Here is a 57,671-nt window from a genome sequence, read left to right on the forward strand (position 1 = left end):
CTTTAATTCAAAAGAATTGCTGGTTACATAATTATTTAAACTTTGTTTCCTCTGTTCAATTTTCAAAGACCAGTGCGGCTTTTCCCTCACCGCTTGATTATAGTAACATTTTAGAGTTTACATGTCAACAACTTTTTTATATTATTTTTAGCTGTTGATTTTCTTCTAAAATTCCATCGCATCTTGGCGACGGATATTATAGTATCATTTTTAAACTTATAGTAATTTAGCTAGGTTTGTTATTATAAAAAGTTATTCTTTTATATCTTCTAAATTCGTTAATTTCCTAAGTAAATTATACATTGATACACCAGGTAGAGTTTTTATTATATTATTTAATTTTTCAACTTATCTATACTATTATAAGGGATTATCTTCCTTATAAACTCTAAACTTTTTTTATAAATATTCGACAACTATATTATATGAGGTGATAATTTGAACAAAAAAATAATTGCTGTTATTTTAATACCCTGCATAATTTTTTCTGGTTGTGGAAAGATAGATACTTTTTTTAAAAAAGATACAAATACTAGTAATGTATCTAATTCTACTGAGTATAATAAAGGCTCTAACATTAAAACTAATGGAGGAACCTCCACTTATAGTTCTGAAGTTTTTACTCCTCCTGCAATTACTGGTGAAAAATCTTTACCCTCTTCCCCTTTTGCTGCTATAAATGAAGATTTATATTTTTCAAACTGGGTAGATAATAATAAACTATACAATATTCCTCTATCTCAGCTAACTGGAAAGTCTATAGATTTATCAAAAGCATTAAAACTTAACGAGAATTCTTCATTTACTATCTGTTCTATACAAGGAGACTTATATTATTGTAATTTTAAAGACAATGACAAACTCTATAAACACAATAACCAAGGTGAAACACTTTTAAGTAGCGATAGCTGCAAAGATATAGCCATGCATTCCAGCGGTATATATTATATTAATAAATCTGACAATAATAAACTTTATAGGGTAGATATTAATGGTGAAAATAGAACTAAAATCACCTTAGATAAATGTGAAAAATATATTGTAGTGGGAGGCTGGGTAATATATCAAAATGCTTCAGATAATTGGAAGCTTTATTCTATTAAGACGGATGGAACTGAGAATACTAAAATTACTGATGATACCGTAGAAAGTTTTACTCTTTCCAATGATGTGATTTACTATAGTAATACTTTAGATGACTATAAACTTTACAGCATACTGCCCAATGGAAAAGATAGAAAGAAAGTATCCGATGGCAGATTTGAATCCATATTATTTAATGAAAATTCTATCTTTTATATAAATAAAAAAGACATGAACAAATTATATAGCTATAGTATTCAAGATTCTAGCTCTAAACTTATTCTTGATGAGGGAATAAATAATTTTTATGTAATTAAAGATAAACTATTTTATAAAAGTAAGTATGATTTAAACTCTATTAAATTCATAAATTATAAAAATTAAGATAATGTATAATCCCATATAAATATAAAAAGCAGTAAATAAATTTGTAGAATTTATTTACTGCTTTTAATCTAAAAGTTATTTACTAATTCTCTAAACTTTTCTCCTCTTACTTCAAAATTAGGAAACATATCAAAACTTGCACAAGCTGGAGATAATACCACATTATCGCCCTCTTCAGCTATTTCTCTGCATTTTATTACTGCATTTTCAAGAGTATCTACCATATATATAGGTAGGTGTAAATTTCTCTCATCTATTACTTCATCAAATACCTTCTTTATTTTATCTTTTGTCACTCCTAAAAGTACTAAAGCTTTAATCTTGTCATAACCTTTTTCAGCTAAAGGCTCAAAAGGAATATTCTTATCATAACCTCCTGCAATTAAAATAACAGGCTTGTCAAAAACAGATATGGTAGCAAGGGTTCTAGTAGGGCTTGAACCTATAGAATCATTATAATATCTTACACCTTTAAATTCTCTTACCAATTCGTTTCTATGATACACCCCTTTAAAACTCATGGCTACCTTTTTCATAGTATGTATGGTTACTTCATTTTGTACCGCTAAAAATGCAGCTAGATAATTTTCTACATTGTGCATACCTTTTATAACTATATCATCTTTGCTACATACTTCTTTTTCCTTTAGATAAAGTTTACCTTCATTATAGTAGGCACCATTTTCAATTATCCTTTTTGAGCTAAATAATTCTGCTTTTCCCTTAGCTTCATTAAAGAAGGAATAAGTTATATCATTTTCTCTGTTTAATATAAGCAATCCATCTTCCTTTTGATATTTAAAAATATTTTTCTTAGAGTCTATATATTCTTCCATACCCTTATGCATATCTAAATGATTAGGAGTAATATTAGTAACTATAGCTACATCTATAGGCGAGTCCATAGTCATAAGCTGAAAGCTTGATAGCTCTAATACCACCTTGTGATCTTCTTTCATTTCTTCAATATTTGAGAATAGTGGGTTTCCAATATTTCCTCCCACCCAAGTGTTATACCCTTGTTCCTTTAAAAGATTATATACAATGGAAGTTGTAGTGGTTTTACCATCACTACCTGTTATTCCAAATATTTTAGCTGGGCAGTATCTAACAAACTCCTCCATTTCAGAAGTAATATAAGCCCCCTCTGCTCTAGCTTTTGTAAAGGCAGGGCTGTCTATTCTCATGGATGGGCTCTTAAATATTACTTCAAAGCCATGAAGCTTATCTAAATACCCTTCCCCTAATTCTAATTTTATATTTCTATTTTTTAAATCTACTGCAGTGTTACCAAGCATTTCTTCCGTCTTCTTATCAAAAGCAGTAACCTCAGCTCCAAGTTTTATAAGAAAGTTTATAAGAGGTATATTACTTACTCCAATGCCTACCACCGCTGTCTTCTTCCCCTTTATAAACTCTTTAAATTCACTAAAATCTCTTTTCATTACTTGGCCTCCATATATCTTACATTAAATATTTTATATATTAAAATCTTTGCCTTCTCTCCAATAATTATAACACCATAGCAACTATTATGGAATAATAGTTGCAATTCTCAATTCTAAATTAAAGTCAAGTTCCTGGCACTTGACTTTCTCTCGGCTTCATAATTTATTTATAATTTCTATACTAATATTGATATATAATTAATATGTACTAAATTGCTCATATCAGTGAAAGGGGATTTTAAGGAATGAGAGACTTAGATAGAGTTATAAACAGGAAGGGCACTAATAGTGTTAAATGGGATGCCCTAAATATTTTTTTTGGTAAGGATGATCTTATACCTCTTTGGGTAGCAGATATGGATTTTCCTGCCCCTGATGAAGTTACCGAAGCCTTAATAGAAAGAGCTAAGCATCCTGTATATGGTTATTCCATACTGGATGATAGATATTACCATTCCATTATTAATTGGTTTTCAAAAAAGCATAAATGGAATATAGAAAAGGATTGGATTGTATATACTCCTGGAGTAGTACCTGCAATTAATTGGTTAATACAAAGCTTAACTGAAGCAGGAGATAAAATTATAATTCAAGAACCTGTTTATCATCCTTTTAAGGAAAGTATAAAGCTTAACGATAGGATTCCAGTTATTAATGAATTAAGACTTCAAGATGACAATTATCTTATGGACTTTGAAAGTCTAGAAGCTTGTATAGATGATAAGGTAAAACTTTTAATATTATGTAACCCTCATAATCCTGTGGGAAGAGTTTGGACAAAAGAAGAACTTGAAAACCTAGGGAGAATTTGTTTGAAACACAACATCCTTGTGATTTCCGATGAAATCCATGGTGATTTGACATATAAGGGCCATAATCATATTCCATATTCCTCTATTTCTGAAGAGTTTGCTAATAATTCAGTTGTATGTACAGCTCCAACTAAAACCTTTAATCTTGCTGGCTTACAATGTCCTAACATTATTATTCCTAATGAAACTTTAAGAGATAAGTTTAATGACATCATAAATAAACAGCATATCCAAACGGCTACCCCCTTTGGTATTGTAGGCGTACAAGCTGCCTATGAGAATGGAGAAAATTGGCTTCAAGAAGTTATGGAATATATTGAAGGTAACCTAGAATATATGATTAATTTCTTTAAAGAAAATATTCCTGAAATTAAAGTGATAAAACCTCAAGGCACTTATCTAGCCTGGTTAGACTTTACAGCTTTAAATATTCCTAGAAAAGAACTTAATCATATACTTATAGATAAAGCTAAAGTTGCATTAAACGATGGCTATATGTTCGGAAAATCCGGAGAAAACTTTCAACGTATAAATATAGCTTGCCCAAGATTAATTTTAGAAGAAGGCTTAAAGAGGATGGAAAAGCAATTTAGAATGTAGAATTTAAAATTTAGAATTAGACTTGAGGTAAAAATTCCTATCGGAATTTTAAAGAATTTAGTATTAAACTCCTTAGGAGTTTAAGTAAATCAAAAAAAACAGGAATCCGTAAGGTTTCCTGTTTTTTTCTTTAAATTAAATTTAGGTTTTTCTGATACTTTCTCAGAAAAACTTCCTTAATTCTAAATTCTAAATTAAAAATCCCCTCTTCAAATTCCCACTTCTAAATTTTCAATATATCCTATTCTCTCTTTTTTTAAGTTTTCCAAGGCGTTTTCGGACCTTCTTAATGCGTTTTTCAGGTCTTTTATTATATCTTCTATTCTATCCTTTAAGGTAGAGGTATTGCTTAGGGCTTCCTTTATGCTGGATTGGATGTACCAATCCACAAAGAAGCTATCAAAGAAGTAGTCTGCAAAGGTTGCGAAGCTTCCTATATTTATATCTAAACCTTCTTCACTGTATACATCTTTCAATTCTCTTTGAAATCTTCCTAGATATCTTTTCACTTCACTCATATAGTCTCTTGCTTCGTCTATATGTTGATGCTTTAAGTGTGTAGAAAGTAATCCACCTCCTAGCATGTCCACGGTACCCCAATTTCTTGCACCATTTAAGGATTCCATGAGGTTTTCTATGGCATTAAGCAGGTTATCACCCTCATTTATCGCTTCTCTTAATTCTTTAGCTTCAGATTTATTAATAGAAATCTCCTCAGATAACTCTATTATTCTTTTATTATCTTCTGGTAAATTGCTTTTAATAAAATCTTCTTTTTCTCTAAAGATTTCCTGATATTCTTTTTCTACATCTCCTAATTTTGTTATTTCTCCCTCAACGTACTCTTTTTCCTCTATTAATATATTTAATTCCTTAGTACATTCTTCTACCTTGGACTTTGCTTCTATATATTCTTTTTGCTCTTTATAGAGCATCTCATCTTTTTTAAACATTAACATGTATAGTAATGAACTAACACTAAGCTTCTGCAACTTGTCTACATCTTTTAATTCCTTAATCATATTTTCTTCCAAAGAGTGTAGAATATTTTGCTTTTTATTTATATTTATCTTTAGGTTTTCTAATTTACCTTGAAGTCTATCTAATTCTCTATTCTTTTTTAAAACCTCTTCAAGTCTTTTATTTAGATTCACAAACATTTAAACTCCCCCTTTATATTTAATCTATTTGCAATATCACTAATGGATTTAACATACCTTTATTTTATATTAGAAATAAACTTTTGAATATGGTAAATTGTTAAGATATACAAACTAAAGGGTTAATTGTCAATTTTTACTCCTTAAGTATCAATTAGTTTACTAGGTATTTACAATTCTTTTATTATTTAATATTGATTATTATTTTCAATTAGGCTATAATATAAACATAAAGAAAATAATAAATAATTAATAAAGATAAATGTACTTAAATATGGAGGTTATAAATATGAAACATGAATTACCACAATTAAAATATGATTATAATGCATTAGAACCTTATGTAGATGGATTAACTATGACAATACACCATACAAAGCATCATCAAACTTACATTAACAATTTAAATGCAGCATTGGAAAAATATCCTGAGTTTGCAGATAAGGATGTTAAAGAATTATTGACTAACTTAGACGCTTTACCAGAAGATATAAAACAAGCAGTTATCAACAATGGCGGTGGACACTATAACCACAGTTTATTCTGGGATATGATGACTCCTAATGGTAGTGGAAAACCTTCTGCCAACTTAGAAGAAGCTATTAATAAGAAGTTTGGAAGCTTTGAAAACTTCAAAGATGTATTTGCTAAAGCAGCTGCTACAAGATTCGGAAGCGGTTGGGCTTGGTTAGTAGTTACTACTCAAGGAGAATTAGAAGTAATGTCAACTCCAAATCAAAACAATCCTATATCCGAAGGATTAATTCCAGTACTTGGACTTGATGTTTGGGAGCATGCTTACTATCTAAAATACCAAAATAAGAGACCAGAATATGTAACTAACTGGTGGAACGTTGTTAACTGGGATGAAGTTAACAGATTATATAACGAAGCTATAAAGTAAATTTAAATAGATAAGTAGACTCTTACACTTACAAACCTTACAATTACACACTTACACTTAGTCATAAAGGCTATAGAGCTTTCCTCTATAGCCTTTATGCTTTTATATATTTATTGGTAACTTTTAATATTTAAATTACCATTTTTCATTCAAAATTTCTTTTTTCTTAATTTGAAAATCTTCTTCTGATATTAAGCCCTCTTCTCTTAGTTTGTGAAGCTTTCTAATTTTCTCGTCAAAATCTAAGGATTCTTTTTCCTTATGAGTTTCAATAATATCTTCATCAATATTAGCTTCCCAAGAAGTCACACCTTTATCACTAAAAACATTATATGCATTTACCCCAGTAATAACCACTGCAATTAAAGTCCAAAATATGCCAAATACCCCAAAGGTAGGTATAGCCATAAATATTCCTATTCCTATAAAAACTAATCCCCCTAAAAATCCTGCCATGGATTCACCTTTTCCTGGCTTCACCCTTATTCTTCTTGCCATAATAGCCCCCCCTTTTATATCATATGACATTATTATAACATGTTATCTCCACAAAGCCTCTAAAGAAAAAATTCAGATTAAAAAAATCTGAATTTTTTAAAGTTATATTTAATTATTAAGGAGTTTACTCAAAAATACTACAGCTTCTCTTATATCTTTTTCAGGACTATCTCCCACTTCTCTCTCTATGGTTAAATATCCATTAAAACCTATATCTTCAAGAGCTTTAATGTAGTTATTAAAGTCAACTTTTCCTTGTCCTAGAGGAGTTTCAATGAAATAATCTTCTAATCTCATATCCTCTATACCGCCTTCTGCAAAATAGTGGTATATAACTTCAGGATTAACCTGCTTTTTCATAATTCCGTCCTTGGCATGAGTATGAACTATATAGTCCTTTAAGGTGTACACTCCTTTTACAGGATCATCTCCTGTAACCATTACAAAGTTAGCTGGATCATAATTCACCCTTACTCCGTTAGAGTCTAAGCTATCTAAAAATTTCTTTAAGGTTTCTGCCTTTTCAGGACCAGTTTCTATGGCAAAGTAGCATCCTAAGGAGTCTGCAAACTTACCTAGTTCTTCGCAGGCAGCTTGCATAACCTTATATTTTTCACTTTCAGTATCTTCTGGTATTACCCCTATATGAGTAGTTACCACCTTAGAGTTTAAGTCCTTAGCCAGTTCCATTATCTTCTTAGACTTTTCAATCTTATAAGGATTATCTGAAGCTACGCTAAAGCCATGTCCACCTAAGTCTCCGCAAATAGCAGATACTTCCAAACCATTAGAGGTTATATAATCTAATATCTCTTTTCTTTTTTCCTTACTTAAGTTGTCCGGATCCATAAATCCGCTTACAGCATATATTTGTATACCTTGGGCTCCCACTTCTTTAGCCTTTTTTATGCCTTCATATATATCCAGTCTAAAAGAGTCAACCATTACTCCAATCTTATTGTTATACATGCCCAGCCTCCTTAAATATTTACAATATATTTTCCAGGATTTTTTTAGAAAACTCTATGGATTTTACAGTGCCTTCCTTTTGATCTCCAGGTCCTTCGAACTCTATGGAAAGATAGCCTTTATATCCTATTTCTTTTAAATACCTAACTATTTTCTCCATAGGCACTTCGCCTTCACCTAGTACTGTACCCATATATTTCCTCCCATCTAAGGCTTCATATCCATACTCATCTCTTCCTACCTCTTGAAAATCCTTAAAGTGTACAAAAGATATAAGATCCTTTAAATTTACTACAGCATCATAAGAGTTTTCATTAGCTAAAAGAAAATTTCCCACATCTGGATTTGCCTTAAGATAAGGTGAGTTTATTTTTTCTAAAAGTTCTTTAACTTGCCCACTCTTACCCATGAAAAGTCCATGATTTTCCAAAACCATTATTACGCCCTTCTCTTTCGCATAAGGTACCACTTCCTTAAAGCACTCTTTAATCCAAGCCTTTCCTTCTTCATATTCAATGCCTTCTTTTACATTACCGCTAAATACTCTCATATATTTAGCTCCAACTTTAGAAGCTTTGTCTATAGAAGTCTTCATGTATTCAATTTGCCTCTCTCTCATAGATGCATCTCTTTCAACAAAATCATTTCCAATGGAGAAAGAGGATATATTCATATTAAGCTCTGCTAAAGTGTTTTTAATTACATCAAGTTCTTCATCTTTTATAAAAAAATCGATTAATTCTACGTTATTGACCTTATGCTCATGGCAAAACTTTATAAAATCTATATTGCTCATTCTGCCTTCTTTAACTTCCTTATGCACGCTCCATATACTCACAGAAAGATTCATGGTATATTCCTCCTATTTTATTATCACTTCATGTCCTGTTTTTGACGACTCATATATAGCATCTAATATCTTCATAAGCTCTACTCCATCTTCCCCAGGATTTAGGCATGGAGTTCCATTGGCCACACAATCTATAAAATGCTTTATTTCCTCTTGGAAGTTATATTCAAAGGAAAACTTTGCAGGATCTACCACTGGCGCTGCATCAGTAAAATAGTTGTTTTTGCTTTTGTAAAACTCAACGGCAGGCTCCATTTGTGCTCCTGCTTTATCACCAAATACATTTAGATATAACTCATCTTTCTTTGTATGCAGCACCCAGCTTGTCTCGAAGAATAAAGTTAATCCATTGTCAAATTTAATTAAGGCTGTAGCACAATCCTCCACATCGTTAAAGGTGCTGTAATCTGCGGAATAATACTTATTTATACCTTTAATCTCCGGCATCATTCCAAGATGATTAAAAGTAGAAGCAGTAACAGAAACCGCTTTAGGCTTTCCTGTAAGGTATCTAACTAGGTCTATCATGTGAACCCCTAAATCTATAACTGGGCCGCCGCCAGACCTTGATTTATCTGAAAACCATCCTCCAGGATTTCCCCATCTTCTTATACATCCTGTTTTAGCATAATATATATTGCCAAGTTCTCCATTGTCTATAGCCTCTTTTACTATCTTAGTATTTTCTCCAAATCTTCTTACAAACCCCACCATAAGCAGCTTATTGTTTTTCTTTGCTGCCTCTACCATATCTTCAGCTTCTTTAGCATTTAAAGCTAAAGGCTTTTCACAAAGCACATGCTTCCCTGCATTTAATGCTGCTATGGCTATAGGACCATGACCATTATTCCAAGTGGTTACGCTTACGGCATCTATTTCCTCCATCTTTAACATTTCATTATAATCTGTAAAAACCTTAGGTATATTGTACTTTTTTGAATACTCTTCTACCCTTTCTTTATTTATATCACACACTGCCACTATTTCAACGTTATCCAAAGCTTGATAGGATGTGGTGTGAAAATTACTTATACTTCCTGTTCCTATGATACCAACCTTAATTTTATTCATTATTATCCCTCCACTACTTTTATTACATTTAAGGTTATTATAAAGCTATAAAATTCTTTTGCCTTTGACTACAGTTTAGATGTTATTTAACATTTTTATATATTTTCTGTTTGCAATGTAAGTTGTAGAATATAATAATATTCTTTATGTCCTCTAAAATAATTTAAATATTTTTATTATATTCATGAAGCTTTTGATATTCACTAGGGGATACACCTATTTCTTTTTTAAAGGTTCTACTAAAGGAGTGTATAGATTGAAAATTTAATGCATAGGCAATTTGTGTTATACTTTTTTTACCTTCAATTAAAAATTCCATAGCTTTCTGTAGTCTTTTTTGAGCATAATAACCATGAAGTGTCAATCCTGTTTCTTCTGAAAATGTATGTGATAGGTATGGATAACTATATCCTAAGGCCTCTGAAATATCTTTTAATTCCACTATTCTAGTTAGATTGTTATCAATATAGTTTATTACATTATAAATCATGCTTTTTGCAGTACCCATATCCTCTTGAAATTCATATTCATATTCCCAATTAGAAAAATAATTTCTATACATTAAAATTATTATTTGATAAATATAAGATTTTGTCATTACATGAGAGTATTCATTTATATCCTTTATTTCCGATAACAATGAAAAAAACGGTTGGCTTATTTTAACTCTATCTTCCTTTAAAGGAACCACAGAAGTGTTGTCCATCATTTTTTTAATATGATTCATCTCATCTTCCAAGCCTATGTCATTATTAAATATAAATCCTATATAAAGATACCTGAAAGGATCTATCTTGTCTGCTTCAATTTTGTGCATTTCTCCTGGAAGATTTATAAATATATTCCCTTGCTTTACATCATATCTCTTTCCATTGGTATAAAAATATCCTTTTCCACTCTCTATATAGCTTATTTCATAGCATATTTGTTTATGTTCTTCACATTTATATCCCGATTGACAGCTTACATCTCCCACTTGATATAGAATTATGGAATCATATTTTTTAGGTACATCCCAAAAAACGTTATCAAAATGAAACTTTTTATACATATATGAATTTTTTTCATTTTCCATAACCCCACCTCTCCTTCCAGTTATTTATTTAAAAGTCATTGTAATTATAGCATATTTAGAAAAAAACAAGCTAACTAGAATAACTCTCATTAGCTTGTTCAATTAACTTTCCCATGATAGCTGTGCTTAATGGGATTATTTTATTTATTTTTATTTAATAGTTCAATTATATTTTTTCTATGTCTTAATACCATTACTATGGCTGAAAAAATACAAGCATATATTATAGGCGTAGGAAGTTTAAGAATTATAGCTGTGATTGCAATAGAAGCTCCAAGAATTATTGATCTTACTGCCACCACTGGAAAAATCTTTTTTAAGGATAAGTGCAAAATTATTCCTACCAATACAGGAATTGGTGCTATAAATATAAATGTTCCTAAAGTAGTATTAACTCCCTTACCTCCATGAAACTTTAAAAAAGGAGTATAGTTATGGCCTAATATGGCGGCTGTGGCTGTAAGAGAAAGATAAGCATTTTTATCTATAGGCAAATTATAATTATTAGCAATATAAGTAGCCGCTAACATAGGGATTACGCCTTTTAAAATATCTACTGCTTGAGTTTTATATGCTAATTTGGATCCCGCTACCCTTTTTACGTTGGTAGAGCCAATATTGCCACTACCTTTAGTTCTTATATCAAAACCGCAATACTTTTTAACAAGTATATATCCAGTAGGGAATGAACCAAGCAAAAATGATATTAATATAGTAGTATATACCAGCCACATACTTTTACCTCCTAGTTCCTTTTCTTATATATTATATCATAAAAAGGGCGAAGGTAATCGCCCTTTCTTGGATTAAAATTCCATTTTCTCTTTTATATAATTTTCAAGTTCATCAATGCTTAGTCTTACTTGATTCATGGAATCTCTATCTCTTAAGGTAACACAGTTATCTTCTAGAGTATCAAAATCTATAGTTATACAGAAAGGAGTTCCTATCTCATCTTGTCTTCTGTATCTCTTTCCTATGGAACCTGCTTCATCATATTCTACATTGAAGTTCTTTTTCAAGTTATCATAAACTTCTAATGCTTTTTCAGAAAGCTTCTTAGAAAGTGGAAGCACCGCTGCTTTAAATGGCGCTAGTGCAGGATGAAGTCTCATTACTGTTCTTACATCCCCGCCTTCTAATTCTTCTTCATCATAGGCCTCACATAGGAATGCCAAAGCTATTCTATCTGCTCCCAGAGATGGTTCTATGCAATATGGAACATACCTTTCATTGGTAGTTGGATCTAAATATGACATATCTTGACCCGAATGATTAGCATGCTGCTTAAGGTCATAGTCAGTTCTATCTGCTATGCCCCACAGTTCACCCCAACCAAAGGGGAATAAGAACTCTATATCTGATGTAGCATTGGAATAGAAGGATAATTCTTCAGCGCTATGATCTCTCAACCTTAAATTTTCACTGGTCATTCCAAGGTTTAATAGGAAGTTCCAGCTATAATCCTTCCAGTATTTAAACCACTCTAAGTCAGTACCTGGTTTACAGAAGAATTCCAGTTCCATTTGCTCAAATTCTCTAGTTCTAAAAGTAAAGTTACCAGGAGTGATTTCATTTCTAAAAGATTTACCTATTTGTGCTATTCCAAAAGGAACCTTTTTTCTTGAAGTTCTTTGAACATTCTTAAAGTTAACAAATATTCCTTGTGCTGTTTCTGGTCTTAAGAAAAGTTCTGACTTAGCATCTTCTGTTACCCCTTGGAAGGTTTTAAACATAAGATTGAACTTTCTTATATCTGTAAAGTTCTTTTTACCGCATTTTGGACAGCTTATATTATTCTCACCAATATAATTTTTAAGTTCTTCATTGCTCCAGCCATCTGCTGAAGCTACTTCTGCTCCATTTGCAGTCATATGATCCTCTACTAATTTATCTGCTCTAAATCTAGCTTTACACTCTTTACAATCCATTAGAGGATCTGAGAATCCCCCCACGTGGCCAGACGCTACCCAAACCTCAGTATTCATTAATATAGCACAATCTACCCCCACATTATAAGGACTTTCTTGCACGAATTTTTTCCACCAAGCTTTTTTTACATTATTCTTAAACTCTACTCCTAATGGACCATAGTCCCAAGAGTTTGCAAGACCTCCGTATATTTCTGATCCTGGGAATACAAAGCCTCTATTTTTACATAAAGCCACTATCTTTTCCATGGTTTTTTCCACTGCCATAATACTTCCTCCTTTAATTATGATTCTAAAATCATTGATTTTTATATAAAAATTAAAATTTTGAAAATAAAAAAAGCCCTACCTCAAAGGGACGAAAATAATCCGCGGTTCCACCCTTTTTGGCTAAAGCCCATCTTTCTAACTACCTTGCACTCAGAAGCTCCCTTCATCTTACCACTTTAATGATTTTCACCAGCCATCATCTCTCTTAAAAAGCAATAAGGTTACTCTTCTTCTTCATCATACATATTAATTTATAATAATAATTCTATCAAATAAAACTTAACTGTCAAGGTATTTATTTATATAATTATCAATATTATTAAATGGTCAATGATAATTGATTATTGATCATTTAATTTAAAAGTTTTTCTGACTTTTTTCAAAAAAAACTTTCTTTCATTTTAAATTCTAAATTCTCAATTAACTTCTACACTTCTTCTTCATGAAAAGATACTGTTATTCCATCCACTTCTGGCTTCAATTTTCTCATATTTACCCCGGCTTTGCTCATCATAAGCTTTGAGGCTTTAACTATGTCTGTGTGAGAATATTTATCTGAAAGATAAATTACTTCTTTTATTCCAGCTTGAATAATAGCTTTTGCGCATTCATTGCAAGGAAACAGTGCAGTGTATATTCTGCAGCCCTCTAAGTCTATACCTATGTTATTTAAAATAGCATTTAGCTCAGCATGGCATACAAAAGGATATTTAGTTCCTAAAAAATCACCATCACATTCCCAGGGAAATTCTTCGTCAGAACATCCTAAGGGAAGTCCGTTATAACCTACCCCTACTATTTTATTTTTAGAGTTAACTATGCAGGCCCCTACCTGAGTTCTAGGATCTTTGCTCCTTTTAGCAGATAAAAGTGCTATGCCCATAAAATATTCATCCCAAGATATATAATCCTTTCTCTTTTCCACTTATACCCCCCCTAGCGCTATTTTAATTATATTTTACCCTAAGTGCCAGGCCCGTGACAAGTGAATAATTGAGTACTCAATCATTCTCCTGTCACGAGCCTGGTTTTTTTCCTTATTTTTCCTTTATGATTCCTGATCGGTATGCTGATAGCAGTAGCTTTAGCTCTCTTATTTGATTTTTTAGCTCTTCACCTACGTCGGTATCTCCCACGGTTTTGCGCTCCACATTTTTTTCTAGCACTATGATAGTGGATCTTATATCTGTTTCTTCTTTAATGGCTGCTTCTGTGGATTTAAAAGGTTCGTGGCATACAAGCTGGAGTCCAAAAGAATTATATATCAATGTATAACCAGCTAGTCCAGTTTTTTTCTGATAAGCTTTAGAAAAACCTCCGTCTATCACTAAAAGCTTTCCTTTTGCTTTAATGGGACTTTCTCCTTTTTTGCTTTCCACTGGCATATGGCCATTTATTATGTGGGCTTCCTGGCATATAAGTCCAAATTCTTCTAAGATTTTAATGCAGCATTCCTCACTATCTCTATATTTATAATAAGGGTTTTTAGGCTCTTTATGAGTAGCTTTATCCTCAATAAAATATCTTTCAAAGGTAGTCATCTTTTCCTTACCAAATAGGGGAGAGTGTTTGCCTGTCCAAAGGTACCATAATATATCTAACCCATAAAGCTTCTTTTCCTTGTTTTTGCTGTAATAGCCCTCCCTTGCTGCTCTTTCTAATTCATCCAATAAATCTTTTCCTTTTAAGTTTTTACCTGATACTTTAAACTCTGAAAAACTTCCATCAGCTTCTAGAGGTATACAAGCATGAAAAAGGAGATTTGTATTATAAGTAAGGTACATGCTGCCTTTAGAAAATAAAAATTCCACATGCTTTTTTAATTTTTCACTGTTAAAGAAAGAGGACTGAAGCTTTTCTATAACTTCCTTCTCTTCTGGTGAAAGTTCGTAGGGTTTCTCAGGATTTATTGTAGGGAAGCTCTTATCTCTAAGATTATAAGCTTTCCCTTCTACTGTTACTTTCCCATCCTTTAAATCTATTCCATTTAAAAGTAACCTATGAGCCATTTCAAACTCTGGTCTTCTTTTTATTATTTCTCCTTCTAGTTTAAACTGTATAATAGAAATTGCTTTATGCATCTTTGCTATAAGCTGTTGTTCTTTAAGGTTATAGCAGTTTTCTTCATCTATAATAGGTAAAAATTCCTCACAAGGATCATTCCTATAAGCTTCCATGGCAAAAGTAGCTAGAGGGAGAAGATTAATGCCATAACCCTCTTCAATGGTTTCAAGATTTCCATACCTGGAAGATATCCTTAGAACATTGGCAGTACAAACCATAGAGCCTGCCGCTGCTCCCATCCATAAAATATCATGATTTCCCCACTGAACATCCACAGAGTGATATTTAATAAGCTTATCCAATATTATATGAGCACCGGGACCTCTGTCATATATATCTCCTATTATATGGAGCCTGTCTATAACAAATCGCTGAATAAGGTTGGACAAGGCTATTATAAATTCTCTTGCCCTATCTATGCTTATGATGGAATTTATTATTTCATCATAATATTCCTGTTTGTTGTATATATCACGTTTTTCATGTAAAAGCTCCTCTATAATATAAGCAAAATCTTTAGGAAGAGCTTTTCTCACCTTTGATCTAGTATACTTTGTAGAGCAAACCCTACAAATTTCAATAAGTCTGTACAAGGTTATCTTGTACCAATCATTTATGTTTTCCTGTTCCCTTTGTATTATCTCCAGTTTTTGCTCTGGATAATAAATTAATGAAGCTAGCTTTTTAATCTCTTTTTGACTTAGATAATTACCAAAACGATCTTCTATCTTTCGTTTAATAACTCCTGATGCATTTTTAAGCACATGAACAAAAGCCTCGTATTCACCATGAATATCTGTTAAAAAATGTTCAGTACCCTTAGGTAAATTTAATATGGCTTGAAGGTTTATTATTTCTGTGCTGGCATCACAAATAGTAGGATATCTTTCTGCTAAAAGCTTTAGATACTTTAAATTTTTCATTACCTGTTCCTCATTGGGATCTGAGCTAACAAACATATTATTCCTCCATAACTTCTAAGAATATACTATTATATATATATAATACACTATTTTTTTGTGATTATATATATAGTATAGCATAATAATTTGTGACAAATTACAATATTTATTGTTTATAAAACATAAACACTTTATATAAAAAAATATCTGCATAAAAATATCCCACAGCATTAAACTGTGGGATAAAACTAAATATAATCTTACCAGTAGAATTTATGATAAATTTATTACTATTCTTATATACTCTTAGATTATATTAATATATCTCGCTTAGTAAATACGAAATGAGCTATTATATAACTAACTACGGTCCAAATAACCATTACTATTAAGCCTCTCTCTAATGTAAAGGCCAAATTGTTATAACTTGTTACATAATTACCATCCATAAGGTTTGGAATACTTCCATAGCTTAAAAATATGTTCTGCATAACAGAAGCTATGGACTTCATTCTAGATCCTATTAAGGAGAAAATAGTTAATCCAAATACACTTACCGATGATACTACCATAGAAATCATAGAACTCTTAAATAATACGGACAGCATAAATCCAAAAGCACAAGTTGTTAATATAAATAAACCTTCTATAAGGAACATCTTAAATATATAAGTGGACATGGCAATAGTCTTTGTACTGCCCACAACCTCAACTAATGTAGGATTATTCATTTCATCTAGCTTAGTCATGTCAAATAAATACTTTGTACCATATTGCATAGGATAATCTGCACTTCCAAAGCTTCCTATAAGCCCTACTACTAGGAAGGATATAAGCTGTACGGAAAAGATTATAACTATGGAGGCTATTACGCTTGTTATAAATTTAGCTGCCAAGACCTTTCCTCTTTTAAGCGGTTGAGTAAGAAGGAATTTAAGGGTGGGAGGTGTACATTCACCAGAAACCATATCAGATACTAAAACCACTATAAGAAGGGGAATAAGTAAGAAGATCACATCTCTTAGAGAAAATACTAGAAAACTAAATCCTTCAAATTCTGAACCACTTAAAGGTTTTATACCCTTATCTCTTAAGGTTTTTAGATTATTCAGTTCTCTTTGTTGTTGAACCCTATATCTATCCGGTGTGTTATTATCTTCTTCAATAAATCTTTCCATATTCTTAATTCTATCGTCTAACTCTACTTTCCAGTCCACCTTCACTCCGTTTTTAACGGACTCTTCCAAACGCTTTATAGATTCACTTAACCCCTGCATATTTCTCTCATATGATTCTTTTTCCTTAAGAAGTTTTGCTTTTTCTCCTTCATTAGTACTATTAGCAATAAGTTTTTCTACCTCTTCTAATCTAACTTTCATATGTGCAGAACTGCCTTTAAGCTGCTCCAGTTTAAACTCCGGCTTATTCCATTTTTCATAGTTTTGGGTATCTTTGTATTTACCAAAAACCAATAAAGCCATAATAGCAGCAAAGCCTAATAATACCACATAAGTTTTCTTTCTTCGTATAAGCTTTTTAAATTCATTATTTATAAGTGTCAGCATTATCTTATACCTCCTTCCACCAGCTCCATGTATCTTTGTTCTACACCTTTATGTTTCTTAAATATCTCTTCTATTTCTATACCGGCCTTCACTAATTCTACAATAAGCTGTGGTGAGGAATCTTTACTTATTAAGGCGGTGATTTCTTGATTGTCTACCTTTACATCCTTAACTAGTTCTAATTCATGCATGATATCTATTGTTTTGCTTATTTCCTTAGTAATAAGTGTTATAGTATCAGTTTCAGTATTAACTCCATCCACTATACTCTCTACTGCTTGAATTACTCCTCCACTTATAAAGGCTACCTTATCACAAACCTGTTGAACTTCGCTTAAAATATGTGAGGAAACAAACACCGCAGTTCCTCTTTCTCTAGAAGCTTTTTTTACTATATTTCTAAAATCTAGGATTCCAGAAGGATCTAATCCATTAGTAGGCTCGTCCAATATTAATAACCTAGGATTAGGCAAAAGTGCTGCTGCAAGTCCAAGTCTTTGTTTCATGCCTAAAGAATACTTTTTTACCTTATCATTTATTCTCTGCTCCATGCCTACAAGCCTTATAACCTTTTCTACTTCTTCTTTAGGTATATTTCTTATTCTTGCAATTTGCATTAAGTTTTCTCTTCCAGAAAGATATGAATATAGCTCTGGATTTTCTACTACAGCCCCTACATTTGCTAAGGCCTTTTCTTTGTCCTTTGCAATATCATTGCCCATTATAGATATAGTTCCTTTGTTTGCACCTATAAGCCCCACCATCATCCTTATAGTGGTGGTCTTACCTGCTCCGTTTGGTCCAAGGAATCCAAAAATTTCCCCTTCCTCTACATCAAAACTTATTCCTTTAATGATTTCTCTTCTTCCAAGACTTTTATATACGTCTTTTACTTCTAGTACCTTCAATAAATTCCCCTCCTTAGGTTATTAATACCAGTATATAAATATTACATGAAATTCCTTATTAAGTATTAAATAAAACCTTAAACTTTTCTTAAATTTTACAAATCAAATCTTTTTATTAATTTTCCTAGAAACTTATAAATTGGAGCTATTAATAAAAAGCCAATAATGTTTAATATAAGTACCATCATGTTGCTTTCTCTTATCCCTAAATTTAGAAAAAGATTCATTCCTAGTCCTTCAATAATAGCGGTAATTATAAATAATACTGCAAAAGGAGCTACCAAGGCAAAAGGAAATGCCAATGCTGCTTTGGTTACCACTCCTACCTCTTTATATGCAAATAAGTTTTGTGCATTTTCTAGCCTCATATTTCTAGATGTTATAGTTATAAGTTTTAAAAGTAAGGCTGAAATTATAATGCCAGCTACAACAAATATCATAGTGTCTTTTATACCGTTATAATTATAGGTGCCTTGATTTACCGTGGGGGTAATAATATTCCATAACGATGTTCTAACTTGTGTATAATCATTGAATCTTGTTATATTTTTATAGGATGTTCCATTTGCTATAGTACCTATATATTCTAAAAAGCTTCTTGTATATTTTAATTTTTCACTAAGCACAACTTTTAGAGTACCCATTAATGTTGGTAAATATAAAGGGATTCCCACAGATGCTACTACAGCAAATTTACTATTTCCATATAAAGTTTGTACAAACATGAAAAAACATGAAAGTAAGGTTACGTGTACTAAGCTTAATAATCCATTATAAAGTATATAAGAGTAATAATTAGGAGCTATTGATGGTATAATTTTTATATACGGAATAGTAAATAAAAAGTGTACTAGTATAGCCCCTGCTGTTGCAAGAAAATAACTTGATACGATAACTAATATCTTTGTTAAAAACATCTGGGGTTTTGTAATTGGTTTGGAAATAAGGAAACTTACAGTAGTATTCTTGTTAAAACCAAAAGCCATAAAAACTTGTATAAGTACAAATCCAAAAATAAATATTAAATAGGCGTCTACATTAATAAAACTAACTTTTAAATTAAAGTTACGGTTTATCATTTTTTCACTAACATAGTTTAAAATAGTTATATTATTCCAAAGGGCAGAAAAAATATATAAAAACCACATAATTATAAACCACTTTGATATTCTCCATTGCTCATATAAAACAGCTTTGTTAAAGTACTTCTTCATAATAATCCTCCTCCCCTAGAGTATAAAGAAACATGTCTTCCAAACTTAAGTCCAACTCTTCTATAAAGTGAACTCTTAACTTTTTAAGCTTATCCATGAGCTCTTCGTTATAATCCTTGGTAATGAGGTGGTACACTCTTCCCACTTTATTTACTTTTATGATTTCTTCCCATTTATCTATATCCTCAGGTGCATCAGCTATAAAGGCTACCTGAAGTTTCTTAATCTTATTTTTCATATTCTCAATAGAATTAGAATATTTAACCTCTCCTTGGTTTATAATAGCCACACCATCGCATATTCTTTCTAAGTCGCTTAGGTTATGGGAAGATATAAATACTGTAGTTTGTCTTTCAGCTACTTCATCAAGGAGAAGATTCATAAACTTTCTCTTTATTACCGGATCAAGACCTGAAGTAGGTTCATCCAATATTAATACCTCTGGCATAATGCATAGATTAAGCATTATAGAAAGCCTCATCTTCATGCCTTTAGAAAATCTAAAAACATAAGATTTTTGAGGCAGCTTAAATATTTTATTTAACTCCCTAAATCTCTCTAAATTAAATTCTTTATAAGAATATTGATAAAACTTAATTATATCTTTTACCCTGTAGGAAGATAAAAAATTATTCTCATCAGCTACATACCCAATTTTACTTTTAATATCAACATTTTCGTATACATTTTGCCCATCTATAAAAATCTCGCCTTTATCTCCATAATATATACCTGTTAATGCTTTAATAAGTGTAGTTTTACCTGCTCCATTAGGGCCTATAAGTCCAAATATACTCCCCTTTGGAACTGATATATTAATGTTATTTAGAACCCTTTTATCATCAAAGTTTTTACTAAAGCCCTTAATCTCTATCATACCTCTACACCTCCTTATTACCTTGCAGTTCCGCATTAACATTTTTCCCCTTATCCACATTTAGTTCAGTATAAAATTCATCCATAATTTCAACGATTTTTTCTTTATCTACTCCCATATAATAGGCCTCTAAAATGATCTTCTTTAAATCTTCTTTCAGCTTATTCATTCTATCCTCCTCAATCCTTGGTCTATAAGACTGTGAAACAAAGGTTCCTTTCCCCCTTATGGTTTCAATGACCTTTTGTCTTTCCAATTCTCCGTAAGCTTTACTTACAGTATTAGGATTTGTCATTATCATGGATGCTAACTCTCTTACTGAAGGTAATTTATCACCTGGTAACAGAATTCCTTTTAAAATATTCTCTTTCATACCTTGAACAATTTGTTCATATATAGGGCTACTGCTTCTTGCATCTATGGTAATCAATAATATCACCCCTCGGTGTATAATATAAAATAGTGTACTAAGTGTACTATGTTTAATAGTACACTTAGTACACTATCATTATAAGCTTACTTGGAAAGCAATGTCAATAGAAATTAGGGGAATAATATGCACATTGATGCAAAAAAAATCTAACCCTATAGAATGGGTTAGAAACAAAGTTCTGCGTTATTCACTAAAATTTCTAAAGGTTAATATTTTTGATATGAGATAAATGGCTATAGGTGAAAATAATGCATATACTGCAAGGGTTCCATAAAGTCCATTAATATCCGCAAAATTAGCAATGGAAGAAGCTGTGATGTTAATAAGCTCTAATAGTATTACAAATATTTGTCCTGCATCAATTTTTAATGCAGTTATGGTAACAATAGTTAATGCTGATAATAAAAGATTTAATATTATAAAAACACTAACGCCAAAATTAAACTGCTTTCTTGTTATCATGGGTTTAAAAACATAAATAAATGCAGCATATACTAATAAAACAGTTATTATATTAAAAAGCATTATCCAAAGCATAGAAACCCTATTATTAATAAGTCTATCATATTCTTTACTTCCCAGTCCATTAATAAGGGCATTGGTGCAAATAGCAAAAAATACGCTGGTGACCATTTGTATAAAAAGTATGGAAAATACACCTTTTAGCTTTTTCATTTATCTTGATTCAGCTCCTTTAATCTGTCATATATATATTCTTCTTCAAAGGAAGATACCATTCTTCTATCTTCTTCATCTAATATTCTATAATATTTAGAAATTATATTTTTTTGCACTTGATAATTCCCCATTTTGGTAATATCTTTCCACCATATCCTTCCTCCCATGGTTTTATGGCTACCTACTTCATAGCCATCAAAAGCTAAGGTTAAAATGATATCCTGTGGATCTCCACCAAAAGTCATTTGAAGCACCTCACTATCCTTAAAAATAGTGCATAGGGCTACTGCATGGGCCCATCCCAGGCTGCTTCTCCTTTTTTCTGCTTGTACTAGTGTCTTTTTAGATATTCCTAAAACTTCTGCCATTTTATCTTGTGTATATCCTTTTTCATTCCTTATTAGCTTTAACTTTTCATCTACCATATTTATAAATTCTTCTTTTTTCATCTTATCTCTCCTCCATATATTTACAGTGTAATTTTACACCATATATATATCAATGTAAATAGGTTTCTATAAATAATTACTATATTCTAAAATCTTATCCTTTATCCGATAGCTAACCGCCCCTAATACCCCCACTTCTTCAAGTGGCGGGATAAGGGGCGCTAAGCTCCTGGATAAGTTCTTCTAAGCTTCAGCTGAAGTAAGTCTTCCTCTTAAGCAAACTCCATCTGAAGCTAAGAATCACTTGATTCAAAGATAAACTAAAACTTTTATTATTTCTGCTTATATTACCTGTTAAAATTAAAGAATATTACTATTAAAAAATAAAAAAAAGTAATACATAATGTATCACTTTTATCTGCGCTATACTATTAAAAAATAAATATGGCTCCGCGGAGAGGGCTCGAACCTCCAACCTATCGGTTAACAGCCGAGTGCTCCACCATTGAGCTACCGCGGAATGTATATTACATTATTATTATAGCAAAAATTTTCATGGTTTCAAGTACTTTTTAATATTTTTATAAATCTATTTAATCAAGCTTTTTATAAATATAGTTTAAATTTTATAAAAATATATAAATCTATAGATTTATATATTTTTATAATAGATTTACCTTTTACAAAAATATATAATAACACTAGAAAGGTGGTTAAACATGAATTTATATTATTTATTATTATATTTATTTTTCATAAATATTTATGGTTTTATCATAATGTATCTAGATAAGCAACGTTCTATAAAAAAACTTTGGAGGGTGCCAGAAAAAAGATTCTTTATAGTATCTCTTCTTTTAGGCTCTCTAGGAACTTACTTAGGTATGATTATATGTCATCATAAAACCAAACACTTGTATTTTAAGTATGGTATTCCTATGATTATCTTGGTTCAGGTTTTAATAGTATATTATATAAATAAATAGTGGCAGCCATATGAATTATTAGTTATTAGCGCTTTTTTAATAACTAATAATTCATATGGCTGCCATTTATCTTAATTTTGAGGTTTCATAGTTGGGAATAGTATAACATCTCTTATAGAAGCAGAATCTGTAAGGAACATTATAATTCTATCTATACCTATTCCTAGTCCTCCAGTTGGAGGCATACCGGTTTCTAGGGCACTCATGAACTCTTCATCTATCATGTAAGCTTCATCATCCCCTAGTTCTCTTTCCTTCGCCTGCTGTTCAAATCTTTCCCTTTGAACTATTGGATCATTTAGTTCTGAGTAAGCGTTACATATTTCTCTCCCATATACAAAGCCTTCGAATCTTTCTGTAAATTCTGCATTTCCTCTCTTTTTCTTTGTAAGAGGAGATATCTCCACAGGATAATCCATAATGAAGGTTGGCTGTATCATATGTTCTTCAGCATACTCTTCAAATAAGGCATTAAGCACATCGCCTTTAGTAACATTTTTTAATTCTTTTTTAAACTGAAGATGCTTTTCCTTTGCAATGGATTGAGCTTCTTCATGAGTTTTCACTTCATTAAAGTCTATGCCAGCATATTCTTTTACTGCATCTGCCATGGTTATTCTTCTCCATGGTGGTGCAAAATCTATCTCAGTTCCTTGATAGCTAACCTTAGTAGTACCATTTACCTTTTCACAGGCAAAGGCAACAAGATTTTCTGTAATTTCCATCATATCATTGTAATCAGCGTAAGCTTCATATAATTCTATCATAGTAAATTCAGGGTTATGTCTTACAGATACACCTTCATTTCTGAAGTTTTTACCCATATCATAAACTTTTTCAAATCCAGCTACTATAAGTCTTTTTAAGTAAAGTTCTGTAGCTATTCTAAGATACATATCTATATCTAATGCATTATGGTGAGTTACAAAAGGTCTTGCAGCAGCACCACCAGCTATAGGAGATAATATCGGAGTTTCTACTTCTAAGTATCCTCTATTATCTAGGAACTCTCTTATAGATTTAATAATCTTTACCCTTTTCAAAAAGGTTTCTTTTACTTCTGGATTAGTTATAATGTCTACTTCTCTTTGTCTATATCTTAAATCTGGATCTTTTAATCCATGCCATTTTTCTGGAAGGGGCTTTAATGATTTACATATAAGATCATAGTTATTAATCTTAATTGATATTTCACCAGTTTTTGTTTTAAATACTTCGCCGGTTACTGCAATCCAATCACCTAAATCTAAGGTTTTGAATTCTTTAAGCTTCTCTTCTCCAATATTGTTGATTTGAACAAAAAGTTGGATTTTACCATCTCTATCATGGATATCAGCAAAACCTGCTTTTCCCTGCACTCTCTTAGACATAAGTCTTCCAGCAGCAGTAACAATCTTACCTTCAAGCTCTTCAAAGTTATCCTTAACCTGTAAAGATGTATGACTTCTTTCCACCTTATATACGTCAAAAGGATCTTTATCTGCTTGCTGAAGAGAAAGAAGCTTTTCTCTTCTTAATCTCTCTTGTTCATTGTATTGTTCTTCCAGTTGGTGAATATTATTTTCCTCATTAGCCATGAAACAAACCCTCCATTTATATATTAATCTCTTCTTATTCCAAGTATTTCGAACTTATTAATTCCTTCTGGAACTACAACTTCTACTACATCTCCTACTTTTTTACGCATTAAAGATGAACCTACAGGAGATTCATGAGATATTTTGTATTCCATGGGATCTGCTTCTGCAGAACCAACAATAGTATACTCTACTTCTTCATCAAATTCAAAGTCTTTAACCTTAACTATAGAGCCTACAGAAACCACATCTGTGGATATATCGCTTTCATCTACTACTTCAGCATTTTTTAATAAATTTTCTAATTGAATAATTCTGCCTTCTGTAAATGCCTGTTCATTTTTCGCTTCGTCATATTCAGAGTTTTCACTGAGGTCGCCGTAGCCTAATGCCACTTTAATCTTTTCAGTAATTTCTTTTCTTTTTACTGTTTTAAGATATTCTAATTCTTCCTCTAATTTTTTAACCCCTTCATATGTCATAATATACTTTTTAACTTCACTCATTTTATTCTCCCCTTTAAATCTACGATATTTAATATTTATAAAAAATAGAATAAATCCATTTTATTATTATCTACTTCAATATTTTAAATATTATAATGCAGTATACACTGGTTGTCAATTTATCCTTTACAAATTCAATATTTTATCATTAAATTTATTTAAATCAAGCTAAATATTCAACTGTAAATAAATGTTATTATTACACATATAAAATCTCATAAGCTTTAAACTTTAATATTTACAGGTGAAATCTTATTTATACCCTATTCTATTCCACCATGGTGTGTAAAATTACTGAGACTTTATAATAATATAAATTAAAATGCTATTATTTTAATTCCTGCTTATACTCTTTTAAAATTTCTATAGCTTTGTATGAAGATTTTTCTAAATTTATAGCATTTTTAATATCTGTGCAGTTTTTAATTCCTTTTATGTACCACGCTATATGCTTTCTCATTTCTCTCACTGCTTTATCTTCACCATTATAATGTAAAGCTAACTCATAATGCTTTAGGCACATATCCACCTTTTCATAAGGTGTTGGAATTTTTACTTCCTGTGCCTTTAAAGCAGCTTCTATCTGCTTAAATATCCAAGGGTTACCTTGACTTCCTCTTGCTATCATTACTCCATCACAATGAGTTAATTCAGTAATCTTTAAAGCATCTTCTGCAGAAAAAATATCTCCATTGCCAATAACAGGTATACTCACAGCCTCTTTAACCTTCGCAATTATATCCCAGTCCGCCTTACCTTCATACATCTGCTCTCTAGTTCTTCCATGTACCGTTATGGCATCTGCTCCAGCACCTTCCATAACTTTAGCAAACTCCACAGCAGTGACGGAATCTTTTGAAAAACCCTTTCTAAACTTAACAGTTAAGGGTTTTTTACATACCTTTTTAATTTCTGAAACAATTAAGGCCGCAAGCGTTGGTTCTGTCATTAAAGCGGACCCTTCACCATTTTTAACTATTTTAGGGGCAGGACAACCCATATTTATATCAATAATACAAATATCTTCATGATTATTAAAATGCTTTTCCACTACCTCTGCCATAATCTTCGGCTCTCTTCCAAAAATCTGAACTGCTACTGGTTTTTCTTTCTGAGAAATTCTAAGGAGAGTCTCTGTATTTTCACTACCATAATACAATGCTTTTGCACTTACCATTTCTGTATAAACCAGCCCGCAGCCCATTTCTTTACATATTTCTCTAAAAGCTATATCTGTTACTCCTGCCATAGGAGCTAGAAATACGTTGTTTTCAAAGTTTAAAGTAGATATCTTCATAGGAAGTATTACTCCTTATTTTTTTCGTATATTATTTTTAATCCTTCCAATGTTAGAAGTGGTGCTACTTCATCAATAGTATCCGTATCCTCTGCAATTAAATTTGCAAGTCCACCAGTAGCCACTACATATGGCTCTTCTTCACCTAAATCAATCATTTCCTTTTTCATCCTGTTTATTATATATTCTACAAGCCCCGTATATCCATAAATAATTCCTGCCTGCATGCTGGTTACTGTACTTTTACATATTAAGCTACCAGGCTTTTCTAACTCTACCCTTGGAAGCTTAGCAGCTCTTTCAAACAAAGCATCAGAGGATATCTTTATACCAGGGCAAATATTTCCACCAAGATAGTTTCCGTTCTTAGTTACTGCGCAAAAGGTAGTAGCTGTTCCAAAATCTAAAATAATCAAGGACCTTTTATATTTTTCGTGAGCAGCTACAGCATTTACTATTCTATCTGCTCCCACTTCTTTAGGATTATCATATTTTATATTTATTCCTGTTTTTATCCCTGGTCCTACAGTTAATGGTTTCTTCTTAAAACATTTTTCTATCATGTTTTCTAAAGAATGCATTATATTAGGTACTACAGAAGATATAATTATACCTTCCACCTCATCAACTTCTATATGGTTCTGATTAAATAGTTGCATGATATGAATGGAATACTCATCAGAAGTTTTATTAGCATCTGTGGATAATCTCCACCTATTTATGTATTCTCCATTGTTGTAAAGTCCTAATACAATATTGGTATTTCCAACATCAACAAGTAATATCATTTCTAATCCTCCAGTTAACATAATTAAAAGCAGCTTATAAGCTGCCACTTTATAATTAATTTAAATCATGAGTATTTAAAGCCTGTATCTATGAATTTATAATAATATACAGAGGATATATTACATGGTGTAACATATCCTCTGTATGAATTTTAACAATTTAATTTTAACAATTTTTAATCAGTTGTCAAGGATTACTTATATAATGTAAGAAATACCTGGATTTAGCTTATAATTGTTCTCTAAATTACTATACCCCTTTTATTAAAATATACTTAAATATATAAATAATTTTATTTAAACAGAGATAAAAGTACTCCAGCTGCCACAGCAGATCCAATGACCCCTGCTACATTGGGTCCCATAGCATGCATAAGAAGATAGTTACTTGGATCAGCCTTTTGACCTTCCACCTGTGAAACCCTCGCGGCCATAGGCACTGCTGATACTCCTGAAGAACCTATTAGAGGGTTTATCTTACCCCCAGTAATTTTATTTAGTAGCTTGGCCAAAAGAACTCCTCCTGCCGTACTAATAGAGAAGGCAATTACTCCTAATGCTACAATTTTCAAAGTTTGAGGTCTTAAAAATATATCTGCATTGGCAGTAGCACCCACACTTACCCCTAAAAATATAGTTACTATATTTATTAATGCATTTTGAGCAGTATCTGTAAGCCTTCCCACCACTCCGCTTTCCTTAAATAGATTACCTAGCATTAGCATACCTATTAACGGAGCTACAGAAGGAAGTAAAAGTATTACTAATATTGAAACTACAATAGGAAATACTATTTTTTCTTTTTTGCTTACGGTTCTTAACCCACCCATTTTAATTTTTCTTTCTTTTTCTGTAGTTAAGGCCCTCATAATCGGTGGCTGGATTAAAGGTACTAAAGCCATATAGGAATAAGCCGCCACAGCAATAGGCCCTAGAAGTTCTGGTGCTAACTTACTGGTTAGATATATTGCTGTTGGTCCGTCAGCCCCTCCTATAATTCCAATAGATGCTGCTTCCTTAGGTATAAACCCTAAAAGTAGTGCACATATAAAGGTAAAGAATATCCCTATCTGCGCAGCTGCACCTAAAAGTAAACTAGAAGGATTAGCTAATAATGGTCCAAAATCCGTCATAGCACCAATGCCTAGAAATATTAAAGGTGGGTAAATTCCTAATTTAACACCTTTATAAATATTAAAAAGAAGTCCCCCCTCTTCCATTATCCCTGTTAGAGGAAGATTGGTTAAAAGCATTCCGAAAGCTATAGGTAAAAGTAATAAAGGTTCAAACTCCTTAACTATAGCTAGGTATATCAGTACACATGATATTATTATCATTATTGCATACTTTATGTTCAAAGCGGCAAAACCTGAAGTCTGCCATAATTCCGTTAGCGATTCCATGAAATTCATTATAATGTTCCCCCTAATCTATTCTATAATAGCAAGTAGGTCTCCTGTGTTCATCTGCTGTCCTTTAGCAACTGCAATTTCAGCTACTTTTCCGTCTTTAGGGCTCATAATTTCATTTTCCATCTTCATAGCTTCAAGGACTAAAATAACATCACCTTTCTTAACTTGTTGCCCCTCATTTACAGCTATATTAAATATAGTTCCAGGCATGGGACATGTTATTTTTTCTCCTTTGACTTCTAAAGCAGCTTTCTTCGCCTCTGCTTTAGGCTCTTCCATAACCGGTGCCTTAGCAGTTGTCTCTGCTACTTCCTTAAACTCTTCCATGTGTTCTTTATGAACTGCTTTTTCTGATGTAATTGCTGCTGGTGGAAACTCCCCTCTTACTTCTTCCACCTCTACTTCGTATCTATTTCCATTTACGGTTACATAGTATCTCTTCATAAATAAACCTCCAAAACATTAATTTTAAAACATAATCCTTTACATATTAATAAGGAATTTTTATAACAAGTTAGCTTTTGCCCAGTTAGTATCTTCTTCTACTCGCCTAATGCTTCTTATCTTAAATTGCACTTTATCATCTTCAGTATATATGCTTAATGCAGCCATAATAGCCGCCACGATTTCTTCATTATTGTATATATCCTTTTGAACATTTTTTTGAGTTTCTATAGCTGCATCTTTATTCTTTTCCAAGCCCATATTATTAGTGATTTCTATAGCTTTTTCATGGTGTTCTTGTTTTTTATTTACCTCTTCAATCTTAGAAAAAATATAAGTTTGAAGCTTAATAAGTAATAATAAAACCGTGAGCACCATAAATACAATCGCCATAGCAAATAGGGTAACTGCCAAACCTTCTTGTAAAATTTTCATGAATTTCTCCTCCTATATAAGAGTGCTGCCATGCTTTTTAGGATATTTAATTTCTCTCTTAGTAGAAAGCATGTCTAAGGCCATATACAGTCTTCCTTTGCTTTCTGAAGGTATAATAATATCATCAATTAATCCCACTTCAGCGGCTTTATATATAGATTCAGTTTCTTTAGCCTCAGAGCTTGCCAAGGTTATAGAAGCTGTTGGCCAAGCCAATACCATATCACAGGCACTTTCCTTGCTGCAAAAGGTAATATATCCTGTTCCTTGTGTTTTCCCTACTAAAAGGGAAACCTTAGGTATTACAGCCTCTGAAAGGGTATATAATAACTTAGATAAGCTTAATGCCAGCCCTGCTTTTTCTTCTTCAGCATTTACTCCAAAGCTAGTTATATCCTTTGCTACAGTAATCAATGGAATATTAAAACTATCACATATTTTAATAAACCCTGTTACTTTCTCTATGGCCTTTATATTTAATGGTGTATTTTTCTTGTTTAAACCTAATATTCCTGTATTCAATCCATTTATCTTTATAAATGCTATAGTAACACTATCACCAAAGTTCTTACCCAATTCAATAAAGCTATCTAAATCTCCTAGTTCTCTAATAATCTCCTCTACATTGATACTATCTGTCTTAACCATATTATCGAATATAGGAGAAACAGCCTCTTCTCCTATGTGGTCTCTAGGAGGAAACCCTAGATTATTGGAAGGTATATAACTTAGAAGCTTTCTAACCATTATCATTGCATCTTTATCATCTTCAGAGGTTAATTTTATGCTTCCATTTTGAGAACTAAATTCAGGAGAAGCATAATTTTTATACTCTACAAACTTACCGCTGGTGTTAGCTAATTTTAGTGTATCGTTTACATAAAACTCTCCAGATTTTTCTGAAAGAATGGTAAAATCGCACATAGATGCTAATATAGCTAAAGTTCCAGTGCATGGACCTGCTATTACTCCTATATTAGGAACCACCCCTGATAACTTTGAATTTTCCTTTATTAGCTCACCATAATATCTTAGCGCCTCCAAATCTTCTGAGGTATCAATTCCTACAGAATCAAATATCTGAATTACTGGTGCACCCATTTTTAGGGCCATCCTCAAAATATTTACCGTCTTTCTTGTATTATGCCCATTAATTGCCCCTCCTTTAACGCTGTAATCTTGAGAAACAACATATACAAGCCTCCCTTGCACCGTACCATAACCAGTTATACATCCGGCAGAATTTTTCCCTATAAATCCACCTATTTCAATAAATGAATTCTCATCTACAAGCTGTTCAATTCTTTCTCTTGCAGTAAGCTTATTAAGGTTATGCTGCATATTTAGACTATCCTTACCTCCTCCAATTAAAATCTCACTTTTTCTCTGGAGAAGCTCCTCAACTCTGTCCATGTTAAGCCTCCTTATACATTTTATATAAATAAATATAAATAAATATAAATAAAATAAACAAAAACAAAAATTATTATTTGAAAATTATAATAAATAACTTTTGTTAGAAATAATAACATCAATTAACTTAATGTAAAATATTACCCCTTTTATCATAACATACTTATGCAGCTATGTATACGAATCTGCAAGAAAACATTCACTTTTCACTTAATTGAAGGATAACTCTTCAAAACCCTATAAAATGGAATCACCCCAGGGGTGCTCCCATAAAAAGGGAGCGCCCCTGGGGTAATGGTAAACTTTTACACAGATCAATATTTCCATCGATAATGCGCTTTTAACGGAGTTGAATCTGTAATCCAGCTAAGTTTTACTTCCTTAGCGTGAGGAGTGGAGTTATGTATTAAATAAGGCACTCCATCACTATCTCTTTTATCTGATATTATTCCCACATGTTCATAAGGTTTTAAGATTACTATTATATCTCCAGGTTGCCATTGCTTTAAGTTTTCTACATCCCAAGGTTTAACCTCTGTGGCGAGGCTTATTGCATGTCTATTTAAAAAAACATCCTGATTAGGTACTCTTCTAAAATCAATATTTGGATCAGGTTTACCGTTAACTCTAGGGTAGAGACTTGTATTCTTTTTAATATCCTCATCTATTAAATTCTTAAGATTTACGTTCATACCATTAAAAGCTCTCCATATAACATCAGTGCACACTCCTTCGCTGTCAGGCGGATATCCCCCTGTATAATAATTGCTCACATATACAGTCTCATTTTCCACTTCTTTTCTTGCAGCTTGAACCATATCTATAGGATCTGGTATTCCATTTTTATTTTTATCCGCTTTTGAGTATTCTTCAGGAACCTTAGCTCCTTTTTTAAATATTTTTTCAGTTTCATTTTTAACTATTCCCAATCCCGATTTAAAATAATTTTTATTTGGAATAAATAGAGTAATGCCTATAAGAAAAAATATTAAAATAAAAGCTATAGTAAATGTTTTTTTCATTTTGATCCTCCTCCAGAAACAAGCTCATTAGCATAATAAAGTTAAACACAGTAATCTAATTAATACTACGTAATAAACTTAAAGCTTGTCACGTCACTGGCGTTATATTTATAAATTTTAAATAAACCTACAAATGTCATGTCTATTAAATACAAGAAGTATCCTTGGTACCATATTTATAGATATTAACAAAATATAAAAAGATGACTCCTATTCAGTATAGGAATCATCTTTTTATTCACTAAGTAAATCTAATTAGAACAAGCCTACGATTTCTCCGTTGGGGAGAATATCTATTTTTTCTGCTGATGGTACCTTTGGAAGACCTGGCATGGTCATAATGTCACCTGTTAGTACAACCACGAAGCCAGCTCCATTAGAAACTCTTAATTCTTTTACAGTTATTTCAAAGTTTTCAGGTTTTCCTAGAAGCTTAGGGTTATCAGAAAGTGAGTATTGAGTTTTGGCCATGCATATAGGCTTTTTATCAAGGCCTAGCTTTTCTAATTCTGCTATTTGTTTTTCTGCTTGAGGTGTATAATTTACTCCTCTACCACCATAAACTTCTTTGGTTATGGTTAGGATTTTTTCTTTAAGAGGTAGTTTGTCATCATATAGTACATTAAACTTAGAAGTTTCTGTTTCTATAACATCTACCACTGCATTAGCAAGTGGCACTCCACCTTCTCCACCTTTTTCCCATACTTCTGTAAGTACAGCTTTTACTCCTCTTTCAGCACAGAACTTTTCTACGAATTCTACTTCTTCAGCACTGTCTGTGATAAACTTATTTACTGCAACTACCACAGGCACCCCAAATTTTTTAACATTTTCAATTTGCTTTTCTAAGTTTTGTATACCTTTTTGAACCGCTAGTAAGTTACTTTCATTAAGCTTATCCTTTGTAATTCCACCATGGTGTTTAATTGCTCTTATGGTAGCCACCAGAACTACGCAATTTGGTTTAAGGTTACCATATCTGCATTTTATATCAAAGAATTTTTCAGCTCCTAAATCTGCACCAAAGCCTGCTTCAGTTACTACATAGTCTCCAAGCTTTAATGCCATCTGTGTAGCAATAATGCTGTTACAACCGTGAGCTATGTTGGCAAAAGGACCTCCATGTATAATAGCAGGAGTATTTTCTAAAGTTTGAACCAAGTTAGGCTTAATTGCTTCTTTCATAAGTAAAGCTGCAGCACCATTAACCTTCAGTTCTCTAGCATACACAGGATCTCCATCTAGGTTGTAACCTATTACTATTTCCCCTATTTTTTCTTTCAAATCCATAAGGTCATGAGATAAACATAAAATAGCCATGATTTCTGATGCTACTGTAATCATAAAACCATCTTCTCTTGGGAAGCCATTAAGCTTTCCCCCTAAGCTCACTACGGTGTTTCTCAGCGCTCTATCATTCATATCCATAACCCTTTTAAAGGTTATTCTTCTGGCATCAATACGTAATGCATTTCCTTGATGGATGTGGTTATCTATAGCTGCGCAAATTAGGTTATTAGCTGCTGTAATAGCATGCATATCCCCAGTAAAGTGAAGGTTTATATCTTCCATGGGAACCACTTGAGCGTAACCCCCTCCTGCTGCTCCACCTTTTACTCCAAATACAGGTCCTAATGAAGGCTCTCTTAAAGCTATAATAGCATTTTTATTAATCTTATTTAAAGCTTGGCCTAGTCCCACTGTAACGGTGGATTTTCCTTCACCTGCTGGAGTTGGATTTATAGCCGTAACGAGAATTAATTTACCATCCTTCTCATCTTTAAGTCTTTCAGTAACATCTAGAGATATCTTACATTTATATTTACCATAAAAGTCTATGTCATCCTCTTTAAGTCCAAGTTTTAAAGCTATCTTTGATATAGGCTCCATTTTTGAGCTTTGAGCAATTTCAATATCTGTTTTCAAATAAAACACCTCTCTTAAATTTTTATTATTTAATATATAGTTTGTTAAATACTAATTATTTTTATATATCTTTTTAATAAATTCTTCCGAGTTTACTATGTATCTAGTGTGTGTTCCTTCGCCGATCTTTCCCTCTTCATCAAAGGCATCCACTTTAAAGATAAGTTTTTTACCCTTCACCTGAATAAGCACAGCTTCACATCTTACATTCATTCCAATGGGTGTAGCTTTTAAATGTTTAATGTTAACTTCTATCCCCACTGTGGTATCTTCCTTAGAAAGATAAGAGGCAACACATTCTTTAGAAATACTTTCCATTAATGCTATTAAAGCTGGAGTTGCATATACTGGAACAGTACCTGACCCATATGCTTCAGCACTTTCTTCTGGTTTTACTTTATGAATAATATCAGTTTTCAAACCAACTTTTAATTCACTATACATATAACCTCCTTATATTTTCAGAAATTTCACTATAATACCATTATATCCTTTACATAGCTTAAAATAAAGTATAAGAATAATTAATTGCATTAAACAATTCTTATATTTTAACCAAAATTAATTTTATGAATGTAATCAATCATTTTTAAAAAAGAAAAAACGCCAAACTTGGCGTTTTATGAATTTGCAAATATTTCTTCAAACTCTTCAGCTTCAATTTTTTCTTTTTCCAGTAGAGATTGAGCTACTGCATGAAGTTTTGATATATTCTCAGTAAGTAAATTCTCAGCTTGATTGTAAGCATCATCTATGAGTTTCTTAACTTCATTGTCTATTCTAGAAGCAATTTCTTCACTGAAGTTTCTGTTTCTTCCTAGATCTCTTCCTAGGAAAACCTCGTTCTGATCAGAACCAAAGGATATTGGTCCAAGTGTATCACTCATTCCATATTCCATAATCATAGCTCTAGCAATATGACTTGCTCTATCTATGTCATTTTTAGCTCCTGTACTTATATCTCCTAATATTAGCTTTTCAGCAACTCTACCGCCAAGAAGTCCTACCATTTCATCCTTAAGCTTGGATTTAGAAGTGTAAGATCTATCTTCCTTTGGTAAATGCATAGTGTATCCACCAGCCATACCTCTTGGAATTATGCTTATTTGATGAACAGGATCTGCGTTTGGTAAAAGCTTCATAACTACAGCATGACCTGCCTCATGATATGCAGTGAGCTTCTTATCATGATCGCTTATAACCTTACTTCTCTTCTCTGGTCCAGCGATAACACGAGTTATAGCTTCTTCCATTTCATCCATGCTAATAACTTTTCTGTCTCTTCTTACAGATAAAAGAGCAGCTTCATTAGCTAAGTTTTCTATATCAGCTCCAGTAAAGCCTGGTGTTCTTTTTGCAAGTATATTTAAATTAACATCTCCAGCAAGAGGTTTATTTCTAGTATGAACTTTTAATATTTCCTCTCTTCCTTTAACATCTGGCGCTCCTACTACTATCTGCCTATCAAACCTACCTGGTCTTAATAAAGCAGGGTCTAGTATATCTGGTCTATTGGTAGCAGCAATCATAATGATTCCTTCATTTACTCCGAATCCATCCATTTCAACAAGTAATTGGTTCAAAGTTTGCTCTCTTTCATCATGACCTCCTCCAAGACCTGCTCCTCTTTGTCTACCCACGGCATCAATTTCATCTATGAAAATTATGCAAGGAGAATTCTTTTTCGCTTGGTCAAAAAGATCTCTAACCCTAGACGCTCCAACTCCAACAAACATTTCAACAAAGTCAGAACCTGAAATAGTGAAAAATGGAACTCCTGCTTCCCCTGCAATAGCTTTTGCAAGGAGGGTTTTACCCGTTCCTGGAGGACCTACTAAAAGTACTCCTTTGGGTATTCTAGCTCCCATTTCAATATATCTCTTAGGTTGTTTTAAAAAGTCTACAATTTCTACCAGTTCAGCTTTTTCTTCATCTGCTCCGGCTACATCGTTAAATGTTACTCTCTTCTTGTCTGGTGTTGCCATTTTAGCACGACTTTTACCAAAATTCATAACACCACGATTTCCGCCCCCGCCTTGGGACTGTTGCATAAATAAAAACCAGAATGCTAAAAGCATAACTATAAGCAATACTGTAGGTATAAGTTGAACCCAAGCTGGAACACTGGTTGGAGGAACATATACCTCTTTAACCTCTGTCTTAGGATTCTGTCCAATAAACTGAATAAATCTTTCAGGGATAACATTAGTACTGAAACTATTCCCGTTTACTAGGGTACCTTCTACCATCATCTTATCTTCTTTAACCTGTATACTCTTTATTTCATTGTTTTGCCACTTTTGCTGGAATTCATTGAAAGGGATGGTATTACTACCTTTACCACCTTCAACCAGAACAAAGGCTGCCAAAACAACCATTACCAAAACTACAATCCAGGCCGTCACGCTTGAAAATTTTTTCATATTTGGGCCCCCCCTCTTTCTAGTTACTATAAAATTCTACCATATAGGTATATCCATTACAACAATAAATAATATTAATTATTTATAAATTTCTTCTTTTAAAACCCCTATAAATGGGGCATTACGGTACTTCTCAGCATAGTCAATACCATAGCCTACAATAAACTTATCAGGCACATTAAAACCTAAGTATTTAATATCTACTGCCAACTTTCTTCTAGATGGTTTACTAAGTAGTGACACTATAGCTACACTGTTAGCTTTTCTAGCTTTTAAATACTTTAGTAGATATTTTAATGTGTTTCCTGTATCCACTATATCTTCTACAATTAATAAATCCTTGCCCTCAATATCATAATCTAAATCCTTTATTATTTTTACAATACCTGAACTTTCAGTGGAAGTTCCATAAGAGGATACCGCCATAAAATCAAGTACACAAGGAATATCTATATACTTTATAAGATCGGAGGTAAAAACTACTGAGCCTTTTAAAACCCCTACTACCACTAAATCCTTGTCTTTATAATCATCGCTTATTTGTTTTGCTAACTCTTTAACCTTAGATAAAATTTGCTCCTCAGTAAAAAGTATCTCCTTAAAATCTTCCCTCATTCAAAAAATGCCTCGCTTTCAAGTTTTATTTGTAGTATATTTTTTGTATTTTTATCTACTTTATATTTATCGCTTATATTGTAACCTATTATCCAAGCTATATCATCATCAAAGCATAGTAAAGGAATGTCATTTCTTTTATCTTGAGGAACTTTTAAATCTATAAAAAGATCCTTTAACTTTTTACTTCCTTTCATACCTAGTGGTGAAAACCTGTCTCCTGCTTTTCTGTTCCTTAATAATATACTACCTTTAATTTTATCTAAATCAAAGTATTTTGTAGTATTATTTGTTTTTAAATTTAATGATGGCTTTAACTCCAAGCGCTTAATGTTTAAATTAAGTCTAAAATCCTGTAAATAAATATTAAATCCTTCATAAAGTTTACTTTTAATATCATTAATGTTTTCTATTATATACTTTTCATTAAAAACTAATTCTCCTTTAGAATCCTTTTTAAAAAAATATATATCATAATATCTATTTTCAGCACATATTCCCCCTGGAAGGTTTATACTTCTTCCAGTACCTTGCTTCTGCAAAAATATAATATCATCCACATGAACCTTTTGAAAGTTAGAATGTATTCCTGAAAATTCATTGTAAGCTTTTCTTATAAGCCTACTAAGTATAGCTTTGTGAAGTTTGAAGGCATCCTTATGTATTAAAAGCCCTTCCTCATTAGCATTACAAAATATATTATAATTTATGTCCACCTGTTCTTGAATATAATCATTATCAGAATCAATAAGATAAGCTAATCTATTAAGTGTAGATATAATATTGGAATTAAAATTTTCTTCTATGTAGGGTAATAACTGAAGTCTTATTTTATTTCTATAATATATATCTTCTAAATTAGTTTTATCTATCCTTGGGTTTAAATTATTAATTCTGCAATACTCCTCTATTTCCTCACGGCTTAAACAGAGTATAGGTCTAATAAATATCCCTTCCCTTATAGGTTTTATCCCTCTAAGGCCTTCACTTCCAGTGCCTCTCATGAACCTCATTAATATAGTTTCCGCCTGATCATTTGCGTTGTGAGCTACAGCAATCTTATGAATTTGATACTTATTTTTTATTTCATCAAAAAATTCATACCTAGCTTCTCTTCCTGCCATTTCTACAGAAATTCCTCTCTTTGCAGCCAGGGCATTAATATCCACTCTTTTAGAAAAAAAAGGAATGTTTAATCTTCTGCATAGCTCTTCTGAATAAGCTTCATCTTTATCTGCTTCTTCTCCTCTAAGGCAATGATTTAAATGAGCTGCAAAACATTGTATATTTAACTTCTCTTGAAGATTATAAAGGATATGAATAAGACAAACAGAATCAGGCCCTCCTGACAAAGCTACCAGGACCTTTTCTCCTGATTTCAGCATGGAATGTTCGTTTATATAACTAAGAGCCTTATCAACCAAAATGCAACACATCCATCTATAAGAATTTGAAACTTTATAAATATCATTAATTTTTAATTATATTATTATAACATAATAAATTGTATTTTCTACACTAAAATAATTTAATTATAAATATTCGTTAAACTATCTAAATTTAATAGCCTATTACAAAAAGATAATAGCATAAAACTATAAGTAATATAAAGTTAAAATTACATCTCAACAATAAATCCGGTATTTTTATAAAACACCGGATTTATTGTTGAACAAATATTAGTATATTCCATACACCTTAGACACCAGTATGGTCATATCATCCTTAGGCTTTCCCCCTGATAGCTCTTTTGCTTTATCTAATATTTCAACCACAAGCTCCTTGGGGTTAGCACATTTAGTCTCTTTAAGAAAGCTACATATCCAATCATTGCTAACTGCACTTTTACTGTTAACATCTAAAATACCATCACTAATAGATATAACTATATCCCCATTTTTTAGTTTCTTTTCAATTATGTCCACATCTGGCTTATCTAAAACCCCTATGGGTAAAGTTTTTGAATTTATTATCTCTAATTTATTTCCTCTTTTTATAAAGCTTGCAGCAGCCCCCACCTTCATAAAAACTGAATCTCCACTATAAAGATCTATGCTATTTAAGTCCAAAGTCGAAAATTTTTCTTCTTCATCAAACCTCATACTAATAATAGAATTAACGGTGTTAATAGCTGTAATACTATTAAACCCAGCCTCTTCAAACTTTTCTATAAGCTCTACAGCCGCTTTACTATCCTTGCCAGCTTCTGCTCCAGAGCCCATGCCATCGCTTATAATGGTAATATGATTTCCATCCCGCATCCTTCCGAAGCTATAACTATCACCAATATAGCTTTCACCAGTTTTACATGCAGTAGCAGCGTAGGTAGCCACATGAAATTTAGGGGTTTCTTCAAATACTACACTGCATTTATTTGTTTCAGCATTTATCAAACAACCTTCTCCACTTATACACATAGTTTTATTTACTGCTTCGTTAATAATTGGTAGTAATTGTTTAACACAGGGTTGTCCACCACTGCAAGCTTCCATGGTGATTTTTATATTTAACCTTCCTTTTTTATCGCAATAACAAAATATATCTGAATATTTTACTTGAGCTTTACTTAAAGTCTTTATAAGAAGCTTCTCAATATCGTGGTTAAATACTACTTCTGAGTTAAAATCCTTTACTATTTCAGAAAGGGTATCTGACATGCCAGTTATTTGAGAAGAGAGCATTTTTCGCCCCTCTACTAAGCGACTTCTCCACATTTCATCTATTATATGGTTGTTTACAATATTCTCTGCCTCTTTAGTTAATGCGGTTCTCTTTATGCATTTTTTATTAATCTCCTGGGGAATAACGTAACTTTTATCATGAAAATTTTCAATAAGCTCTGAAAAGGCACTATAGGTATAGTGTAATTCTCTTTTCCAACATATATTTCTCATGTCACAGCTGCTACATACCCTATCAGCTAAATTTTCAATAATACCACTACTTTTCCCCTTCATTAGGAGCTTCTCATTGTCCATAAAACCGTTTAAAATATTAGACATAGAATAAAGTATATCATTAAAGCTTTTAAGTCTATCCGTTAAAACTTCTTTAACCTTTGCTAAATGTGATTCATTCATTAAATTTTGTTTCTTTTCCCAATCTATTTCAAAAGAAATAGCAGAATATATCCTTTGTGGAATAATTAGAAATAATACAGAAGTTATTATTCCTTCAATTATTTTAAAATCATTACCTAAATTAGAATACAGCTTCAATATAACGAATAAAATCATATAAGCTAAACATGTTAAATACTTGCCTGTTTCTCTAAATAATCCTGCTATTAATCCACATACTCCATAAACACTTACATATATGTTCATATTATTTGAAGAAATGCCTATAATAACTCCTGCAGCCACACCAGCTGCGGCTCCTATAGAACTTCCATTTACATAAGCCATCATTACCACTACAGTTAAAGCTATAATATTTCTTATGCTTATATCAAAAACAGCCAAGCCCCAAAGTCCCGATACAGCAATGGATATAAGTATGGCCATACTGATAATTTCTTCATTGTTAAATAGATGTTTGGTATTAATTTCTTCAAAGCAGCTAACTGCATATTTAAAAATAAAGTATATAGGTAGTATTATCACCGTTTGTATTAATGACTGTGTTAAATTTACAACTAGGCTATAATGATTTACCAAAAGATTAAATAGTATATTTTCAAATAATATGATAGAAATTAAAAGTATAAACCTTTTATTTCTTGAAATGTTTTTCATTATATACGAGCACCCAGTAATGGAAATAACCAATAAAAGATATATAGACAACCCTTCTATGCTATTTATTAAAGTAATATACCCAATAAGAGCACCCACCCCAGCAAAGAAGGAATGCTTTATATCTTTGCACATTACTATGGCACAAAGAAATGCTAGTCCAAAAGGCGCGCTGCTATTTATTAGCATTACCCTGCTTATGAGCAATGAAAACAACATATAACCTATTATTCTATAAGGCGCAGTGCTTCTTTCTATCCTTTGCTCCTTTTCCTTATTTCTTGCTCTTTTATAAGTTCCTAATTCAATTCCGTATTGCATTTCTTTACCCCCTATATTATTACTAAAACTGAAAGTAAATTAATTATATCAATTATGCATGGGAATATATGTAAATATATCTGCTTTTATTTATTTTTTAATGGACATGATGCACTATATTTTTATACTTTTACCGCTTTAAATGCCAATAAATTCAAAAACTTATAAGTAATAAAAAGACTGTATTGGAAATTATCCACAAAAGCTTTTATTGCTTTAACTGTATTCAATGGTATTTTGTGGATAACTTTTCGTATTTTGTGGGTAACTTATTTATTGTCGTTATGTAAAAAAAACCTTGATTTTATGGAGATAACTTTTTGTAATAAAAAATTTAATGTATTTTATTTTACAAGATATACTACTAATTATGTTATTAGTCATTTATCCACAATATATAATTTTATATCCACGGAATGTGTTCTATTTAGCCTGTATAAGTTAATTATTTGTGCAAATAATAAGATTTATGGAGGTGATATAAAATGAAAAAATTATTATACATAACTGTAAATTCAAAACCCGAAGAAGAGTCTACTAGCAAAACTGCCGGCAGAGAGTTTGTTAACAGATTTTTAGAAGCCAATGAAGACTATACTTTAGAAGAGTTAGACCTTTATAATTCAGAGATTCCTGAACTTAACCATAAACTTTTCTCAGGAAGAGCGGAGCTGGTATCTGGTGCAGCCTACGATGCACTATCAGAAAATGAAAAGAAGCAAATAGATATAGTAAACTCCCTATGCGACCAGTTTCTTAAGGCTGATACCTATGTATTTGCAGTTCTTATGTGGAGTATAAGTTATCCTTCAAGACTTAAAAGATATATTGATTGCATAATCATAAACAATAAAACCATAAAAATATCCCCTGAAGAAGTTAAAGGCTTATTGGATAGTAAAGAGAGAAATATGGTTTATATTCAATCCTCTGGTGGAGTATATCCTAAAATTTTTTCATCTAAATTTGATCACGGTGTAGATTATTTTCATGATATATTCAAATTCTTAGGCATAAACAAATTTGAGAAAATACTCATAGAAGGCGTAGATATGTCTTCCATAGGAAAAGACGAAGCCCTGCACAAAGCCTACAAAGATATGGACAGCATCATCAAGAAACTTTCTCGTGAACTGGTGCTTTCCTTTTAAAACATTATTTGAGTTCTCCTCAAAACTTTATCAGAACTCTTAAGCTCAGTACAAAAAGACCATGATTATAAGCTTCAGCTTATAATCATGGTCTTTTTTAAATTTCAATAGTTTTCTGACGCTCTCTAAGAAAAAGCTCTTCCATGCAAAATTACAAATTAACAATTAAAAAAGCCCCCTAAGGGGATAATTAAAGAAACTCCCCGAGTTTCCTCCTTCATTTTAAATTCTAAATTAAAAAAAGATGCCTAAGCATCTTTTTTACTCTGGTAGCGGAAATAGGACTTGAACCTACGACACTTCGGGTATGAACCGAATGCTCTAGCCAGCTGAGCTATTCCGCCATAATTTTCAATTAGTTTAAGAATAATGGTTGCGGAAATAGGACTTGAACCTATGACCTTCGGGTTATGAGCCCGACGAGCTACCAGCTGCTCCATCCCGCGATATTGGGTAAATTACTCTTTTATAATTTAAAATTAGTCTATAAATAAATGGTTGCGGGGATAGGACTTGAACCTATGACCTTCGGGTTATGAGCCCGACGAGCTACCAGCTGCTCCACCCCGCGACATTATTGGTGCTGAAGACCGGAATCGAACCGGTACGGTGTTTTAGCACCGCAGGATTTTAAGTCCTGTGCGTCTGCCTGTTCCGCCACTTCAGCATGTATGGTAGCGGAAATAGGACTTGAACCTACGACCCTTCGGGTATGAACCGAATGCTCTAGCCAGCTGAGCTATTCCGCCAAATATATAATTTTTATGGTTGCGGGGATAGGACTTGAACCTATGACCTTCGGGTTATGAGCCCGACGAGCTACCAGCTGCTCCACCCCGCGATATTGTTGGTGCTGAAGACCGGAATCGAACCGGTACGGTGTTTTAGCACCGCAGGATTTTAAGTCCTGTGCGTCTGCCTGTTCCGCCACTTCAGCATAATCACCATCTCTGACGACAAGTTTTATTATAAAACATGTTTACTATACTGTCAACTAATTTTTATATAAATATTTTATGGATATTATTGGGCACTGCAATATTGCCCTTTAATTTAGTTTTATAATAGCCTCTTATGAAACATAAGAGGCTTAATATACCATAAATTTAAGCTTTAAACTTAGCCAAAATTTCTTTTGCTATATCCTTTTCCACCCTTAAGATCTTGGTGTTTTTTAACATCTTGAAGCTTTTCTTCGCTTTCTTTCAAAAATCTAGACATTATATCTTCAAAGTTATTGGCATTGTTTGCTTTTTTATCAGAATTCCAATCAAACTCTGCAGGCTTTACAGATTTCTTTCTAATATTTGCTTGTTTTATTGAAAGACTTATTTTGCCATTATCATCTATAGAGATGACTTTTACCTTTACTTTATCCTGCTCTTTAAGATGCAACCTGATGTCCTTTACAAAAGAATCAGCTACTTCTGAGATATGAACTAATCCTGTTTTTCCCTCCACTTCGACAAATGCACCAAAGTTTGTGATGTTTACCACTGTTCCTTCTAAAATGTTTCCTGCCATTAAGGTCATGTTAAAAAGACTCCTCCTTAAAATTTTAAATATTAATATATTATGTTATTTTGTAAACTTATTTATTGTTTTCTGCCTTAGAAGGGGTATCTACAACAGATTCTTCTCCAGGCTTTACATAGCCCAATCGTTCCCGAGCCAGCTTTTCCATGTAGGAAGGGTTAGTTTGGGAAGCTTTTACTTCTTCATTTAATTTATCATTCTTCATCTTAAGAGAATTAAGCTCTGTTTGCTTTTCCTTATATTGGCTTTTAATTCTTCTCATAGTTAACTGCTGGTTGACTACATTATAAATCAACGCTATACACATGAAGCTGATTATTAAGTTTTTGAGAGTTGTCTTTTTTCTCATAACCTTATCCTCTTCCTATACTATGCACTTATTGCGTTTTTGGAGTGCATTATTATATTCTTTCTCATGTTTATTTTAAATTGTATTTCTATTTAATTCAAGTTAATTTTTTGAGACTTTTTTATTTTTATAAAAAAGCAACTTAAAAGGGTATAAAATATGTTTAAATAATATCCTAATAATTCTAAATAATCCACCTACAAGTTTCTTTTCCACCATTATAAACCACTTACTAAACATCCATAAGTAACATATTATTCCCAATATTAAATACATATATACATAAACGCTTAATACAGCATATTGGGTATAAAGTAAAAATACAAATACTATTAGAGCAGAAAGGATCCAAAACAATATATCTTCAATGATCACCAGATACCTAACCACCTTTATTCCTCTAATAAGTCTGTATATATCAAATAAAACCCCAGTGACTATCCCCGAAGCAAAGCTAAATATTATTATTCTAAACTGCATCCATAGAGGTATTACCATGTGCTCACCTACTTAAACAACCTTTTAAATATGCCTTCAGAATCTTTTTTAGGCTGGGTACTTGTATATACAAAGGAATCTATGTTACCCACAATGAGTATATCCCCATTTTGAACATCTAACTTATTCATTTTAAGGCCCTGACCTTTTACGGTGAGCATTCCTAAACATGTGTTTAATAAAATTTTCTCCTCATCAAAGCTTATAACTTCTATAACTCCATTTAAGGACAATTTTTTTCTGCTTTCTAATGCTAAATTGCTTTTCTTTTCTTCTAATTTAACTTCTTTCTTTACCTCCATATAGTATAAAACCTCCTATTCACTTCTATATCAATATATGAAAGAAATAAGAAGTATATACACATAAATAAAAAAGCACAGCATTGATATTTAGTAAAATTCCCAGCTGTACCTTTTAAACTCTATTATTCCTTATTCTTTATCCTCTTCACCTTCAAGAATTTCATACATAGATGATGCTGCATCTTTACGTACATGTTCTGATATATTGGTGATTTTTGCCTTAAGTTTTTTTGAAGCAAAACTAATTTCTATAATGTCTTGTTCTTTTACTTCTGTGCCTGGCTTTGCAACCTTACCATTTATAGTCACTCTACCGCTTTCACAAGCTTCCTTTGCTACAGTTCTTCTTTTAATAATTCTAGAAACCTTAAGATACTTATCTAGCCTCATAATTTAACTCCTTTATAACAAAATTAATTATATAATATTATATCATAGAGTAGGTAAGAAGTAAGTAATAAGTAATAGACCAAGGTAAGAGGTAAGAAGTAAGAAGTAATGAGTAAGAAATAATAAGTAATAGAGAATAGACCAGGTAAGAAGTATAGGTGAAAATTTATTATAATTAAAGTTAAAAAATTAATTATAATAAACTCTCCGAGTTTTATCCTTAACTCTTACCTCTTAGCTCTTACTTCTTACTTCTTACTCATCTACAAATTACTTATAAAAAACTCCCTGAGTTTTATCCCTATCTCTTACCTCTTCACTCTTACTTCTTACCTTTTTCCCCATATAAAAAAGCCTGAGAATGCTCTCAGGCTTATAAGATAGTTATTATTTATTTACTCTATCTTTGAATTCTTTACCAGCTTTGAATACTGGAACTACAGATGCAGGGATTGTTATTGTTTCTTTTGTTCTAGGGTTTCTTCCTTCTCTAGCTGCTCTTTCTCTTGTTTCGAAGGTACCAAATCCAACTAATTGCACCTTTTCACCTTTTTCAAGAGCTTCTTGAACGCTTTCTATAAATCCCTTTAAAGCTGTCTCAGCATCTTTCTTTGTTAATTTGCTTTTTTCAGCAATGCTTGAAATTAATTCTGCTTTATTCACAGTAACATCCTCCTTATAATGAGTTAATAAATTTTTACTCTTTTGGTTTATTATTATGTACTTTCATGATTACATTATCCTATTATAATCCTTGTGGATTCACAAGTCTATAGTTTTTTTCTATGATTTACTATAATTTAAAATTTATAAACAAATAGACAATGTATGCATAAAAGCACTAATAGCAATAGGTTATAATATTCTCCACCTTTACCAAAAATCCTTCTTATTTTTCGTTTTTTTCATATTTTTTTGCTTCATCCCAGTAAAAATCCATGTCTTTTAGAGACATATCATTAAGGGTCTTACCCATGGACATTGCACACTTCTCTACATAAGAAAATCTTTTGATAAATTTATTAGTGGTAGAATTAAGGGCTTCTTCTGGATCTATATTTAAAAATCTACAGGTGTTTACAGCTGCAAAAAGAAGATCTCCCATTTCATCTAGTATTTTTGCCTTGTTTTGTAATTTATATACATCTTTTAATTCTTCTGCTTCTTCAAATATTTTATTTAATGCATCTTCTGCTTTATCCCAATCAAAACCTACCTTAGAAGCCTTTTTTTGGACCTTTTCAGCCCTAATTAGCGCAGGAAGACTCTTTGCTACATGGTTAAGCTCATCTGTAGTGGTTTTAAGTCCTTGCTCTTTACGTTTAAGCTCATCCCAGTTTTTTAATACTTCTTTTGATCCTGAAACCTGAGTATCTCCAAACACATGAGGATGTCTATAAATCATTTTTTTGCTAATGCCCTCTACCACATCGTTTATATTAAAATATCCTTCTTCCTTACCTATGGATGCATGGAACACTACCTGTAAAAGTAAGTCACCTAATTCTTCTACAAGTTTATTATCGTCCATTTCTTCTATAGCTTCAATAACTTCATAACTTTCTTCAATTAAAGCCTTTTTTAGGCTGTCATGAGACTGTTCTCTATCCCAAGGACAACCACCTGGAGCCCTAAGGGTGTCTATTATATCTACAAATTCATAGAAATCTTTCTTATTATCTGGCGCCTCAGGTATGTACAACGAAGTAAGATAGTCTATATCCTCCTGCCAGTCCAGCTCATATAATTTTATTTTCCTTATGGATTCTTCTCCCTTTATTCCTGCAGCACGTACAAAAAATATTTCTGTTTCGTCCTCATAAAAATCTAAAAGCTTTATTTTTACTTCTGAAGCTATAAACTTATTATATACTTGGGTTATCACTGTACCAACCCTTTTATCTGGTATCTGATTTGCCATATCAAAAGCATCTATTAACTTTAATCCTTTTACAGGGTCTAGCTTAAGACTTTCTAGCACCGCATCTATAAAGCTTACTGCAGGGACAATATTCACTTCAATATTTTCTTCTTCTGCCAAGTGAATAAGCAGTTCTACAGATTTTTCTGCCACTAATGGATGCCCTGGTACTGCATATACTAAATCCCCTTTTTCTTTATGCTTTTCCACTAAATCTTTGGCAATAAAATCATAAACCTCATCAAAGCTCTTAAACTTATCATAAGCGTAGTCGTAGGTTAAGTAATTAATTCCTTCATCATTAATAAAGTCAATAGTAGGATGTTTAGCGGTTCTAAGCATTATATCGTCGCTGTTTTTAAGTAGCCTTAAGCTTCCTAAGGTTAGAGCATCTGCTGCTCCGGGTCCGAGACCTATTATGTTAATCATTTGCTTCTCTCCTTATTTTATATGAGTTCTTCTATCAATCTTTTTTATAACATATCCATATTCTATTACTCCAAAAAGCATAATAAATATCACATATATAATAATACCCATAAATATAGATATCAAGCAAGAGATTCCCGTAGAAGCTGTCCTACTTAAAGCAGTAGAATAAGTATATAATACTCCAAGTATCATTATTATAGATGCATAAACTGGCCTCACAAACAATTTATAATAATCTAATTTAACATACAGTTTCTTCTGCATATCTAAAATATTTAAAAAAGCTGATGTAATATAGGCTGCTATAGAAGCTATCACAGCTCCAAATATATTTATTTCAGGCATTGGTACAAGTATTAATGTAATTACAACCTTTACTACACAAGCTATCAAAATATTAATTACTGGCTTTATATAATGTCCAGTGGCTTGTAAAATAGCCGTAGTGGTTTGGGTTATTATTATGAATGGTACAATTAATGATAGGTATTTTAATATAAGATACCCCTCACCCTTTCCAGGAAATATAAGATTAAATATTGGACCGGCCATATAGTATAAACCTAGGGTACAAGGCAGTGCTATGGCTGCAGATAATTTAATTGACATCTCTATTTTATAATATATCTCTTCTCTTCTTCTTAAGGCATAAGCCTCAGCGATAATAGGAACTATAGAATACCCCAAGGCTACTGAGAGGGTTAAAGGTATATTTACAAGAAGCCCTGCCTTACCAGTTAGCTGAGCAAATAAAACCGTAGCATGGTTTTGAGTAAACCCTGCATCTAAAAGTTTTTGAGGTACTAAAGCAGAATCTATAAGCCCCATGATACTGGCGGCTGCAGCACCCATGGAAATTGGCATAGCAATTTTTAAAAGCTTATTCATAATGTAGCTATTTACCCTTAACTTTTTTACAGGCATGTTTGTCTTAAACTTAAGATATTTACCTATTAGATATATATTGCCTAATATCCCCCCAGCAGTGGCTCCAAAAGCTGCTCCTGCCGCTGAATACTCAATACCTTTAGGGTATAATATAAAAGCTAGTGCAACTCCTCCAATAACCCTTCCTATCTGTTCTATAATTTGAGATATAGCTGTAGGATTCATATTCTGCTGTCCTTGAAAGAACCCCCTAAACACATCCATAACATATATAACCATAGGGGCAAAGGAAATCCCTATAAGAGAATAATACGCCTTGTCATCCCATTTTAATATGGATACTATGGGCTTTGCAAAAACGAAAAGTATTATTGAAAGGCCTGTCCCTAAAAATATCATAAGTTTTAAAGCTTCTCTAAACACCTGAAAGCTTCCTTCAATATCATTAACTGCATTCTTTTCAGACACTAGCTTGGAAACAGCTAAAGGCACTCCAGCAGCTGCAGATATGAAAAACATATATAAAGGATAAGACATTTGATAAAGTCCTACTCCTTCTTCTCCTATTAACATTATTAATGGCCATCTAAAAAATAGCCCTAAAAATTTTGCAAATATTCCTGCTATTCCAAGTATTAATGTACCCTTAATCAAAGACTGTTTTTTCATATAATACCTCCAAATTTTAATGGTACTATTAATTTTTATTTAAAATCAGGAGGTATTATTCCATTTTAATTAATTATGTAATTATAATTTATACTGTTATAACTAATATACTACTATTGCTCCATTTGTTTTCCTAAGAAAGCGGATGCGGTTTCAGCAAGCTTCATTTCCAGCTCACCTAGTTTTTCTCCTCCCTGCTTGGATATAATCATTACAGCTCCAATAGCATCTCCTTCAGCTATTATAGGAGAAATAACCTGACTAAAATATTTATCTTGTGGCTCTTCTTCGCTATATAGTGGAATTACCTTTCCATTAGTGTCTCCCAAAATAACAGTTTTTCTGTTTTCTATTATCTTTTCTAACTCTCCACTGATTTTCTTCTCTAAGTAGTCTTTCTTTGTAGCCCCGCTTACGGAAATAAAAGCATCTTTATCTGTAATAAGAACTATGTGTCCTACCACTTGCTGAAGTGATTCAGCATATTCCTTTGAAAAATCTGTTAATTCTTCAATGGGAGAGTACTTTTTAAGTATTACTCCTCCTTCTCTGTCAGTGAAGATTTCTAATGGATCTCCTTCTCTTATCCTTAAGGTTCTCCTTATTTCTTTTGGAATAACTACTCTACCAAGGTCGTCGATACGTCTAACAATTCCTGTAGCCTTCATAATATAAACACTCCTCCTTGTACTTTTCTAAATTATATGGTGCTGTACTAGTATTATTTGAAAGATATGAAATTTTATACACAATTGCTCATTTTTATTTCTTATAACCAAAATAATGAATAAAAAAAAGTTTATCTCTAAAATAAATTTAGAGATAAACTTTTTTTTAATTTGATACTTTGCAGTTTAACACATATAAATTATTATAATTATTATTTATTAACTTCGTCTAATTTTTCTGAATACATTTTTACCTTAAGTTCCTTTTTCCACTCTTCAAGCTTTTTAGTGTATACATCATTCTTTTCCTTTGTAGTTAAGTAATCCTTAATGTCATCTTTAACTGCGCTAAGTTCAGTTACCTTAGGTTCAGTCTTTATCTCTGTAGCTTTAATCAAATGGAATCCATGTTGAGTTTTTACAGGACCTGATATCTCTCCTTCTTTAAGATCCTTAGCACCCTTCATAAAGTCAGCATCATAGTCTTTAGTGTCATATTCAATAAATCCTAAATCTCCACCTACATCCTTAGTTCCATCTGTTCCATATTTCTTAGCTAAATCTTCAAATTTTGCACCTTTATTTAATTGATTTTTAATGTCCTTTGCTTCATCCTCAGTTTTAACTAAGATGTGAGCAAGCTTTGCTCCTGGTTTTTGTGTAAATTGATCTTTATTTTCATCATAATACTTTTGAATAGCTTCATCAGTTATCTTTATATCCTTGAACATATCATCAAGAACTTTAGTCATTATAACTTGATCTTTAAGATAAACCTTAACGGAGTCTTCTGTAAAATTAGCTGCTTTTAAAGCTTCTTTAAACTGAGCATCATCATTGCCATACATAGCTTTAATTTCTTTTAATTTAGCATCCACTTCTTCTTGAAGTTTTGCTTCTTCAGGAACTAATTTTAAATCCTTAGCCTTTTGTAAAAATATCTTTTCTGAAACCATATTATCAAGATTTTGAGTTTGTTGTTGTTTAAAGGCTTCTTTTGCTTGCTCATTTTTTAAATAATCATCACCATATTGCTTTTTTAAACTGTCTATAACAGGAACCATTCTTTCATCAAGTTGTCCCTTTGTAATCTTATCATTGCCTATTTTTGCTAATACCGTGTTTTGTATTGCTTCAGGTGTTTTTTCTACTAAATTGCAGCCTGCTAAAGACAGTGCCATTAAGCCTGCAACAGTGATGCTAACTAACTTTTTAATATTTTTCACTGCGTTTCCCCCGCTTCTTTCTGTAGATTTAATTTGTTAATAAAATAGCATGTAATCATTATAATTTTTTTTGCTATACATTGCAAATTTATATTAAACACATAGTTAAGTATAACAATATCAGAATTTTATTTCAAACTAATATTGCCATTTATTTTTGACTTTCTAGCATAAATTCTAGTAATTCCTTAAAAACAGCCAACATATCTTCCTTTTTAATCTCATTTAGTTTATAAGCAAAGGAAGGTTTTTCTCCCAGTTTAAACACAATCTTCTTATGATATTTGTCCATTAAGGCTTTAAACAGCTTTTGATCTGTTCTTTCTCTACTTTCAAACTGGAATATTACCTCCATGGCACTTTCTTTTATTTCTTCCATGCCTAAAAGCTTACCCCTGCTTCTAATATAAGATATATCCATTAAATTATATACACTTTGAGGAATATAGGAGTATCTATCTTCCAATTCTTCCTTTACATCCATATAATCATCAAGATTTTCTATGGCTGCAATCTTTTTGTATATTTCAATTTTTTGAATTTCATCTTCTATATAATTTCCTGGAATATATGCATCAATTTTAATATCCACCGTAGTTTCTACAGGTTCTTGCTCTATTTCTCCCCTTACAAGTTTTACGGTATCTTCTAACATTCTGCAATACAAGTCGTATCCTACTGCAGCCATATGTCCATGCTGTGCGGAGCCCATCATATTCCCAGCCCCTCTTATTTCCAAGTCCCTCATGGCTATCTTAAAACCTGAACCAAGCTCTGTAAAGTCTTTCAGAGCTCTTAGCCTTTTTTCTGCTACCTCTGTGAGTATCTTATCTTTTTTATATACAAAATATGCATAAGCTATTCTGTTAGATCTTCCAACCCTACCTCTAAGCTGATAAAGTTGTGAAAGTCCTAATTTGTCTGCATCATTTACTATCATAGTATTAACATTAGGTATGTCAATACCTGTTTCTATGATAGTGGTGCATAAAAGCACATCATACTCCTTATTCATAAAGGCTATCATTTCTTTTTCCAGTTCTTTTTCAGTCATCTGACCATGAGCTACTGCAATTCTAGCTTCAGGAACTAAGTTTTGAAGGAATGCGGCCATATTTTTAATCTCTTCTACTCTGTTGTATACAAAATATATCTGACCATCCCTGTTTATTTCCCTTAGAATAGCATCCCTTATAAGTTGATCATTAAATTCTACCACATAGGTTTGTATAGGATATCTTTCTTCTGGAGGGGTTTCAATAACGCTGATATCTCTAACTCCAGTAAGAGACATATTCAAGGTTCTAGGTATAGGCGTAGCACTCATGGTAAGTACATCCACATTCTTTTTTAAGGCCTTCATCTTTTCCTTTTGAGCCACGCCAAACCTTTGCTCCTCATCCACTATTAAAAGCCCTAAATCTTTAAATTCTATATCTTTAGAAACCAACCTATGAGTTCCTACTAAAATGTCCACATTACCTTCCTTAACAGCTTTTAAGGTAGCCTTTTGCTGGGCAGAAGAACGAAACCTGCTTACCATATCTACAGTAATAGGAAAATCAGAAAATCTTCTTTTCATAGTCTGATAATGCTGTTCGGCCAATATGGTAGTAGGTACTAGCATGGCAACCTGCTTACCATCCATAACGGATTTAAATGCAGCTCTAAGAGCAACTTCTGTTTTTCCGTATCCCACGTCCCCACAAAGAAGTCTGTCCATAGGCTTATCAGATTCCATATCATTTTTGATTTCCTCTAAAGAAGTAAGTTGGTCTGGGGTTTCTTCGTAAGGAAATTCATCTTCGAACTGTCTTTGCCACTGTGTATCCTTTGCAAACTTATATCCTCTTAATGTAGACCTAGCAGCATAAAGCTTTACTAAATCCTCTGCTATTTCATTAATAGATTTCTTTACTTTAGCTTTAGCTTTAGCCCATTCTGAGCCTCCAAGCTTATTTATTCTAGGAGATTTTCCTTCCCCGCCGATATATTTTTGAACTAAATCTAACTGTTCTACAGGAACATATAATTTATCACCTTTTTCATACCCAATATCCAAATAATCTCTTGTATGCCCCTGAACTTCAATTTGCTTTATACCTTTATATACGCCTATACCATGATTTACATGTACTACATAATCTCCTGGTTTTAATTCTGCAAAGCTCTTTATCTTTGCCACACCTTTTGAAGTATTTTTGCGCTTTTTTATTTTTCTTTTGGATTCACCAAAAACTTCTTTATCTGAAATTACGCATAGCTTTAAATCTGGAAATTCAAATCCTTTTAAAAGATTTCCAAAAGTTATAACAACTTCTCCCAAATTTATATTAGATACAATATCTCTATATACGCTTTCTATTCCTCTGTCCCTTAAGGTATCCACAAGTCTTTCTCCCCTAGGTCTTGTACCTGAAAGAATAAGAGTCCTATACCCCTTAGCTTTTTTATCCTTAATATCTTCTATAAGCAGGTCTAGCTGTCCATGGTAGTTATGAAGGGTTATCTCTGAAAAGCTTATTATGCTTCTAGGAGGAAGGTGTTTTGTAGACTTAGCTAAGCTATCCATTATTATAGTTTTGCTAGCTTCTAAGTTTTCTATTATAGCTTCCTTGGATAAAAGAAGCTTACCTTGGGACGGCAAAATGTCCCCTCTCTGAAGAAATGCTTTATAGTTTTCTTCAAACTCAAAATAAACGCTATCTAGTTTTCCAAAACTCCTTCTATTATCATCAATGATTACATAGCTGTCCCACATATAATCTATAAAGCTAGATGGCTTGTGAAAGAAGAATGGTAAGTAACTATCAATGGTCTCAAAGGACCAAGTTTCCTTAAGGCTCTCCATATTTGCTTTTACCACGGCGGTAACTTTTTTTATAACCTCTTTATCCTTAGAGTTTTTAGGTGAAGAAATGAATTCTTCCAGCTCTTTTTCCATACTATTATACGCACTTTTTATAGTTTCTTCATTTAGTATTATTTCCTTTGCAGGGAATATCTCAATACTCTTTACTTTATCTATACTCCTTTGAGTATCTACATTAAAAGTCCTAATAGAATCTACCTCTTCATCAAACAATTCGACCCTAAAGGGCAAAGATGAGTCTGGGGGATATATATCCATTATCCCTCCTCTAATAGAAAACTGCCCTTTTCCATCTACCATGTCCATTCTTTCATATCCAGATTCTATAAGCTTTTCACCCAATTTTTTAAAGTCAATTACATCCCCTATAGTAAATTTAAAGCTATGACTTTCATATAGTTCTTTTGGAGTATAAATAGAAGCTAATGCCTCAATAGATGCAACCACTATTTTTTTACCAGGCTTTAGCATCTCCTTTATAACCTTTAACCTAGCCCATCTTAAATCTCCAGAAATAGCATCTATATTATAAAAAACCACTTCTTTCCCTGGAAAATAGTATACTTCATTTATATAAAGAGAAATATCTTCATAGATATTTTTAGCCTCCATATCACTATGGGTAAAAATAAAAAGAGGTTTATCTATTTCCTCATATATTCCGTTTATTATGTAGGACCTTGCCGATTCTGAAGTTCCATAAATACCTATAGGAAAATTATTATTTTCCAAGGACTTTTTAAATTCTATGAATTTCCCACTATTCTTTATGGGCTCCATTAATCCACTTAATCTCATACTCACACCACCTTTTCAGTCCATTTAAGCAAAGTAATAAGCCTTAACCTAAGCATTGAGGCTAAAGCTATTTAATATTTATTCAGCTTTAAAACTATTAAATTTATTCATGGCTCCTTGAATACCTTCTTTTATAATAGAAACAGCAGCATCCGATGCAGCTTCTAGTGATTTTTCCATTAGATCTCTGTCTTCCTTAGAAAATTTACCCAGCACATGATTAACTAAATTTTTATCAGGCTGACCTACACCAATTTTTATTCTAGGAAACACATCACCACAATGGGATATAATGCTTTTTATGCCATTATGACCCCCTGCACTACCTTTAGTTCGTATTCTTAATCTACCTACTTCAAGGCTTATATCGTCATATATTATTATTATTTCTTCAGGAGATAACTTATAAAAGTCCATTAACTCCCTTACGCTCTCTCCGCTAAGATTCATATAGGTGGTAGGTTTTAGAAGCATTACCTTTTTTCCTTCTATAAAGCCTTCCCCTACTATACCTTTAAATTTTATCCTATTTATATCAATGTTATACTTTTTTGAAATATAATCTAATGCATCATATCCTGCATTATGTCTTGTATTTTCATATTCCTTTCCAGGATTACCTAATCCAACTATTGCATACATCAAGACTCCAACCTTTCAGCTAAAAATGTTCATTTTACCATGAATTTAATATTACTCTTAATAGCCCTTATTAAATCATTCTCTATATATGATATATTAAAAGTAGAAAATAATAAAGAGACTTCTCAAGTCTCTTTATTCATACTATTGAAAAAGCACCCCATTAAAAAATAGTGGATTTTTCTATTTTATCTTTTCACATTGTAAGTTTTTATGATGCTTTTTTAGAAAAACATCCTTCATTCTACATTCTAAATTTTCAATTTTAATTTATTTACTCGCTTCTCCCAGCTCTACTGAAAGCAGCTGTGCTTTTCCATCTCTCCATATTTTACAGCTTACCACATCTCCAACTTTTTTCTTTTCTAATATACTATATATATCTTCAAGTTTTTTAACCTTCTTACCATCCAGCTCAATTATTATATCTGTGGCCTTTATACCAGCTTTTGCCGAACCGCTGTCGTGGGTTACACTTTGAACATAAACACCTTCAATATCCCCCTGCTCATTGGGTATTAATGTACCTCCTGTAAAGCCGAGAGAAGGTCTTTTAACCTCTCCATAGCTAAGCAAAGAATCCACTATTTTGTTTATCTCTTCTATGGCAATGGCATGACTTAACCCTGCTGCATTAAATTTTCCATCTATATTCTTGGAGTTTATTGCCAAAACTTCTCCAGATGAGTTACATATAATTCCACCATCATTATATACATTTAAGTTTAAGTCCGTCTGAAGTAATGCATACGCACTTTTTTCTCCAGACTTAGGATTACCTACCTCCATCTTTTTTGTAGTTGAGCTTATAGTTCCTGTGGTAACAGTTCCGATATATTCTTCACCACTGCTGTTTGCCATAGAAATAACCATATCACCTATTTTAGCGTTAGAAACCTTACCAAACTTTGCCGCGGTAAGATTATCGGTATTAATTTTAATTATTGCCAAATCTGAAGGTTTGTCATATCCCACAACTTTCCCTTCAAAAGGTTTGGACCCTTGACCTGGAAGCTTAACTAGTATCTTTTGAAACTTTTCTATAATATGATAGTTAGTTAATATATATCCATCACTTCTAATAATAAGCCCTGAACCATTGGTAGTATTATCTAAAGAGTTTTTTACAAAGCTTTCTTCACTACTGCCTATGCCTACTACTGAGGGTGCTGTGACTTGAACTATACTATATATAGAATTAACTTGAAAGCTTGAACTTTTAGGATCTCTCTCTAAAATTATGGTTTGAGAACTTCCTGTTTTTACATTGGTATTATTGAGGTTTTTAACAAAATAATATGCGGAAACATATCCAGAAATTATAGCTATCATCACTACTGCAATAGCTTTGAAAAGATATTTTAATTTTCTTTTAGTAGTATCTTGCCTAAACTTTATTTCTCCTTCTAATCTCTGTTTTTTGTCTGTTTACTAACATCTTTCCATTCCCACAGTCTATCCTTAAAGTCTTTATCTTGCAACGAAGCACCCCCTAGTTAATATTAAGATCGTGCTACTTTTTCTTAAGTGTAAATGTAAAGGTAACGCCCTTTTCAGGTGTCTTATTCTCCACCCAAATATCTTCTCCATGCTGAGTTAGTATGTGTCTAACTATTGAAAGTCCTAACCCCGTACTAACTTTATTAGTCCTGGATTTATCCGCTTTATAGAATCTATCCCAGATATTCTTAAGATCTTCCTCATTTATGGCAGGGCCATCGTTATAAATACTTATATAAACTTTACTTCCCCTACTTTTACTTGTTACCCTTATATAGCCGCCTTCGTTGGAGTATTTTACAGCATTATCAGCAAGGTTTGTAACCACTTGCATCAGCCTATCCCTATCTCCTTGTACGAAAAGGTGACTTCCTTCCAGCACAACATCAACCTCTAACTTTTTATATTTTATTTTGGGTTCTAAATTAATAATACATATTCTTATAATTTCGTTAATATCAAACTCTGTTATCTTTAAGTTTAACTTTCCGGCTTCCATGGCTGAAAGGTCCAGAAGTTCATTAACCAATCTACTAAGTCTTGTTATTTCATCATAAACTATTTTCATGTAATAATTTTCTTTATCTTTAGGTATAACTCCATCTAATATACCTGCCACAAACCCTTTTATTGAGGTTATAGGCGATCTCAGCTCGTGAGATACATTAGAAATAAAATCGCGACGATTTTTTTCCACTTCAGCTAAAGAGTCAGCCATGGTATTAAAGGAATCTGCCAACTCCCCAATTTCATCATTAGATTCTATATAAACCCTTTTATCTACCTCTCCCTTTGAAATTTTTCTTGCTGCAACGTTTATTTGAGACAAAGGAGCT

52 protein-coding genes, 8 tRNA genes and 1 other annotated feature (1 of these 61 running past the window's edge) are annotated in these 57,671 nt (G+C 32.2%); of the genes, 5 read left to right on the forward strand and 55 right to left on the reverse strand.

The genetic code is table 11. The annotated features are described in order from the left end of the window. Positions 1–438 precede the first annotated feature (438 nt). Positions 439–1,467: a DUF5050 domain-containing protein gene (locus BUA82_RS14870; RefSeq protein WP_073009940.1), complete on the forward strand. Its 1,029-nt coding sequence runs from the start codon at positions 439–441 to the stop codon at positions 1,465–1,467. A 71-nt stretch (positions 1,468–1,538) separates the two neighbouring features. Here BUA82_RS14870 and murD read toward each other — a convergent pair whose 3' ends face one another. Continuing rightward, positions 1,539–2,915 (reverse strand): UDP-N-acetylmuramoyl-L-alanine--D-glutamate ligase, encoded by a 1,377-nt coding sequence (gene murD, locus BUA82_RS14875; RefSeq protein ID WP_073009942.1) that lies wholly within the window; start codon positions 2,913–2,915, stop codon positions 1,539–1,541. Positions 2,916–3,163: 248 nt separating this feature from the next. Here murD and BUA82_RS14880 point away from each other — a divergent pair, with 248 nt between their 5' ends. Next, on the forward strand, positions 3,164–4,330 hold the full coding sequence (locus tag BUA82_RS14880) for a MalY/PatB family protein (protein WP_073009944.1): 1,167 nt from the start codon (positions 3,164–3,166) through the stop codon (positions 4,328–4,330). 209 nt (positions 4,331–4,539) lie between these two features. On the opposite strand, the gene BUA82_RS14885 is transcribed toward BUA82_RS14880, so the two are convergent. Continuing rightward, on the reverse strand, positions 4,540–5,490 hold the full coding sequence (locus BUA82_RS14885; RefSeq protein WP_073009946.1) for a hypothetical protein: 951 nt from the start codon (positions 5,488–5,490) through the stop codon (positions 4,540–4,542). Between the two features lie 289 nt (positions 5,491–5,779). Here BUA82_RS14885 and BUA82_RS14890 point away from each other — a divergent pair, with 289 nt between their 5' ends. Further along, positions 5,780–6,394 carry a superoxide dismutase gene (locus BUA82_RS14890; protein WP_073009948.1) on the forward strand — a complete coding sequence of 205 codons (615 nt, stop codon included), beginning with the start codon at positions 5,780–5,782 and terminating at the stop codon, positions 6,392–6,394. Positions 6,395–6,529: 135 nt separating this feature from the next. Here the strand turns inward: BUA82_RS14890 and BUA82_RS14895 are convergent, their stop codons facing one another. The 17 genes from BUA82_RS14895 to BUA82_RS14975 all read right to left on the reverse strand — a co-directional run bounded on the left by BUA82_RS14895 (position 6,530) and on the right by BUA82_RS14975 (position 22,608). Beyond that, on the reverse strand, positions 6,530–6,892 hold the full coding sequence (locus tag BUA82_RS14895) for an SHOCT domain-containing protein (RefSeq protein WP_073009950.1): 363 nt from the start codon (positions 6,890–6,892) through the stop codon (positions 6,530–6,532). A 108-nt stretch (positions 6,893–7,000) separates the two neighbouring features. After that, entirely contained in the window at positions 7,001–7,861 is an 861-nt protein-coding gene (locus tag BUA82_RS14900; protein WP_073009952.1) for a sugar phosphate isomerase/epimerase family protein, read from the reverse strand. Between the two features lie 19 nt (positions 7,862–7,880). Then, a complete protein-coding gene (locus BUA82_RS14905; RefSeq protein ID WP_073009954.1) occupies positions 7,881–8,711 on the reverse strand; it encodes a sugar phosphate isomerase/epimerase family protein in 831 nt (276 codons plus the stop codon). Between the two features lie 12 nt (positions 8,712–8,723). Beyond that, a complete protein-coding gene (locus BUA82_RS14910) occupies positions 8,724–9,782 on the reverse strand; it encodes a Gfo/Idh/MocA family protein (protein ID WP_073009957.1) in 1,059 nt (352 codons plus the stop codon). Between the two features lie 163 nt (positions 9,783–9,945). Next, a complete protein-coding gene (locus tag BUA82_RS14915; RefSeq protein WP_073009960.1) occupies positions 9,946–10,857 on the reverse strand; it encodes an AraC family transcriptional regulator in 912 nt (303 codons plus the stop codon). A gap of 140 nt (positions 10,858–10,997) precedes the next feature. After that, on the reverse strand, positions 10,998–11,591 hold the full coding sequence (locus BUA82_RS14920) for a glycerol-3-phosphate acyltransferase (protein ID WP_073009963.1): 594 nt from the start codon (positions 11,589–11,591) through the stop codon (positions 10,998–11,000). Positions 11,592–11,663: 72 nt separating this feature from the next. Further along, a complete protein-coding gene (locus tag BUA82_RS14925; RefSeq protein WP_073009966.1) occupies positions 11,664–13,055 on the reverse strand; it encodes a glycine--tRNA ligase in 1,392 nt (463 codons plus the stop codon). 84 nt (positions 13,056–13,139) lie between these two features. After that, positions 13,140–13,305: a binding site (T-box leader), on the reverse strand. Between the two features lie 180 nt (positions 13,306–13,485). Next, positions 13,486–13,983 (reverse strand): deoxycytidylate deaminase, encoded by a 498-nt coding sequence (locus BUA82_RS14930; protein WP_073009969.1) that lies wholly within the window; start codon positions 13,981–13,983, stop codon positions 13,486–13,488. 112 nt (positions 13,984–14,095) lie between these two features. Next, positions 14,096–16,081 (reverse strand): fructose-1,6-bisphosphatase, encoded by a 1,986-nt coding sequence (locus tag BUA82_RS14935; RefSeq protein ID WP_073009972.1) that lies wholly within the window; start codon positions 16,079–16,081, stop codon positions 14,096–14,098. A gap of 254 nt (positions 16,082–16,335) precedes the next feature. Beyond that, positions 16,336–17,589 carry an ABC transporter permease subunit gene (locus tag BUA82_RS14940; RefSeq protein WP_073009975.1) on the reverse strand — a complete coding sequence of 418 codons (1,254 nt, stop codon included), beginning with the start codon at positions 17,587–17,589 and terminating at the stop codon, positions 16,336–16,338. Beyond that, the gene (locus BUA82_RS14945; RefSeq protein ID WP_073009978.1) at positions 17,589–18,497 is read right to left on the reverse strand and encodes an ABC transporter ATP-binding protein; all 909 of its coding nucleotides are present in this window, start codon (positions 18,495–18,497) and stop codon (positions 17,589–17,591) included. Before BUA82_RS14945 ends, BUA82_RS14940 begins: the two co-directional genes overlap by 1 nt. Positions 18,498–18,592: 95 nt before the next feature. Then, positions 18,593–19,711 (reverse strand): hypothetical protein, encoded by a 1,119-nt coding sequence (locus BUA82_RS14950; protein ID WP_073009981.1) that lies wholly within the window; start codon positions 19,709–19,711, stop codon positions 18,593–18,595. Continuing rightward, on the reverse strand, positions 19,695–20,588 hold the full coding sequence (locus BUA82_RS14955) for an ABC transporter ATP-binding protein (RefSeq protein WP_073009984.1): 894 nt from the start codon (positions 20,586–20,588) through the stop codon (positions 19,695–19,697). The genes BUA82_RS14950 and BUA82_RS14955 overlap by 17 nt, the downstream gene beginning before the upstream one ends. A 4-nt stretch (positions 20,589–20,592) precedes the next feature. Next, entirely contained in the window at positions 20,593–21,018 is a 426-nt protein-coding gene (locus BUA82_RS14960) for a GntR family transcriptional regulator (RefSeq protein ID WP_073009987.1), read from the reverse strand. Between the two features lie 186 nt (positions 21,019–21,204). Continuing rightward, entirely contained in the window at positions 21,205–21,696 is a 492-nt protein-coding gene (locus BUA82_RS14965) for a hypothetical protein (protein WP_073009990.1), read from the reverse strand. Beyond that, on the reverse strand, positions 21,693–22,148 hold the full coding sequence (locus BUA82_RS14970; RefSeq protein ID WP_073009993.1) for a helix-turn-helix transcriptional regulator: 456 nt from the start codon (positions 22,146–22,148) through the stop codon (positions 21,693–21,695). Before BUA82_RS14970 ends, BUA82_RS14965 begins: the two co-directional genes overlap by 4 nt. Positions 22,149–22,533: 385 nt before the next feature. Further along, positions 22,534–22,608, reverse strand: a tRNA-Asn gene (locus tag BUA82_RS14975). A gap of 199 nt (positions 22,609–22,807) precedes the next feature. Here BUA82_RS14975 and BUA82_RS14980 point away from each other — a divergent pair. Next, on the forward strand, positions 22,808–23,074 hold the full coding sequence (locus tag BUA82_RS14980; RefSeq protein WP_073009996.1) for a DUF1294 domain-containing protein: 267 nt from the start codon (positions 22,808–22,810) through the stop codon (positions 23,072–23,074). 71 nt (positions 23,075–23,145) lie between these two features. Here the strand turns inward: BUA82_RS14980 and lysS are convergent, their stop codons facing one another. The 15 genes from lysS to spoIIE form a co-directional block, all read right to left on the reverse strand. Beyond that, on the reverse strand, positions 23,146–24,651 hold the full coding sequence (gene lysS / locus BUA82_RS14985; protein WP_073009999.1) for a lysine--tRNA ligase: 1,506 nt from the start codon (positions 24,649–24,651) through the stop codon (positions 23,146–23,148). A gap of 23 nt (positions 24,652–24,674) precedes the next feature. Then, a complete protein-coding gene (gene greA, locus BUA82_RS14990; RefSeq protein ID WP_073010002.1) occupies positions 24,675–25,157 on the reverse strand; it encodes a transcription elongation factor GreA in 483 nt (160 codons plus the stop codon). 328 nt (positions 25,158–25,485) lie between these two features. Then, positions 25,486–26,454, reverse strand: a complete 969-nt coding sequence (gene dusB, locus BUA82_RS14995) for a tRNA dihydrouridine synthase DusB (protein ID WP_073010005.1) — start codon at positions 26,452–26,454, stop codon at positions 25,486–25,488. An 8-nt stretch (positions 26,455–26,462) separates the two neighbouring features. Further along, positions 26,463–27,242, reverse strand: a complete 780-nt coding sequence (locus BUA82_RS15000) for a type III pantothenate kinase (RefSeq protein ID WP_073010007.1) — start codon at positions 27,240–27,242, stop codon at positions 26,463–26,465. Between the two features lie 293 nt (positions 27,243–27,535). Beyond that, a complete protein-coding gene (locus tag BUA82_RS15005) occupies positions 27,536–28,654 on the reverse strand; it encodes a sodium ion-translocating decarboxylase subunit beta (protein WP_073010010.1) in 1,119 nt (372 codons plus the stop codon). Between the two features lie 18 nt (positions 28,655–28,672). Beyond that, positions 28,673–29,098, reverse strand: a complete 426-nt coding sequence (locus BUA82_RS15010; protein WP_073010015.1) for a DUF2118 domain-containing protein — start codon at positions 29,096–29,098, stop codon at positions 28,673–28,675. A gap of 60 nt (positions 29,099–29,158) precedes the next feature. Beyond that, positions 29,159–29,533, reverse strand: coding sequence for an OadG family transporter subunit (locus BUA82_RS15015; RefSeq protein WP_073010018.1), 375 nt, complete (start codon positions 29,531–29,533; stop codon positions 29,159–29,161). Positions 29,534–29,545: 12 nt separating this feature from the next. Beyond that, on the reverse strand, positions 29,546–30,946 hold the full coding sequence (locus tag BUA82_RS15020; protein ID WP_073010021.1) for a carboxyl transferase domain-containing protein: 1,401 nt from the start codon (positions 30,944–30,946) through the stop codon (positions 29,546–29,548). Positions 30,947–31,260: 314 nt separating this feature from the next. Further along, positions 31,261–31,968: a DUF1287 domain-containing protein gene (locus BUA82_RS15025; protein ID WP_073010024.1), complete on the reverse strand. Its 708-nt coding sequence runs from the start codon at positions 31,966–31,968 to the stop codon at positions 31,261–31,263. 255 nt (positions 31,969–32,223) lie between these two features. Continuing rightward, positions 32,224–33,894, reverse strand: a complete 1,671-nt coding sequence (locus BUA82_RS15030) for a formate--tetrahydrofolate ligase (protein WP_073010027.1) — start codon at positions 33,892–33,894, stop codon at positions 32,224–32,226. A 51-nt stretch (positions 33,895–33,945) separates the two neighbouring features. Next, on the reverse strand, positions 33,946–34,338 hold the full coding sequence (locus tag BUA82_RS15035; RefSeq protein ID WP_073010029.1) for a thioesterase family protein: 393 nt from the start codon (positions 34,336–34,338) through the stop codon (positions 33,946–33,948). Positions 34,339–34,514: 176 nt separating this feature from the next. After that, complete coding sequence (gene ftsH, locus BUA82_RS15040; RefSeq protein ID WP_073010032.1) at positions 34,515–36,317, reverse strand: ATP-dependent zinc metalloprotease FtsH; 1,803 nt, start codon at positions 36,315–36,317, stop codon at positions 34,515–34,517. Positions 36,318–36,395: 78 nt separating this feature from the next. Then, positions 36,396–36,932 (reverse strand): hypoxanthine phosphoribosyltransferase, encoded by a 537-nt coding sequence (gene hpt / locus BUA82_RS15045; RefSeq protein WP_073010036.1) that lies wholly within the window; start codon positions 36,930–36,932, stop codon positions 36,396–36,398. Beyond that, positions 36,929–38,356, reverse strand: a complete 1,428-nt coding sequence (gene tilS / locus BUA82_RS15050; protein ID WP_242948987.1) for a tRNA lysidine(34) synthetase TilS — start codon at positions 38,354–38,356, stop codon at positions 36,929–36,931. Before tilS ends, hpt begins: the two co-directional genes overlap by 4 nt. Before the next feature lie 255 nt (positions 38,357–38,611). Beyond that, positions 38,612–40,990, reverse strand: a complete 2,379-nt coding sequence (gene spoIIE, locus BUA82_RS15055; RefSeq protein WP_073010042.1) for a stage II sporulation protein E — start codon at positions 40,988–40,990, stop codon at positions 38,612–38,614. Positions 40,991–41,475: 485 nt separating this feature from the next. Between spoIIE and BUA82_RS15060 the strand changes: the two genes are divergently transcribed. Then, the gene (locus BUA82_RS15060; RefSeq protein ID WP_073010045.1) at positions 41,476–42,141 is read left to right on the forward strand and encodes an FMN-dependent NADH-azoreductase; all 666 of its coding nucleotides are present in this window, start codon (positions 41,476–41,478) and stop codon (positions 42,139–42,141) included. Between the two features lie 267 nt (positions 42,142–42,408). Here the strand turns inward: BUA82_RS15060 and BUA82_RS15065 are convergent. The 21 genes from BUA82_RS15065 to BUA82_RS15165 form a co-directional block, all read right to left on the reverse strand. Then, a tRNA-Met gene (locus tag BUA82_RS15065) sits at positions 42,409–42,485 on the reverse strand. Positions 42,486–42,511: 26 nt separating this feature from the next. Next, positions 42,512–42,587: transfer RNA gene (locus BUA82_RS15070), tRNA-Met, on the reverse strand. 49 nt (positions 42,588–42,636) lie between these two features. Further along, positions 42,637–42,712: transfer RNA gene (locus BUA82_RS15075), tRNA-Met, on the reverse strand. Between the two features lie 7 nt (positions 42,713–42,719). Continuing rightward, positions 42,720–42,808: transfer RNA gene (locus tag BUA82_RS15080), tRNA-Leu, on the reverse strand. A 5-nt stretch (positions 42,809–42,813) separates the two neighbouring features. Continuing rightward, positions 42,814–42,890, reverse strand: a tRNA-Met gene (locus BUA82_RS15085). 16 nt (positions 42,891–42,906) lie between these two features. Continuing rightward, a tRNA-Met gene (locus tag BUA82_RS15090) sits at positions 42,907–42,982 on the reverse strand. A 7-nt stretch (positions 42,983–42,989) separates the two neighbouring features. Beyond that, positions 42,990–43,078, reverse strand: a tRNA-Leu gene (locus tag BUA82_RS15095). Positions 43,079–43,260: 182 nt separating this feature from the next. After that, the gene (locus BUA82_RS15100; protein WP_073010048.1) at positions 43,261–43,674 is read right to left on the reverse strand and encodes a S1 domain-containing RNA-binding protein; all 414 of its coding nucleotides are present in this window, start codon (positions 43,672–43,674) and stop codon (positions 43,261–43,263) included. Between the two features lie 58 nt (positions 43,675–43,732). Then, positions 43,733–44,026: an FtsB family cell division protein gene (locus BUA82_RS15105; protein WP_073010051.1), complete on the reverse strand. Its 294-nt coding sequence runs from the start codon at positions 44,024–44,026 to the stop codon at positions 43,733–43,735. Between the two features lie 102 nt (positions 44,027–44,128). After that, positions 44,129–44,524, reverse strand: a complete 396-nt coding sequence (yabQ, locus tag BUA82_RS15110; protein ID WP_073010054.1) for a spore cortex biosynthesis protein YabQ — start codon at positions 44,522–44,524, stop codon at positions 44,129–44,131. Positions 44,525–44,532: 8 nt separating this feature from the next. Then, the gene (yabP, locus tag BUA82_RS15115) at positions 44,533–44,826 is read right to left on the reverse strand and encodes a sporulation protein YabP (protein WP_073010057.1); all 294 of its coding nucleotides are present in this window, start codon (positions 44,824–44,826) and stop codon (positions 44,533–44,535) included. A 132-nt stretch (positions 44,827–44,958) separates the two neighbouring features. Continuing rightward, entirely contained in the window at positions 44,959–45,219 is a 261-nt protein-coding gene (locus tag BUA82_RS15120) for an RNA-binding S4 domain-containing protein (RefSeq protein ID WP_073010060.1), read from the reverse strand. 387 nt (positions 45,220–45,606) lie between these two features. Continuing rightward, on the reverse strand, positions 45,607–45,933 hold the full coding sequence (locus BUA82_RS15125) for an HU family DNA-binding protein (protein WP_178140755.1): 327 nt from the start codon (positions 45,931–45,933) through the stop codon (positions 45,607–45,609). 175 nt (positions 45,934–46,108) lie between these two features. Beyond that, positions 46,109–47,569, reverse strand: a complete 1,461-nt coding sequence (gene yabN, locus BUA82_RS15130) for a bifunctional methyltransferase/pyrophosphohydrolase YabN (RefSeq protein WP_073010066.1) — start codon at positions 47,567–47,569, stop codon at positions 46,109–46,111. Positions 47,570–47,581: 12 nt separating this feature from the next. After that, positions 47,582–49,129, reverse strand: coding sequence for a putative polysaccharide biosynthesis protein (locus BUA82_RS15135; RefSeq protein WP_073010069.1), 1,548 nt, complete (start codon positions 49,127–49,129; stop codon positions 47,582–47,584). 113 nt (positions 49,130–49,242) lie between these two features. After that, positions 49,243–49,797, reverse strand: a complete 555-nt coding sequence (gene spoVT, locus BUA82_RS15140; protein WP_073010072.1) for a stage V sporulation protein T — start codon at positions 49,795–49,797, stop codon at positions 49,243–49,245. Positions 49,798–50,009: 212 nt separating this feature from the next. After that, positions 50,010–51,023: a peptidylprolyl isomerase gene (locus tag BUA82_RS15145; protein WP_073010075.1), complete on the reverse strand. Its 1,014-nt coding sequence runs from the start codon at positions 51,021–51,023 to the stop codon at positions 50,010–50,012. Positions 51,024–51,174: 151 nt separating this feature from the next. Next, a complete protein-coding gene (mfd, locus tag BUA82_RS15150; RefSeq protein ID WP_073010078.1) occupies positions 51,175–54,693 on the reverse strand; it encodes a transcription-repair coupling factor in 3,519 nt (1,172 codons plus the stop codon). A 78-nt stretch (positions 54,694–54,771) separates the two neighbouring features. Continuing rightward, complete coding sequence (gene pth, locus BUA82_RS15155; protein ID WP_073010081.1) at positions 54,772–55,335, reverse strand: aminoacyl-tRNA hydrolase; 564 nt, start codon at positions 55,333–55,335, stop codon at positions 54,772–54,774. A gap of 270 nt (positions 55,336–55,605) precedes the next feature. Beyond that, positions 55,606–56,667 carry a S1C family serine protease gene (locus BUA82_RS15160; protein ID WP_073010084.1) on the reverse strand — a complete coding sequence of 354 codons (1,062 nt, stop codon included), beginning with the start codon at positions 56,665–56,667 and terminating at the stop codon, positions 55,606–55,608. 181 nt (positions 56,668–56,848) lie between these two features. Beyond that, positions 56,849–57,671, reverse strand: partial view of a HAMP domain-containing sensor histidine kinase gene (locus tag BUA82_RS15165; protein WP_073010087.1) — the 3' portion only. 599 nt of this gene lie beyond the right edge of the window; the window shows 823 of its 1,422 coding nt (coding positions 600–1,422); its start codon lies off the right edge, out of view — the gene reads right to left on this strand; its stop codon occupies positions 56,849–56,851.

Source organism: Clostridium amylolyticum (assembly GCF_900142075.1).
GTDB lineage: Bacteria > Bacillota > Clostridia > Clostridiales > Clostridiaceae > Clostridium_AA > Clostridium_AA amylolyticum.

Excerpts from the sequence above, each read along its gene's own strand:
- BUA82_RS15100 (WP_073010048.1), bottom strand. The coding sequence starts at position 43,674 with ATGACCTTAATGGCAGGAAACATTTTAGAAGGAACAGTGGTAAACATC.
- BUA82_RS14950 (WP_073009981.1), bottom strand. The coding sequence starts at position 19,711 with ATGAAGAAGTACTTTAACAAAGCTGTTTTATATGAGCAATGGAGAATA.
- BUA82_RS15010 (WP_073010015.1), bottom strand. The coding sequence starts at position 29,098 with ATGAAGAGATACTATGTAACCGTAAATGGAAATAGATACGAAGTAGAG.
- BUA82_RS14910 (WP_073009957.1), bottom strand. The coding sequence starts at position 9,782 with ATGAATAAAATTAAGGTTGGTATCATAGGAACAGGAAGTATAAGTAAT.
- BUA82_RS14890 (WP_073009948.1), top strand. The coding sequence starts at position 5,780 with ATGAAACATGAATTACCACAATTAAAATATGATTATAATGCATTAGAA.
- BUA82_RS14905 (WP_073009954.1), bottom strand. The coding sequence starts at position 8,711 with ATGAATCTTTCTGTGAGTATATGGAGCGTGCATAAGGAAGTTAAAGAA.
- BUA82_RS15015 (WP_073010018.1), bottom strand. The coding sequence starts at position 29,533 with ATGAAAATTTTACAAGAAGGTTTGGCAGTTACCCTATTTGCTATGGCG.
- BUA82_RS15105 (WP_073010051.1), bottom strand. The coding sequence starts at position 44,026 with ATGAGAAAAAAGACAACTCTCAAAAACTTAATAATCAGCTTCATGTGT.
- spoIIE (WP_073010042.1), bottom strand. The coding sequence starts at position 40,990 with ATGCAATACGGAATTGAATTAGGAACTTATAAAAGAGCAAGAAATAAG.
- BUA82_RS15060 (WP_073010045.1), top strand. The coding sequence starts at position 41,476 with ATGAAAAAATTATTATACATAACTGTAAATTCAAAACCCGAAGAAGAG.
- lysS (WP_073009999.1), bottom strand. The coding sequence starts at position 24,651 with ATGGCTAATGAGGAAAATAATATTCACCAACTGGAAGAACAATACAAT.
- yabQ (WP_073010054.1), bottom strand. The coding sequence starts at position 44,524 with ATGGTAATACCTCTATGGATGCAGTTTAGAATAATAATATTTAGCTTT.
- BUA82_RS14915 (WP_073009960.1), bottom strand. The coding sequence starts at position 10,857 with ATGGAAAATGAAAAAAATTCATATATGTATAAAAAGTTTCATTTTGAT.
- hpt (WP_073010036.1), bottom strand. The coding sequence starts at position 36,932 with ATGAGGGAAGATTTTAAGGAGATACTTTTTACTGAGGAGCAAATTTTA.
- mfd (WP_073010078.1), bottom strand. The coding sequence starts at position 54,693 with ATGAGATTAAGTGGATTAATGGAGCCCATAAAGAATAGTGGGAAATTC.
- greA (WP_073010002.1), bottom strand. The coding sequence starts at position 25,157 with ATGAGTGAAGTTAAAAAGTATATTATGACATATGAAGGGGTTAAAAAA.
- BUA82_RS14940 (WP_073009975.1), bottom strand. The coding sequence starts at position 17,589 with ATGCTGACACTTATAAATAATGAATTTAAAAAGCTTATACGAAGAAAG.
- BUA82_RS15120 (WP_073010060.1), bottom strand. The coding sequence starts at position 45,219 with ATGAGGCTAGATAAGTATCTTAAGGTTTCTAGAATTATTAAAAGAAGA.
- BUA82_RS15135 (WP_073010069.1), bottom strand. The coding sequence starts at position 49,129 with ATGAAAAAACAGTCTTTGATTAAGGGTACATTAATACTTGGAATAGCA.
- BUA82_RS14920 (WP_073009963.1), bottom strand. The coding sequence starts at position 11,591 with ATGTGGCTGGTATATACTACTATATTAATATCATTTTTGCTTGGTTCA.
- ftsH (WP_073010032.1), bottom strand. The coding sequence starts at position 36,317 with ATGAAAAAATTTTCAAGCGTGACGGCCTGGATTGTAGTTTTGGTAATG.
- BUA82_RS14895 (WP_073009950.1), bottom strand. The coding sequence starts at position 6,892 with ATGGCAAGAAGAATAAGGGTGAAGCCAGGAAAAGGTGAATCCATGGCA.
- pth (WP_073010081.1), bottom strand. The coding sequence starts at position 55,335 with ATGTATGCAATAGTTGGATTAGGTAATCCTGGAAAGGAATATGAAAAT.
- BUA82_RS14955 (WP_073009984.1), bottom strand. The coding sequence starts at position 20,588 with ATGATAGAGATTAAGGGCTTTAGTAAAAACTTTGATGATAAAAGGGTT.
- spoVT (WP_073010072.1), bottom strand. The coding sequence starts at position 49,797 with ATGAAGGCTACAGGAATTGTTAGACGTATCGACGACCTTGGTAGAGTA.
- BUA82_RS14880 (WP_073009944.1), top strand. The coding sequence starts at position 3,164 with ATGAGAGACTTAGATAGAGTTATAAACAGGAAGGGCACTAATAGTGTT.
- yabP (WP_073010057.1), bottom strand. The coding sequence starts at position 44,826 with ATGGAGGTAAAGAAAGAAGTTAAATTAGAAGAAAAGAAAAGCAATTTA.
- BUA82_RS14900 (WP_073009952.1), bottom strand. The coding sequence starts at position 7,861 with ATGTATAACAATAAGATTGGAGTAATGGTTGACTCTTTTAGACTGGAT.
- BUA82_RS14980 (WP_073009996.1), top strand. The coding sequence starts at position 22,808 with ATGAATTTATATTATTTATTATTATATTTATTTTTCATAAATATTTAT.
- yabN (WP_073010066.1), bottom strand. The coding sequence starts at position 47,569 with ATGATTAACATAATAGGTCTCGGACCCGGAGCAGCAGATGCTCTAACC.
- BUA82_RS15025 (WP_073010024.1), bottom strand. The coding sequence starts at position 31,968 with ATGAAAAAAACATTTACTATAGCTTTTATTTTAATATTTTTTCTTATA.
- dusB (WP_073010005.1), bottom strand. The coding sequence starts at position 26,454 with ATGAAGATATCTACTTTAAACTTTGAAAACAACGTATTTCTAGCTCCT.
- BUA82_RS15035 (WP_073010029.1), bottom strand. The coding sequence starts at position 34,338 with ATGTATAGTGAATTAAAAGTTGGTTTGAAAACTGATATTATTCATAAA.
- murD (WP_073009942.1), bottom strand. The coding sequence starts at position 2,915 with ATGAAAAGAGATTTTAGTGAATTTAAAGAGTTTATAAAGGGGAAGAAG.
- BUA82_RS14935 (WP_073009972.1), bottom strand. The coding sequence starts at position 16,081 with ATGTTTGTTAGCTCAGATCCCAATGAGGAACAGGTAATGAAAAATTTA.
- BUA82_RS15160 (WP_073010084.1), bottom strand. The coding sequence starts at position 56,667 with ATGATAGCTATAATTTCTGGATATGTTTCCGCATATTATTTTGTTAAA.
- BUA82_RS15005 (WP_073010010.1), bottom strand. The coding sequence starts at position 28,654 with ATGAATTTCATGGAATCGCTAACGGAATTATGGCAGACTTCAGGTTTT.
- BUA82_RS14970 (WP_073009993.1), bottom strand. The coding sequence starts at position 22,148 with ATGAAAAAAGAAGAATTTATAAATATGGTAGATGAAAAGTTAAAGCTA.
- BUA82_RS15000 (WP_073010007.1), bottom strand. The coding sequence starts at position 27,242 with ATGATATTACTTGTTGATGTTGGAAATACCAATATTGTATTAGGACTT.
- BUA82_RS14885 (WP_073009946.1), bottom strand. The coding sequence starts at position 5,490 with ATGTTTGTGAATCTAAATAAAAGACTTGAAGAGGTTTTAAAAAAGAAT.
- BUA82_RS14925 (WP_073009966.1), bottom strand. The coding sequence starts at position 13,055 with ATGGCAGTGGAAAAAACCATGGAAAAGATAGTGGCTTTATGTAAAAAT.
- BUA82_RS15020 (WP_073010021.1), bottom strand. The coding sequence starts at position 30,946 with ATGGACAGAGTTGAGGAGCTTCTCCAGAGAAAAAGTGAGATTTTAATT.
- BUA82_RS14965 (WP_073009990.1), bottom strand. The coding sequence starts at position 21,696 with ATGAAAAAGCTAAAAGGTGTATTTTCCATACTTTTTATACAAATGGTC.